Annotated in this window: 28 protein-coding genes and 1 riboswitch; of the genes, 18 read left to right on the top strand and 10 right to left on the bottom strand. The window is 62.5% G+C overall.

Translation table 11 applies throughout. The features are described 5' to 3' along the window. Positions 1-75: 75 nt before the first annotated feature. From gspE to HX805_RS18725, 5 genes are all read left to right on the top strand, one after another. A complete protein-coding gene (gspE, locus tag HX805_RS18745) occupies positions 76-1494 on the top strand; it encodes a type II secretion system ATPase GspE (RefSeq protein WP_003210467.1) in 1419 nt (472 codons plus the stop codon). Then, entirely contained in the window at positions 1494-2705 is a 1212-nt protein-coding gene (gene gspF, locus HX805_RS18740; protein WP_003210470.1) for a type II secretion system inner membrane protein GspF, read from the top strand. The genes gspE and gspF overlap by 1 nt, the downstream gene beginning before the upstream one ends. Before the next feature lie 483 nt (positions 2706-3188). Further along, complete coding sequence (locus HX805_RS18735) at positions 3189-4352, top strand: substrate-binding domain-containing protein (protein ID WP_003210472.1); 1164 nt, start codon at positions 3189-3191, stop codon at positions 4350-4352. 201 nt (positions 4353-4553) lie between these two features. After that, positions 4554-17117, top strand: a complete 12564-nt coding sequence (locus HX805_RS18730; protein ID WP_177117169.1) for a filamentous hemagglutinin family protein — start codon at positions 4554-4556, stop codon at positions 17115-17117. A 124-nt stretch (positions 17118-17241) separates the two neighbouring features. Beyond that, positions 17242-17409 carry a hypothetical protein gene (locus tag HX805_RS18725; protein ID WP_177117162.1) on the top strand — a complete coding sequence of 56 codons (168 nt, stop codon included), beginning with the start codon at positions 17242-17244 and terminating at the stop codon, positions 17407-17409. 1 nt (position 17410) lies between these two features. Here the strand turns inward: HX805_RS18725 and HX805_RS18720 are convergent, their stop codons facing one another. From HX805_RS18720 to HX805_RS18710, 3 genes are read right to left on the bottom strand one after another with little or no spacing between them, the layout of a single operon-like run. Further along, the gene (locus tag HX805_RS18720) at positions 17411-18331 is read right to left on the bottom strand and encodes an ABC transporter substrate-binding protein (RefSeq protein ID WP_177117168.1); all 921 of its coding nucleotides are present in this window, start codon (positions 18329-18331) and stop codon (positions 17411-17413) included. Continuing rightward, positions 18328-18660: a ferredoxin gene (locus HX805_RS18715; protein WP_008432571.1), complete on the bottom strand. Its 333-nt coding sequence runs from the start codon at positions 18658-18660 to the stop codon at positions 18328-18330. Before HX805_RS18715 ends, HX805_RS18720 begins: the two co-directional genes overlap by 4 nt. Before the next feature lie 11 nt (positions 18661-18671). Next, positions 18672-20606 carry a TonB-dependent siderophore receptor gene (locus HX805_RS18710; protein ID WP_177117167.1) on the bottom strand — a complete coding sequence of 645 codons (1935 nt, stop codon included), beginning with the start codon at positions 20604-20606 and terminating at the stop codon, positions 18672-18674. A gap of 93 nt (positions 20607-20699) precedes the next feature. Next, a riboswitch (cobalamin riboswitch) is annotated at positions 20700-20907 on the bottom strand. 101 nt (positions 20908-21008) lie between these two features. Between HX805_RS18710 and lexA the strand changes: the two genes are divergently transcribed. The 6 genes from lexA to uvrA all read left to right on the top strand — a co-directional run bounded on the left by lexA (position 21009) and on the right by uvrA (position 31159). Next, positions 21009-21626, top strand: coding sequence for a transcriptional repressor LexA (lexA, locus tag HX805_RS18705; protein WP_003210482.1), 618 nt, complete (start codon positions 21009-21011; stop codon positions 21624-21626). After that, positions 21626-22237, top strand: a complete 612-nt coding sequence (imuA, locus tag HX805_RS18700; protein ID WP_008432576.1) for a translesion DNA synthesis-associated protein ImuA — start codon at positions 21626-21628, stop codon at positions 22235-22237. The genes lexA and imuA overlap by 1 nt, the downstream gene beginning before the upstream one ends. A 7-nt stretch (positions 22238-22244) precedes the next feature. Beyond that, positions 22245-23660, top strand: a complete 1416-nt coding sequence (locus tag HX805_RS18695) for a DNA polymerase Y family protein (RefSeq protein ID WP_177117166.1) — start codon at positions 22245-22247, stop codon at positions 23658-23660. After that, positions 23636-26725, top strand: coding sequence for an error-prone DNA polymerase (locus HX805_RS18690; protein WP_371317079.1), 3090 nt, complete (start codon positions 23636-23638; stop codon positions 26723-26725). The genes HX805_RS18695 and HX805_RS18690 overlap by 25 nt, the downstream gene beginning before the upstream one ends. A 113-nt stretch (positions 26726-26838) precedes the next feature. After that, entirely contained in the window at positions 26839-28548 is a 1710-nt protein-coding gene (locus HX805_RS18685) for an ATP-binding protein (RefSeq protein ID WP_177019857.1), read from the top strand. A gap of 82 nt (positions 28549-28630) precedes the next feature. Further along, positions 28631-31159: an excinuclease ABC subunit UvrA gene (gene uvrA, locus HX805_RS18680; protein ID WP_177080276.1), complete on the top strand. Its 2529-nt coding sequence runs from the start codon at positions 28631-28633 to the stop codon at positions 31157-31159. Between the two features lie 37 nt (positions 31160-31196). On the opposite strand, the gene HX805_RS18675 is transcribed toward uvrA, so the two are convergent. Continuing rightward, a complete protein-coding gene (locus tag HX805_RS18675; protein ID WP_177080275.1) occupies positions 31197-32144 on the bottom strand; it encodes an AraC family transcriptional regulator in 948 nt (315 codons plus the stop codon). A gap of 161 nt (positions 32145-32305) precedes the next feature. Between HX805_RS18675 and HX805_RS18670 the strand changes: the two genes are divergently transcribed. From HX805_RS18670 to HX805_RS18660, 3 genes are read left to right on the top strand one after another with little or no spacing between them, the layout of a single operon-like run. Then, positions 32306-32734 (top strand): hypothetical protein, encoded by a 429-nt coding sequence (locus HX805_RS18670; protein ID WP_003210496.1) that lies wholly within the window; start codon positions 32306-32308, stop codon positions 32732-32734. A gap of 3 nt (positions 32735-32737) precedes the next feature. Next, on the top strand, positions 32738-34210 hold the full coding sequence (locus HX805_RS18665; RefSeq protein WP_256344532.1) for a M48 family metallopeptidase: 1473 nt from the start codon (positions 32738-32740) through the stop codon (positions 34208-34210). Then, on the top strand, positions 34207-34863 hold the full coding sequence (locus HX805_RS18660) for a hypothetical protein (protein WP_003210505.1): 657 nt from the start codon (positions 34207-34209) through the stop codon (positions 34861-34863). Before HX805_RS18665 ends, HX805_RS18660 begins: the two co-directional genes overlap by 4 nt. 74 nt (positions 34864-34937) lie before the next feature. Here HX805_RS18660 and HX805_RS18655 read toward each other — a convergent pair whose 3' ends face one another. Together HX805_RS18655 and HX805_RS18650 are read right to left on the bottom strand one after the other, a co-directional pair. Continuing rightward, entirely contained in the window at positions 34938-35990 is a 1053-nt protein-coding gene (locus tag HX805_RS18655) for a DUF1176 domain-containing protein (protein ID WP_177117164.1), read from the bottom strand. Positions 35991-36153: 163 nt separating this feature from the next. After that, positions 36154-36915, bottom strand: a complete 762-nt coding sequence (locus HX805_RS18650; RefSeq protein WP_003210508.1) for a BPL-N domain-containing protein — start codon at positions 36913-36915, stop codon at positions 36154-36156. 333 nt (positions 36916-37248) lie between these two features. On the opposite strand from HX805_RS18650, the gene HX805_RS18645 reads away from it, so the two are divergent. After that, positions 37249-37980 carry a hypothetical protein gene (locus HX805_RS18645; RefSeq protein ID WP_177022077.1) on the top strand — a complete coding sequence of 244 codons (732 nt, stop codon included), beginning with the start codon at positions 37249-37251 and terminating at the stop codon, positions 37978-37980. Positions 37981-38230: 250 nt separating this feature from the next. On the opposite strand, the gene HX805_RS18640 is transcribed toward HX805_RS18645, so the two are convergent. Continuing rightward, positions 38231-39832, bottom strand: a complete 1602-nt coding sequence (locus HX805_RS18640) for a PLP-dependent aminotransferase family protein (protein WP_256344531.1) — start codon at positions 39830-39832, stop codon at positions 38231-38233. Here HX805_RS18640 and HX805_RS18635 point away from each other — a divergent pair. Then, on the top strand, positions 39831-40493 hold the full coding sequence (locus HX805_RS18635) for an FMN-binding negative transcriptional regulator (RefSeq protein WP_177080273.1): 663 nt from the start codon (positions 39831-39833) through the stop codon (positions 40491-40493). The genes HX805_RS18640 and HX805_RS18635 overlap by 2 nt on opposite strands. After that, entirely contained in the window at positions 40478-41242 is a 765-nt protein-coding gene (locus tag HX805_RS18630) for a sulfite exporter TauE/SafE family protein (RefSeq protein ID WP_003210527.1), read from the top strand. The genes HX805_RS18635 and HX805_RS18630 overlap by 16 nt, the downstream gene beginning before the upstream one ends. Positions 41243-41677: 435 nt before the next feature. On the opposite strand, the gene HX805_RS18625 is transcribed toward HX805_RS18630, so the two are convergent. Beyond that, a complete protein-coding gene (locus tag HX805_RS18625) occupies positions 41678-42877 on the bottom strand; it encodes an MFS transporter (RefSeq protein ID WP_177080272.1) in 1200 nt (399 codons plus the stop codon). 98 nt (positions 42878-42975) lie between these two features. Here HX805_RS18625 and HX805_RS18620 point away from each other — a divergent pair, with 98 nt between their 5' ends. Then, positions 42976-43917, top strand: coding sequence for a LysR family transcriptional regulator (locus HX805_RS18620; RefSeq protein WP_177036102.1), 942 nt, complete (start codon positions 42976-42978; stop codon positions 43915-43917). A gap of 102 nt (positions 43918-44019) precedes the next feature. Here HX805_RS18620 and HX805_RS18615 read toward each other — a convergent pair whose 3' ends face one another. Continuing rightward, positions 44020-44820 carry a GNAT family N-acetyltransferase gene (locus HX805_RS18615; RefSeq protein ID WP_177036103.1) on the bottom strand — a complete coding sequence of 267 codons (801 nt, stop codon included), beginning with the start codon at positions 44818-44820 and terminating at the stop codon, positions 44020-44022. A gap of 385 nt (positions 44821-45205) precedes the next feature. Then, positions 45206-46023: methyl-accepting chemotaxis protein (locus tag HX805_RS18610; protein ID WP_177117163.1), on the bottom strand; the 818-nt coding region annotated here is incomplete at its 5' end.

Below are 46023 nucleotides of genomic sequence, written 5' to 3'. Positions count from 1 at the left end.
CGCTGTAAGAGCGGAACCAATCGAAGCCGTAACCGAAGGAATGGATATGTACTCAACCAAACGAAGCCCAAAAGCATGAGCCTCCTGCCCTACGCCTGGGCCAAATCCCAACGCATCCTCCTTCACCCGGGAACCCAGGGCCCGACGCTGACCATTTGCCCCTCGACCCCCGGCTGGTCCATCAGCGAAGTCCACCGCCAGTTCGGCCAAACCCACCTGATCCAGGTGCGCGACGACGAACTCGACGGCCTCCTGGCCACTGCCTACGCCGACACCGGCAGCGCCGCCGCCGTCGTGGGCGCCGCCGAAAACGAAGTCGACCTCGACCGCCTCATGCAAGACATCCCCGAAATCACCGACCTGCTCGACACCCAGGACGGCGCCCCGGTGATCCGCATGATCAACGCCTTGCTCACCCAGGCCGCCCGCGACGAAGCCAGCGACATCCACATCGAACCCTACGAAACCCACTCCGTGGTGCGCTACCGCGTCGACGGCACCCTGCGTGACGTGGTGTCCCCGCGCAAGGCCCTGCACGGCGCCCTGGTCTCACGCATCAAGATCATGGCCCAACTCGATATCGCCGAAAAACGCCTGCCCCAGGACGGCCGCATTGCCCTGCGCGTGGCCGGTCGCCCCATTGATATCCGCGTCTCCACCGTGCCCACCGGCCATGGCGAGCGCGTAGTGATGCGCCTGCTGGACAAACAAGCCGGCCGCCTGCAGCTGGAAACCCTCGGCATGGACCCCGCCGTCCTGGCCAAACTCGACACCCTGATCCGCCAACCCCACGGCATCGTGCTGGTCACCGGCCCCACCGGCAGCGGCAAGACCACCAGCCTCTACGCCGCCCTGGCCCGGCTGGATGCGAGCACCAGCAATATCCTGACCGTCGAAGACCCGGTGGAATACGACCTGCCGGGCATCAGCCAGATCCAGGTCAACGCCAAGATCGACATGACCTTCGCCCTGGCCCTGCGGGCAATCCTGCGCCAGGATCCGGACATCATCATGATCGGCGAAATCCGCGACCTGGAGACCGCACAAATTGCCGTCCAGGCCTCGCTCACGGGCCACTTGGTGCTCGCCACCCTGCACACCAACGACGCCGTCTCGGCGGTCAACCGCTTGATCGACATGGGCGTCGAACCGTTCCTGCTGGCCTCGTCACTGCTCGGCGTATTGGCCCAGCGCCTGGTGCGCCGGCTGTGCCCGCACTGCAAGCAGGAAGACCCGGCCGCGCCCGGCACCTGGCGGCCTGTCGGGTGCGCGCAGTGCAACCAGATCGGTTACAGCGGGCGTACCGGTATCCATGAATTGTTCTGCATCGACGACGAGCTGCGCGGGCTGATCCACCAGGGCGCCGGCGAGCAGGCCTTGAAGGCCGCCGCACGCCGCGCCGGCATGTTCAGCATGCGTGAAGATGGCGAACGCTGGGTACGCAGCGGCGCCACCGCCCCCGAAGAAATCCTGCGCGTAACACGGGACGCCTGATGAACCGATACCGCTACGAAGCCGCCGACGCCAGCGGCAAGCTGGAGTCCGGGCACCTTGAGGCAGACAGCCAGAGCGGCGCCTTTGCCCACCTGCGCAGCCGTGGCCTGACGGCCTTGCGGGTGCAGGTCGAGAACAACAGCGAGCGTGCCGGCGGTGGCAGCCGGTTCAGCGCCAAGCTCTCGGACAATGACCTGGCCTGGGCCACGCGCCAGCTGGCGAGCCTGCTCGGTGCGAGCTTGCCACTGGAGGCCGCGTTGAGCGCCACGGTGGAGCAAGCCGAGAAAAAACACATTGCCCAGACCTTGAGCGCGGTGCGCGCCGATGTGCGCAGCGGCATGCGCCTGGCCGATGCGTTGGCCGCCCGGCCCCGGGACTTTCCGTCGATCTATCGGGCGCTGATCGCGGCGGGGGAGGAGTCCGGCGACCTGGCCCAGGTCATGGAGCGCCTCGCCGACTACATCGAGGAGCGCAACAACCTGCGGGGCAAGATCCTCACGGCGTTTATCTACCCGGGCGTGGTGGGGCTGGTGTCCATCGGCATTGTGATTTTCCTGCTCAGCTACGTGGTGCCGCAGGTGGTCAGTGCGTTTTCCCAGGCTCGCCAGGACCTGCCGGGGCTGACGTTGGCGATGCTCAATGCGAGTGACTTTATCCGCGCCTGGGGCTGGCTGTGTTTTGCCGGGATCGTGGGTGGTTTCTGGAGCTGGCGCCTGTACCTGCGCAACCCCGTGGCGCGGTTGAGCTGGCACAGCCGGGTGTTGCGCCTGCCGTTGATCGGGCGTTTTGTACTGGGCCTCAACACCGCGCGGTTTGCCTCGACCCTGGCGATTCTCGGCGGGGCGGGCGTGCCGTTGTTGCGCGCCCTGGAAGCGGCGCGCCAGACCTTGTCCAACGACCGCCTGAGCCAGTGTGTCAGCGACGCGACGGCCAAGGTGCGCGAGGGCGTCAACCTGGCTCCTGCGCTGGCGGTGGAAAAGGTCTTTCCGCCCGTGCTGATCCACCTGATCGCCAGCGGCGAAAAAACCGGCTCGCTGCCGCCAATGCTCGAGCGCGCGGCGCAAACCCTGTCGCGGGATATCGAGCGTCGGGCGATGGGCATGACGGCGTTGCTTGAACCCTTGATGATCGTGGTGATGGGCGCCGTTGTGCTGGTCATCGTCATGGCCGTGCTGCTGCCGATCATCGAAATCAACCAACTGGTGACCTGACTGCTGACGAAACGCGGTCAAAAAGGTGGGAGCGGGCTTGCTCGCGAAAGCGGTGTGTCAGTCAACACATGTCGCGCCTGATCCACCGCTTTCGCGAGCAAGCCCGCTCCCACATTTGAACTGCGTTTCTTCAAGACTATTTTCGCGCGCCCGACACGCGGGTCCCAACCTCGGGTTCCTCATTCTGTCATCTGCCCAACCCCACCACGCGGCCCGTAACGCCTCCAGCCCGGTCCTCGAAATCCGCGCTGAAACCTCGCTGTCACCTCACCCCCAAACCGCTCAAAAGTGTGACCAAAACACCCGAGAATCTTTTTAAAAATCAAGCCGTTCCTCCCGAGGTTTTTTCCTTTAGCTGTCATCGGATGCTGCGAAATTTCATACCCATGGCCTCACCCCTGGGTACCCCCCGGAACACAGCCCGGGACCGAAGCCATAGCGTCATCTACCCCAACGTACAAACACGACGAAAGGAGCTTCTTCATGTTTAAGCGCAACGTTCTCGCGGTATCCATGACCCTCGCTGCACTGTGCTCGGCCCAGGCTGCCATGGCAGACATCAACGGCGGCGGCGCCACCCTGCCACAACCGCTGTACCAGACCTCCGGCGTATTGACCGCCGGTTTCGCCCCGTACATCGGCGTGGGCAGCGGCAAGGGCAAACTGGCGTTCCTGAACAACGACTACAGCCAGTTCGGCACCGGCACCAAGAACGTTCACTGGGCGGGCAGCGACTCGAAGCTGACCTCGACTGAACTGTCCACCTACGCCTCCACCAAACAAGCGACCTGGGGCAAGCTGATTCAAGTGCCTTCGGTCGCCACTTCGGTTGCCATTCCATTCAACAAGGCCGGTACCAACGCAGTTGACCTGAGCGTTGATCAACTGTGCGGCGTGTTCTCGGGCCGCATCACCACCTGGAACCAACTCCCGGCTACCGGTCGCACCGGTAATATCGTGGTGGTTTACCGTAACGAAGCCAGTGGCACCACCGAGCTGTTCACCCGTTTCCTGGCGGCCAAGTGCGTCAATGAGTCCAAGAAATTTGTGGTCACCACCAACTTCGCGGACAGCTTCGGCGTGCCACCAGGCGCCGTGCCTGCCGTCACCAGCCAAGGCGTGATGACCGCGCTGAACGCCGGTGATGGTCGCATCACCTACATGAGCCCGGACTATGCCGCGCCTACCTTGGCTGGCCTGGATGACGCCACCAAAGTGGCCAAGGTCGCCGGTGTTTCTCCAGCCCCTGATAACGTTTCCGCCGCCATCGCTGCTGTGCCCGTACCGGCTGCTGCCAACGTCGCCAACCAGAACGCCTGGGTACCGGTGTTTGCTGCCGCCGCCGATGCCAACGACCCAAGCGTCGTGCCTTACCCAAGCAGCGGTTATCCGATCCTGGGCTTCACCAACCTGATCTTCAGCCAGTGCTACGCCGACGCCACCCAGACCTCGCAAGTGCGTGCATTCTTCACCCGTCACTTCGGTGCCAGCGCCTTGAACAGCAACGACAACGCGATCAAGGCCAACCGCTTCGTGCCACTGCCAGCTGCCTGGAAAGCCGCGATCACCAGCAACTTCGTTACCGCAACCAGCGCGCTGAGCATCGGCAAGTCTGATGTCTGCAACGCCATCGGTCGTCCGCTGTAACCCACGCTTTTACCGACCGGCAACACCCGATCAGCAACGGCCTGTGCCGTTGCTGATTTTTGCGTTTGCGGCTCGGCTATCAGCCTTACATGAACTTTCCATGACAGAAGTTCAGTCCCGCCCCTCGCCAACCGCCTAACTCCCATACGTGACGCACGTCGCCAGTTCCCTATGGGCAAAAACAAAGAAGGAAGCTTCCTGATGGTCCGCTGCAAACCACCGGTCAACCTGAATGCCCAAGGCCCTGGCGGCCAGACGATCCTGCGCCTCAAACCCCTGGCCCAGGCGATTGCCTTGTTCATGGTGGCAGGCAGCGCCCACGCGGCGACAGCGTTCAGCTCCGGCTGGTTTGCCGACAAGGGTGCCTCCCAGGCGGCGACAGCGGCCCGCCTCAACGGGGCGCAGGTGCCGGGGATTCCGTCGTTGAATCAGCAGGCGCGGGCGAACCAGCAGTTGTCACGTTCCATCAGCACGCTCAACAACAGTGTCGCGGCGATTGCGGCCCAGCAGGCCGCCCAGGCCGCTGGCCGGCAAGCGGCGCTCGGCCAGGTCTCGACGATTCCCGACGGCCTCGGCAAGGGCGGCTTGCAGGTGGACAACAGCCTGACCCAGGGCTGGACCAACGCCAAGGGCCCGACCCAGAGCCAGTCCGGTGGCAAGACCACGGTGACCATCGAGCAGACCGCCGACAAGGCGATCCTCAACTGGGAAACCTTCAACGTCGGACGCAACACCACGGTCGATTTCCAGCAGCAATCGAATTGGGCCGTGCTCAACCGTGTCAACGACCCCAACGCGCGCCCCAGCGAAATCCAGGGCCAGATCAACGCCCCTGGCACAGTGATGATCATGAACCGCAACGGGGTGATCTTCAGCGGCAGCAGCCAGGTCAATGTGCGCAACCTGGTGGCGGCCGCCGCCACCATCACCGATGACCAATTCACCCAACGCGGGATCTATGTGGATGCCAACGGCACCCAGCCGACTTTCACCGACGCGGCGGGCAAGGTCGAGGTGCAGCGCGGCGCGTTGATCCAGACTCACAACCCGGCCACCTCTACCGACGCCGGTGGCTACGCCTTGCTGCTCGGCTCGGAGGTCGAGAACGCCGGCAGCATCATCACCGCCAGGGGCCAGGCCACCCTGGCCGCCGGCGACAGTTTTTATATCCGCAAGGGCGTCGGCACCACCGGCAACGACCGCTCCACCACCCGTGGCAATGAAGTGGCCACCAGCCTCAAGGCCGGCAGCACGTCGGGCAAGGTCAGCAACAGCGGCCTGATCATGGCGTCGACCGGCGACATCACCCTCACCGGGCACCAGGTGCAGCAGAACGGCGTGGCCCTGGCCAGCACCTCGGTGGATACCCGCGGCACGATTCACTTGCTCAACGCCGCCAGCGACACCAGCGCCAGCGTGACCCTGGGCGAGGGCAGTACCACGGCGATCCTGCTGGACGCCAGCGGCAGCACCGCCCTCAACAGCCAGAAGGACAACGGCCTGATCAAGCTCGACGGCTTGCCTGCCAACCTGATCACCGGCCAGTTCAACAACCTCAGCGCGGTGGCCGATCGCACCGACCAGTCGCGGATCGAGATCGTCAGCGGCGGCACTGTGGATTTGCGCAAAGGCTCGATCACCCTGGCCACCGGCGGCCAGGTGGCGGTCAGTGCCGGCCAGCGCAGCCTGGTGCGTGACGGCGCGATGATCGACGTGTCCGGCGCGATTGGCGTCAAGGTGGCGATGGAAGCCAACAACATCAAGATCAACGTGCAAGGCAACGAACAGCGCGACGCGCCCGCCAACCGTGACGGCGGGCAATTGATCAACAATGACGTGTGGGTCGACCTGCGGGACCTGGTGTTCGTCCCGGCCGGCACCAACGGCTATGCGACGGACCGCTGGTACACCGCCGGCGGGCTGCTGGAAGTCGGCGGTTACCTGGGCACCCAGGGCCACTCGGTCGGCGAGTGGATGGCCCAGGGCGGCACTGTGACGTTCACCGGCAAGGACGTGGTGACCCAGCAGGGTGCCCAAGTCAATCTGTCGGGCGGCACCGTCGATGTGCAGGCCGGCTACATCCGCCAGACCTGGCTCAAGGGGCCTGACGGCCAGCTCTATGAGCTGTCGAAAGCCCCCGGGGACATTCTCTACGCGGGGATCTACAAGGGCTTTGAAGACACCAGCGTCCGCTGGGGCCGCAGCGATTTCTACTACAACCCGCTGGTGGCCCAGCAAAGCCGCTACGAGGCGGGCTACACCGTGGGCCGCGACGCCGGCAAGCTGGTGGTGGGCACCACCAACGCGGTGCTGGAAGGCCAGTTGATCAGCGATGTATTCCAGGGCGATCGCCAGACCCAGGCACCGAATATCAACCTTGATGGTTATCAGCAGTCACAGCAGGCCATGGCCCAGCGGGCGCAGTTGATCATTGGCCAGTACACGCCGGTGTACAACAAGGCCACCGGCACCTTGCGCTACGCCTTGACCCCGACCATCGACCAGGTGCTGATCGAGGGCAGCACGCAAAAAATCGCCGACGGCCTGGACCTGGCCACTGCGCTGCCGACCGAACGCCAGGGCAAACTGGTGCTCGACAGTGACCAGCTCAATGGCTACCGGTTGGGCGCGATCAAGGTCGGCGCAAAGCAGCAGATTGACATCAATGGCGCACTCAAGGTGGCTGACGGCGGCGACATCACCCTGTTCGGCCCCGTGGTTTCAGTCAATGCCAACCTCACGGCCCACGGCGGCAGCATCAACGCGGGCAACCTGCTGAATCAGGTCGACCTCAATCGCTCCAATGTCGTTGGCGATGTGATTCTGCCGGGTATCGGCCGGCTCGATGTGGCCGCCGGAGTCAAGCTGGACAGTTCCGGGCGCTGGAATAATCTGGCGCTGGACCCTTCGGCCACTGACGGGGTGGCGTATATCAACGGTGGCAAGGTGTCGTTGCGCAGCTCCGGCGACGTGAACCTCGCGGCGGGCAGCCTGGTGGAAACGTCGTCCGGGGCGACCATCGGCCTGGATGGCAAAGTCCGGGGCGGCAAGGGCGGCGACGTGACCGTGGGCGCACTGGGGGCTTTGGACCTGGGCGCCGAGATTCGCGGCTATGGCGTCAGCGCAGGCGGCACCCTGACCTTGCAGGCCAACAAGGTGCAGATCGGCCAGAGCCCGCAGGCGCCGGATGCCAAGACCTTGCAGTTGGCCGGGGATTTTTTCAACAAGGGTTTTTCGGCCTATGACATTACCGGCAACGAAGGATTGCTGGTCGCCGATGGTACTCAGGTGGATGTGAACGTGCCGGCCTACCGGCTCTCGGAGCAGGCCGCCACGACGCCGGGTGGCGGCGATGCGGCCAGCGTGATGGAGCGCTGGACCCCGCCGCTTTACCAGGAAGACGCCAGCAAGGGCGTACTCAGCCAACGCCGTGGCGCCAGCCTGACCCTTTCCGCCGGCCACCTGGAGTCGCCTGCCGAGCAACTGCCGACAACCGCGCTGGTGGTCGGCAAGGGCGCGGTGATCAGCGTCGACCCGGGCCAGTCGATCAACCTGCGCAGCATCGGCCAACTGACGGTCGACGGCACGCTCAATGCCTGGGGTGGCAGCGTCAACCTGAACGGCCTGACCACGCGCGCGTTCGAGCCGGCCAACGCGGTTGGCCACGGCCGCTCCATCTGGCTGGGTGAAAACGCACTGATCGATGTCGCCGCCCGGGCCGCGACCGCCGTGGACAATCGTGGAAGCCAATACGGGTTGGTCCGTGACGGCGGCAAGATCAGCATCGGTGGCGAGATCAACCTGAGCACCGGCACGGTCACTGCCAGCGACCTGTTTGTGGTGGTACGCGAGGGCGCCCGGCTGGACGCGTCGGGCACGCAAGCGGTGTTGGATGTGCCGGGGCAGGGCGCAACCCGGGTGGCCAGCAATGGCGGCAGCATCAGCCTGGCGTCCAACAATGGCTTGTACCTGGACGGCAGTCTGGTGGCCCGGGCCGGCGGTGCCGGCGCAGCGGGCGGCAGCCTGAACGTAGCGCTGGACAGCCCGTATTACACCAAGAGCAGTGTCACGGATCGCGTGCTGAAGGTGCGTGAACTGGTGCTCGGCCAGACCCATCAGGCTCACCCGCTCGTCGGCACCGCCGCCGACGCGGCCGACAGCCTGGAATACGGCCACGCTCGCCTGGGCGTCGACCAGGTCAGTGCGGGCGGCTTCGACAACCTGGCATTGATGAGCAACGGCCTGTTGAGTTTCGACGGCGATGTGTCCTTGAACATGGGCCAGAGCCTGCGCCTGTACAGCGGTGCCTTCAACCTCAGTGAGGGCGCGGCAGCCAATGCCCGGGTGAATCTGTCGGCACCGTCTCTGCTGCTGTCCGGCATGGATTCGCCGGCCCGGGAATTCTACGTGAACCCGGTGTCGGTGTTGCCGTTACCCTCGCTGCGCGCCACCGAGGCGCAGTTCAATGCCAGCGGCAGCTTGATCGATGTGCGCGGCAGCGTGTTGTTTGGCAGCAAGGGCAAACTGCGCCAGGCCGACGACAGCCTGGTCGGCCTTGAGCGTCGCGGCTTTGATCAGGTCAACCTGACCAGCCAGGGCGATCTGCGCTTCCTGGCGGGTGCGAACCCGGACGGCGTGGCCTTGAGGGTCAGCACCCAGTTATTGACCCAGGGCGACATGACCTTGCGGGCGGCGCAGTTGTATCCGGCCACGGAGGTCGGTGCGCGGGTCATTGCCGGCTACCTGAGCGAATTCAACAGCCTCAACATCACGTTCGACCCGCTGCGCACCCTGACCATTGGCCGTACCGGCAACACGGATGCCGCGGTGCCTTACTCGGCATTCGGGCGCCTGCAACTGGGCGCCGCGACGGTGCGGCAGGGCGGTGTGGTGCGGGCGCCCCTGGGGTTGATCGATATCGGCAGCATGGGCAGCAGCCAGGTGCAATTGCTGCCGGGCAGCGTGACGTCGGTGAGCGGCAGGGGCCTGGTGCTGCCGTATGGCGGCACCCTGGACGGGCAGGTCTATAAGTACAACGGCAAGACCGTGACGTTTGTCGGCCAGGGCGGGCTGGTCAACCAGGACGCGGAACTCAGCGTCGGGGTGATTCTCGGCGGCCAGTCGGTGCAGGTGCAGCCTGAGGCTACCCTGGATCTGTCGGGCGGCGGCGAATTGCTGGGGGCCGGTTTCGTTTCCGGGCGCGGAGGCTCTACGGATGCGCGCTACAGCCCACTGGTGCAGTTTGGTGCCAATGGCGGTTTTGTGTTGCCGGGCCTGGGCACCAACCCGATTTACGCCATCGTGCCCGGGGTGCAGCCTGGCGCGGCGCCGGTGGCACCGGAGAAAGGCGCAGTCGATCCGTTGGTGGGCCAGCAGGTCACCATCGGCGCCGGAGTGCCGGGGCTGCCGGCGGGCACTTATACCCTGATGCCGTCCACCTACGCCTTGATGCCCGGCGCTTTCCGCGTCGAGATCAACGGCCTGGCCGGGCTCGGCAGTGATGCCGCCACCCAGCGCATGCGCAATGGCTCCTGGTCCACCGCCGGGCGCTTGTCCATCGCCAACACCGGGATCGGCAACAGCGTTGCCAGCCAGTTGATTCTGACCTCGGCCGATACCTTGCGTCGCTATTCCCAATACAACGAAACCAGCTACGCCCAGTTCGCCATGGCCGACGCTGCGAAACAGGGTGTGCCACGCCCGATGCTCGCCGTCGACGCCAAGACCCTGAAACTGGCCTTGCGGCCAGGGGGCGGCGCTGATGCGTTTTCGTTCCAGGGCATAGGCCGTTTTGAGGCCGCGACGGGTGGCTATGGCGGCGCGGTGGCGGTGATTGATCCAGGCAAACTGGGTATTGAAGTCGTCGCGGCGGGCAGTTCCGCAACCAGCGGTTTTTCCGGCATTACCTTCAACGATGAGAGCCTCAACGCCTTGGGAGCCTCGCGTTTGATGGTGGGGGGGATGACGGCAGTTACGTATGGCCAGTCCGGGAATTACATCGTCCTGGCTGGCGGTACGAGTCGGGCCAACAGCACCGTCACGCTTCGGGAAGGTGTGACGCTCGCAGCGCCGGAAGTCTTTTTGTTGAGTGACACCAACGCGATCGTCCTGGAGCAGGGCGCATCCATCAACACCATCGGCCGTGGCAAAGCCAGCTACGACGCTCGTGACGGTTTTATCTACAAAGTCACCAATATGCTGGCGGCGTCCAACGGCTTGCTCAATGTCATTGCATTCAATACGACGGTGCCCAGCGGCGGGATCAGCATCGGTGTGTGTGACACGGGCCTGTGCAGCGGGCAAACCGGGCTGTACTCCGAAGGCAGCATCGTGGCGTTGACCAACAATACCTTCCAGTTGGGCGACCAGGTGCGCTACGGCACCCGTCACCTCAACCTGGGGGTCAACACCATTAACCTCGGCAGCGCCCAAGCCCTGGCCGCTGCCGCTGTGGCCAATCAGTTGCCGGCCGGCCTGACACTCACCCAGGCGCTTCTTGATCGCCTGCTCAAAGGTGATTCACAGTTCGGTGCACCGGCCCTGGAAACCCTGCAGCTCTCGGCGCGGGACAGTTTCAACTTCTACGGCAGTACCTCCCTGGACACCTATGACCCACTGACGGGTAAGTCGCGGCTGAGCAACCTGATGCTCTCCACTCCGGCGATCTACGGTGCCGGTGCCGCTGGCGACGTGGCCAACATTCATACCGCCAACCTGATCTGGCAGGGCGCGACCACCCCACCGGGCTCGGTGATCGCCGGCGGGGCGGGCACTGGCAGCGGGCGCCTGGATATCAACGCCGAGCGTATTGAGTTCGGCTACGGCGCCTTTGCCCAGACCAACACCGTGAGCAGTTTCGATCGCCTGGCTTTGGGCTTTGCCAGCGTGAACCTCAATGCCAGCGAGCGCATTACCGCCAACCACAAGGGCAGCCTCTCGGTGTATCAGAGCCAGGGCGCCTATGACCCGGTGAAGGGCTTCCAGTACAGCGGCGGCGACCTGAATATCCTCACCCCGCTGATGACCGGCGAAGCCGGTTCGGTGAACCGCATCACCGCAGGTGGGGCGATTGATATTGCAGCGTCCGTGGGGGCGCGTGGCAAGGCCGACGGCCAGGGCGCCGAACTGTCCCTGCAAGGCGATAGCATTCGCCTGGCCACGGCGGTAGTGCTGCCCAGCGGCAAAGTCAGCCTGGGCGCCCGGGGTGATGTGGTGCTGACGGATGCGGCGTTGATCGACGTGGCCGGTGGCGCCACTGTGTTCAACGATGTGACCCAGTACGGCGCGGGCGGCACGGTGCTGCTGGACAGCCGCAGCGGCAACATACTGCAGGCTGCCGGCTCGACCATCGACCTCTCGGCCAAAAACAACCAGGCCGGCAAACTGCGGGCGGTTGCGGTGGACGCGGCGGGCGGTATCGTCGACCTGCAAGGCACGATCCTCGCCGGCAGCAGTGGCTATTACGATGCGGGCGGGACCACGATGCCTTATGAGGCCGGTACCGTGGAAATCCAGGCCCAGCGCCTGGGCAGCAGCGGTTCACTGGACCAGCAGTTCGCCGACCTCAACCAGCGCCTGAATCAAGGCCAGGTGTTCGGCACACGCAGCTTCCAACTCAAGCAGGGCGACTTGACCATCGGCAATGGCCTCAAGGCCGGCACCGTCAACGTCTCCGTGGACAACGGCAGCCTGCGGGTCACCGGCCTGGTGGACGCCAGTGGCGAGCGCGTCGGCAGCATCAACCTGGCCGGCAAGCACGGCCTGACGCTGGACGGCGGCGCGGTACTCGACGCCCATGGCAGCAAGCTGCGGGTGGACAGCTACGGCAAGATCATCGACTCGCCCAACCGGGCCATGGTGGTGCTCGGCTCCGGCACCGGTCAACTGACCCTGGCCGATGGCGCACGCATCGACCTGCGCCACGGCACCGAGGCGGTCCAGGGCAATGACGGGCGCAATCGCGGCACCCTGGAACTGAATGCACCACGGCTGATCAACGTCGATGGCACCAGCAACGACATCAACATCGATGCCCATGGCCGCCTGACGATCCAGGGTGCGCGCTCGATCACCCTCAACGGCATGATCAGTTACGACGATGCGCCACTGGTCACCGATCCGACGGCCAGCGGGCGGCCTTACCAACAGATCGACCAGGCCTACCTGGATGGCAAGCATGTGCTGAGCACGGCCTTTATCAACGGTGCATTGCTCAACCAGAACCTGCTGCAAAACAAACTCGCCGGGCTTAACAATGCAACCTACGCCGATGCCTTCCACCTGCGCCCGGGCGTGGAAATCGTCAGCAAGACCGCGGACGGTGACCTGGTGGTGCAGGGCGATCTGGACCTGTCCGGCTACCGTTACGCCAGCCTCAACCCCAACAGCCAGAAAACCTCGGTGTATGGCTCCGGTGAGTCGGGCAGCCTGACCCTGCGCGCCGGTGGCGACCTGAATATTTACGGCAGCATCAACGACGGTTTTGCACCGCCACCACAGACCGTCGATGACAAGGGCTGGGTGTTGTTGCCGGGTATCGACTTTACCGGGGGCACGATCATCGTGCCGGGTAACGGCATCACCCTGGCGGACGGCACGACCTTCCCGGCGGGCACGGTGCTCAACTACGACCTGCCGATCAAGGCCGTGGGCGTGGCCGCCGGTACGCGCTTGCCGACCCGGGCGACGCTGAACCAGGACCTGACGCTGCCTGCCGGTACGGTACTGGCCGCAGCAGTGTTCGACAGCGCGGGCAATGTGCTGTTTGCCGCAGGCACGTTATTGAGCCAGGCACACACCCTGGCGGCCGGCTCACAGCTGGACGCCGGCAGCCTGCTGACCCAGGACACCCGGCTCGGGGCGCTGACCTGGCCCAAAGGGGTGCCGTTGCCGACGAACTACGAGGCGCTTAACCCGACGCAAAACCACGTGACCCTCAATGGCGACATACCGCTGCCGCGCGGCGCGTTGATTCCTTCCGGCACCAACGTCAAGTTGCCGGGCGGGGCTGAGTCGGTGGCGTTGCGCCCGGAAGTGGCGGGGCGCCAGGGCAAGCTGTGGGCCCTCTCGCCGATGCTGGCCGAAGGTTCGCAATCCTGGACGCTGCGGTTGGTTGCAGGTGCTGACACCGAGGCGGCCGACAGCCGCATCCTGCAAGCCCATCCGCGCAGCGGCGACCTGCGTTTGGCTGACAGCCACTACGGCATGTTTGCCAAGGAGATGCCCGCCAAGGGCAAGTTGACCTGGACCGCCTTCGCGGTGGAGGACTTTGCGGCCAATGGGGTGGTGGTCAAGGAAGGCGACCCGATCGACCAAAAGATCCTCGATGATTTCGGGCTGGGTTCGATTGATGATTTCTGTGGGGGCAATCCGGCGTACTGCGCCGTGAAAGTTGGCTATGTCTGGACCGAATTCGGCGCCAAGGACCTGGCGGACAACGGGATTATCGTCACCGTCGGAACGCCGATCGAGCAAAGCATCCTGGACCAGTTCGGTATCCCGTCCATCGATGAGTTCTGTGCAAGCTCGCCCGCCTACTGCCAGGCCCAAAGCGGCAAAGAGTATGCGGCGACCCCCTCCAGCAGCCGTTTCAGTGTGATTCGCACCGGTACGGGCGACCTCGAACTGCTCAGCGCCGGCAACTTGAGCATGGACTCCCTGTACGGGGTCTACACCGCCGGTACATCGTCCACTGCAACCGGTGCCAGTGACCCCTACAACCAGCCCAAGGCGCTGAACAGCGCGAAGACGGTGCTGAACGATACCAACAGTTATTTTGAACAGTTCGTCAACGGCTCATCTGACAGCCTGTACCGTGCCTGGTACCCGGAGGCAGGGGGGAATTTGAGCGTGAACGTGGGGGGCAACCTGACGGGGAATATCCTGGGAGGCGTCTTCAACCCAAGTCGGCCCAACCCCCTGGATAACGGCATCGACTCCGCCGATGTGGCCAACTGGCTGTGGCGCCAGGGCAGCGGCACGGTGAACACCGGCGGGCAGGCGCAGCCGACGGCCTGGTGGATCAATTTCGGTAGCTATACCGCCAACGCCTCCAAGGCTGATGCGTTCGTCGGGTTTACCGGTTTCGGCACCCTCGGCGGCGGTGACGTGGATGTACAGGTAGGCGGGGATGCCGGTGTGCTTCGGCGCATGGACGGCAACCCAATGTCGGCCTCTGCCAACCCGCGCAGCCAGGGGCTGGTGCTGGCGGTCGGCAGTACCGGGCGGGTTGCCGGTGATGGCAGCCTGCAGTTGACGGGCGGTGGTGATCTGCGGGTGCGTATCGGTGGCGCCCTGAACCCTGGCAGCGTGGTTGATGTAAACGATCAGAACGGCCAGTTGGTGAATATCCGGGGCAATGTCCAACTGCAAAGTGCGACCACGGGCCGGATCGACCTGACCTACGGCAGCAACAGCTCTGAGCAGAGCCCGGGCGAAACCCGCGCATTCGATCCGTTCCAGGCGACCCGTGGCCGGGCAGTGGGGGGCATCACCCTGGTGCCGGGGGATGCCACATTCAACTTGACCACATTGGGTGACCTGGTGCTGCAGCAAGTGATTGACCCGGGCCGTGTCGTCCTGCTGAACAACTCATCGTTTACCCGTGGCGGGACGAGTGGGACCGGCGAAAGTTGGTTCTCGTTATGGACCGGGCACACGGCAATCGACCTGTTTTCAGCGGGGGGCAACGTGACGCCATCTGTCTCCGCCGCAGCGTCCGACCTGGCAACTGTCTACCCATCGATCGTTCGAGCGACGGCGGCTGGCGGCAGTATTTATTACGGAAGCGCCGTCCTGGGGTACCAAGCCGATACGAGTCCGATAAATGCCTTGGTGCTCGCCCCCGGTGCCAGCAGCCAGTTGCAATTCCTGGCCCATGACTCGATTTATGCGGGCGGTATGTTTGTCACGCCTTCCGGGGCCGACCCCAGCATCATGGCCACACCTTGGCGGCCGGCGTTCGTCGGGACCATTGATGGTCAGGTGGTTGCCGATGGCAACAATCTGTCGGAGAACGGTAGCTCGTCGGGTTCCATTCCGCGTCCTTTGTTTGCCTTTGGCTCCGCCACGGCGTCGGCAGCCGCTTACGCGCCAACGGAACCGGCGCGGTTCTATGCCTTGACCGGCGATCTGGTGGGGGTCAGCAGCGGCCGGACCCTGACGTTCAATTCTTCCCCCACGTTTTTGCATTCAGGGCAGACCTGGTATGAGGGTAACGGGCCAGTTTGGATGATGGCGGGGCGAGACATTGTCAGCAGTGGCAGCCGTTTTAATACGGCCCCTGGTGCGGTCAGCGAGCAGTCGACCGGCAACCTGTTCATCCACAACAACCCCACTGACATCTCCATCGTCTCCGCCGGGCGCGACATTCTGTACAGCAACTTCCAGGTTGCCGGTCCTGGCCTGCTGGAAGTGACGGCGGGCGGCAATATCCTGATGTCCGGGCGTGACCCGGCGAAGGGCGGCGAAGTCAGCATCACCAGCCTGGGCCCGGTGGTCGCGGGCGACAACCGCCCTGGCGCAGGCATCGTCATGCAAGCTGGCGTCGGCCCCAACGGCCCGGATTACCGGCGCTTTGTCGAGGCCTACCTGGACCCGGCCAACCTCGTCCAGCCAGGCGAAGCCCTGTCGATCCAGGGCGGCAAGGTCGCCAAGACCTATGAGAACGAACTGGTCACCTGGCTCGCCGAGCGCTTCGGTTTCGTCGGCACCCGCGAGCAGGCCCGCGCGGTTTACGCCGCACTGCCCGCTGAACAGCAACGGGTGTTCGCCCGTGATGTGTACTTCGCCGAACTCAAGGCCGCCGGCCGTGAGTACAACGCGGTGGGCGGTGTGCGCCAGGGCAGCTATGTACGGGGGCGTGCAGCGATTGCCGCGCTGTTCCCGGACAAGGACGTGGCCGGCAACCCGATCACCTACAAGGGCGATATCACGTTGTTCGGCGGCTCGGGTGTACACACCAATTTCGGTGGCTCGATCCAGATGCTCACCCCGGGCGGTGGGCAGACCTTCGGCATCGAAGGCGCGGCACCGCCGTCCACCGCCGGTGTGATCACCCAGGGCGCCGGCGATATCCAGCTGTATTCCATGGGCAGCATCCTGCTGGGCCAGAGCCGCATCATGACCACCTTCGGCGGCTCGATCATGGGCTGGTCCGGCGAGGGCGACATCAACGCCGGTCGCGGATCCAAGACCACCGTGGTGTACACGCCGCCCAAGCGTGTCTACGACAACTGGGGCAACGTGACCCTGTCGCCGGCGGTGCCGAGCACCGGGGCGGGGATTGCCACCTTGAACCCGATTCCGGAAGTGCCGGCCGGAGACATCGACCTGATCGCCCCGCTGGGCACCATCGATGCGGGTGAGGCGGGGATTCGGGTCTCGGGCAACATCAACATTGCCGCGTTGCGCGTCGTAAACGCCGCCAACATCCAGACCCAGGGCAAGTCGTCCGGGGTGCCGGTGTCGGCGGCGGTAAACACCGGGGCCATGACCTCGGCGAGCGCAGCCGGTGCGGCGGCGTCCCAGGCGGCGGAAGATGCCGCGCGCAGCCAGCAGGCGGCGGCCAAACAGGGCCGGGCGTCGATTGTCACGGTGGAAGTGTTGAGCTTTGGCAGCGAGCCAGTGGAGCGCAAGCCGGAGGACGGGCAGAAGACCTCGGGCTACAACCCCAACAGCCCGGTGCAGGTACTCGGCGCCGGACCGTTGAGTGACCAGGCGCGGGCGCGGTTGACGGATGAGGAGCGCCAGCAGATCAGCTTGTAGTTTTAGAAAAGGACCTCTCGTTGTATTTGGGGCGATCATTGATCGCCCCTTTTTTTCGTCTTGGGGGCCCGGCTTTCCCAGGTGGGATGGTGGTGCGGTCGAGCCGGTAGTCACTGAGGCCGGGATGAGTGATATCTCGGTCACCAAGTGCGAGCTCTATCACCCTGATCTGTCAGGCCAGGAGCTGGAGGCGATTAAAAGTACGAAGCGCTCAGCATTGGAAACCTACAGCGTTTCACAACTTTGGTCGGTGGCATGGACTGAGGAAATTGGTCAGACGCTTCGCTCGTGAATTATTCAGCCAGTTGTTTGAATTGCCTCGCCAACTCCAACACGACTCGGCCGCTATTCGCGGTGGGCACCAAATGGGTAAACGGAATATCGATCATCCGATTCTCCCGCACCGCCCGCAAACGCGACAGCACCGGGTCGGTGGTCAGCAACTGACGTTTGCGGCTGGCCGGTGACCACAGCGCATCCGCCAGCAAGATCACATCCGGGTCACTCATCAGCAGGGTTTCGCTGCTCACGGTGACGCGGTATTGGTTGATCCCGGCGAATAAATTGCGCGCACCAGCGGCCGCCACCAACGTGGTGACGAACCCACGCCGGCCTTCGCTGTCCAGCCCGTTGACCTCACTGTCCAGGTAGAACACCGACATCGGTTTACCTTCGCCCACCAGGGCCTGGGCACTGGCCAGGTCGGCGTCCATGGCATCGCTCAACGCCCGCGCCCGTTGCTGTTTGTGCACCAGGGCGCCGAGGGTAAACAGGTCGTTGCGAATATGCCCGAAGTAATCCAGCGAGTGCCCGTCGCACGCCGACTCCAGCAAGTACGACCCAACCCCGTTGCCTGCCAACCCTGTGCGGGAGGTGACACCAGTGCCAAAGGCAGTGGCGAATCCACCGACCACCAGATCCGGTTTCTGCGCATAGAGCACTTCGCTGGACGGGTACTTGGGCGCAATCACCGGCACGCCGAAATACTCGCCGTGTCGGTGGGCCACACCGTTGTCATCCAGATACGCCACGCCCACCAAGGCCGGGCCGACATCCAGCGCCAACAGCAGGTCTGCGGCATGCTGGTTGAGGGCCACGATGCGCGAAGGCGGTGAGTGGGCGGCGGTCCAATCCTGGTTGCAGTTGCGAAAGCTGTCGGCCAATACCGATGGCGCGCAGAGCAGGGCGCCCAGCAGCAGCCACGAGGCCTTCATGGGCGCTCCTTGATCAGCAGATCCTCGACGACTTCGCCGCCCACCAGATGCACTTCCACCAGCCGTTGCACATCGTCTTTGTTGTGCACGCCGTACCAGCAAGTGTCCGGGTACACCGTCACGATTGGCCCCAGGTTGCACGGGAACTGGCAGTGGGTGCGTGTCAGCAGCACGCCGCCAGGCTTTTCGATGCAGTCGTGTTGCAGCAGGTGGCGGCGCAGGGTTTTCCACAGTTGCAGCGCGCCACGCTGCGTACAGCGTGGGCCAGTGCACAGGAACACGTGACGGGCGTGGTCAGGCACGTGGGACCAGTCCGGATGAGTTTCCACGGGCGTACTCATCAGAAGCGATACGTGTAGCGTACTTCGGAGGTGAACGGCCGCCCGAGGTTGTCGACGTTGCTGGCGCGGCTGGTGACGTAGTCGCGGTCGAACAGGTTCTCTACCAGCAGGCTCACGCGGTGTTGGTGGGCGTTGTCGAGGTAGCGATAGGCGTCGGCATCCACCACGGTGTAGTTGCCGTATTCGACCTTTTTCGAGCTGACGATATCGCCGATGTAACGCACGGCGGTGCCGGCGCCCCACAGGCGGTCCGCCGATTCATAGCCGACCCGCGAGCGGGCGAAGAAGCCCGGGATATCGTTGATGGTGACACCCGCACGGGACTCGGTGAGGTTGCGGGTCATGTCGGCCTGCACGCTCCATTGTTCATTGAGCTGCAGCTTGGCGTCGGCCTCGAAACCACGCATCTGGATCTGCCCCTGGCCGTTGACCCACTGGATATCGTCCAGGGTGATCAGGTCGGTGATCTTGCGTTTGAACAGCGTGACGCTGGCGCTGAAGTCCCGGGCCAGCAGGCTGCCCTTGTAGTCGATGCCCAGTTCGGCGTTGCGGCTCTTCTCCGGCTTGAGGTTGCGGTTGCCTTTCTCATCGTCTTCGTTGACGAACAGTTGCTCGGCGTTTGGCAGTTTGTAGGCAGTGCCGTATTGGCCGCGCAGGGCCCAGTTGTCGTTGAGGTCGTAGAGCGAAGTGAGCATGCCGACAGTGGCGCTGTCGCCGCCGCTCATGGCTTCGTGGCGTACGCCGATGCTCGGGTGCCAGTTCGGCAGGGCTTCAATATTCGGGCGCAGTTGGGTGTACAGCGCGTGGGCCTGGGCCTTGTTGTCGTCGATGATCAATACATCGTCCTGGCCCTTGAACCACTGGTTGTCGGAACCGAATACCAGCACATGCTCACCGGGCAACACGGCCTTGCCTTCGGCCTGCACGCCCCAGTCGGTGAAGCCCCAGTAGTCGTTGTGGTTGATGGCCCGGGTGCCGCCGCCTTCGATATTGTTGATGCGGGTATAGCGCGTGTCCCAATCGTTGATATGGCCTTTGACGAAGTAGCTCAGGCGCTCGTTGAGGGTTTGCTCGAAGGTGGCCGTGGCGATCTGTTGCACGCGGTCGTTGGTGGTCTTGTGGTTGTCCACCGGGCGGGCGAAATCGAGGTTGGCGTCGGCGTACTGGTAAAACAGCTCAAGGCGCGTGTCATCGCCAAACGACTGGATCGCCTTGGTGCCGAAGGTGGTGACTTCGTAGGAGCGCTTCTTGTCGCTGACGTTTTTCATGTCGCGGTTGCGAAACGGCTGGTAGCCCTCGGAGACGTTGCGGCTGACGTAGGCCAGCAAGCCAAGATCGCCAAAACCGTTGTTGAAGATCTTCTCGATCCGGGCGTCGCCGGTGGTGCCGCCGAAGGTGTCTGCACCCAGGTTCACCTCGCCGGACGCCTCGCGGGTTTGCGGGCTGCGGGTAACGATGTTGATCACCCCCGACACCGCCTGGGTGCCGAACAGCAGGCTCTGGCCACCCTTGAGCACTTCGATGCGCTCGATGGCGTTGGCGGGCAGGGTGTCCAGGTACAGGCCGCCGTACAGGCGGTTGTTCAGGCGCACGCCGTCCAGCAGGATCAACGTGTCGTCGTTGCGCCCACCCAGCAGGGAATAAGTGCCGTAGTCGAACGGGCCATTCTTGGGTGCCACGTACAGGCCGGGGATGAACATCTGCATCACGCGCGACACATCGGCGGCGGGGCCGGCGCGTTCGATCTGTTCGCGGGTGACGATCTCGACCTTGCTGCCGTACTGGGCCATGTCGGCCACGGTAGTGGATTCCACCGAAGGTGCGGAAATGATCTGCTGCTTGAGCTCAAGGGGAGGGTCGTCGGCCAGCAGCAGGGGGCTGAACAGGCAGCCGAGCAACAGGCTGGGCACGGAAGTAGTGTAAGGTCGAATCATAGTCTTCTCGGAAAAGTATCTTTCGCGAAAAGCACGCACGAGTAGGCACCGAGCACACGCCAATACCGGCCCATGCCCGCCCACCGCAGGATTTTGCCAAACAGAATTCCAGGCCGGTCTCCGGGCTCACGCGTATGGACACCTTCACCTTCCCATGGCGCGCAGGCCACAGTGGTGTGTCGAAGGGGTCACGCGTCTACCGTTGCGGGGGCAGCACCGGACTGGCTCGAAAAGAGCGGCACCGGTTTCCCGTTTCACCCCATGCACGGCGGCATGAGGCACCTGAAACAGGCCGGCATCTGAACATTCGAAAGACCGTTCGTCAACTTGGCGGGTACTTTTCCGGTGGCTGCATGGGAAGCGACTGACGGATATTGCCAGAAAATTCCCACAGGAGTACAAATGTACTCCATGAAGAATCTAACGCCCCGCCGTACCGCCATCCTGACCTTTATCCGCGACCGTATCGCGCAGCAAGGCCAGTCTCCCAGCCTCGCCGAGATCGCCGAGGCGTTCGGCTTTGCCTCCCGCAGCGTGGCGCGCAAGCATGTGCTGGCGCTGACCGAGGGCGGCTTTATCGAGGTCAATCCCAACCAGGCGCGCGGCATCCGCCTGCTCAATCAACCGGCGCGGCCGGAGCTGTTGGATATTCCGGTGCTCGGCCGGGTGGCCGCCGGTTTGCCTATTGGCGCCGATGCCGAAGTGCACAACCGTCTATTGCTCGACCCGGGCATGTTCGCGAAAACCCCGGATTACCTGCTGCGGGTGCAGGGCGATTCGATGATCGAAGACGGCATCCTCGATGGCGACCTGGTAGGCGTACGCCGCAGTGCCGAGGCCTTGAACGGGCAGATCGTGGTGGCACGCCTGGACGGTGAAGTCACCATCAAACGTTTCGAACACGTGGGCGAGCGCGTGCGCCTGCTGCCGCGCAACCCCGCCTATCAACCCATCGTGGTGCGGCCCGATCAGGACCTGGCCATCGAAGGGGTGTTCTGCGGCCTGGTGAGGCAAGGCTGATGGGCGCCGTCGTTGCACTGGACTCGCTGTTCAATGGCGGCCGGGTCTGGAAAGGCCGGCCCGCCGCGCCGCCGGCCAGCGTCCATCCCACCGGGCTTGCGGCCCTGGATGCGGTGCTGCCCAGCGGTGGCTGGCCGGAAGCGGCGTTGAGCGAAATCCTGATGGCGAAGGAGGGCGTGGGCGAGTTGCAGCTGGTGTGGCCGACCCTGGCACGGTTGGCGGCGGCCGGTGAGCGCATCGTGCTGGTGGCGCCGCCCTACACGCCGTACCCCCACGCCTGGCAAAACGCCGGGGTGGATGTGCGCCAGCTGTCAGTGATCCAGGCCGATGAACGCGATGCCTTGTGGGCAGTGGAGCAATGCCTGCGTTCCGGCAGCTGTGGCGCGGTGCTGTGCTGGCCGCGCAAGGCCGATGACCGCGCCTTGCGCCGCTTGCAGGTGGCGGCGGAAACCGGCCAGACCCTGGCCTTTGCCTGGCGCTCCTTGAACGAGGCCATCAACCCGTCACCGGCCGCGTTGCGCCTGGCGGTTGAGGCGAGCCCTGCGCAAGTGCGGGTGCTCAAGTGCCGGGGTGGCCTGGCCCATCCCGCGCCCATTGCGCTTGGGCACTGAGGTTGGCATGCGCTGGGTGTGTATTGTGTTCCCGCAATTGGCGCTGGACGGGGTGCTGCGTCTGCGCCCCGAACCGGATCAGCCATTGGCCCTGTTGGCCGGCACGCCGCAGCGGCGGGTGCTGCAAACCGTCAATGACGCCGCGCGCAAACTCGGCCTGCGCCCCGGCCAATCCCTGACGGCGGCCCATGCCTTGACCAAGGCGTTCGCCTGCGCCGAATACGACCCGGCGCAGATCGAATACTGGCAGCAGTTTCTCGCCGCCTGGGCCTACCGTTTCAGCTCCCAGGTCAGCGTGTTCTACCCACGGGCGTTGCTGTTCGAGATCGAGTCGAGCCTGGGCCTGTTCGGGCCGTGGCCGTTGCTCGAAGCACGCTTGCGCAAGGAGCTGACCGAACTGGGGTTTCGTCACCGCATCGTCGCCGCGCCGAACCCGGCGGCGGCGCGGATATTGGCGAATGTCTACGACGGCCTGGCCGTGGCCGATGAGCAATACCTGCAACACGCCCTGGCACCGATCCCCATCGACCGCGCCGGCCTCGACCCGCAAGCCGCCAGCGCATTGTCGCGCATGGGCTTGCGCACCCTGGCCCAGGTGCAGGCGTTGCCTCGGCATACCCTGGCCCGGCGCTTCGATGCTGCGCTGCTCAAGCACCTCGATGCACTGTGCGGCCAACGGCCCCTGGCGCTGGCGTTCTACCAGCCGCCGGACCGGTTTGATGTGCGCATCGAGCTGAATTTTGATGTGTTGTCCCACCAGGCCTTGCTGTTTCCCTTGCGCCGTTTGACTGGCGACCTGTCGGCGTTCCTGTGTGGCCGCGACAGTGGCGTGCAGCGTTTTGACCTGCACCTGGAGCACGCGGCCGAGCCCGACAGCGTGATCAAGGTCGGCCTGCTCAGCGCCGAGCGTGACGCGGCGATGCTGTTCGAACTGGCCCGTGGGCGCCTGGAGCAAGTGCAAGTCACCTCGCCGGTGCGCGGCTTTCGCCTGGTGGCCGAGGACCTGCCGGTGTTTGTGCCCCAGCGCCAGGACCTGTTCGACGAGCGCCCGCAACAAACCCTGCCGTGGGAACAACTGCGCGAACGCCTGCGGGCGCGGCTGGGGGATGAAGCGGTGCAAGGCCTGCGGTTTCACGCCGACCACCGCCCCGAATGCGCCTGGCAAGCCGGTGCCGACACTCGCCCGTGTACCCCCTCAAATAACGTGCAGCGCCCGGGCTGGTTGCTGCATGAACCGACGCCTCTGGCCGAGCAAGGTCTACACATCCTGATGGGCCCGGAACGCATCGAGTCCGGCTGGTGGGATGGCGCCGATGTGCGCCGCGATTACTACCTGGTGCGCACCCGCGCCGGCCAGCAGGGCTGGGCTTACCGCACCGTGGGCGAAAGCGGCACGCTGTGGCTGCAAGGCTGGTTCGCATGAAGTACGCGGAGCTGCATTGTCTGTCCAACTTCAGTTTCCAGCGGGGCGCCTCCAGTGCCCGCGAGCTGTTTGAACGGGCCAGGCAGCAGGGTTACGAGGCGCTGGCCATCACCGATGAATGCACCTTGTCGGGCATCGTCCGTGCCTGGCAAGCGGCCAAGGAAGTCGGGTTGCCGCTGATTATCGGCAGCGAGATGCGCCTGGAAAACGGCCCCAAGCTAGTGCTGCTGGTGGAGAACCTGGAAGGCTATCAACACCTGTGCCGGCTGATCACCATCGCCCGTCGCCGTGCGGAAAAAGGTCACTACCGGTTGCTGCAGGAAGACTTCACCGCGGTACACGGCTTGCTCGCGTTATGGATGGTCGAAGACACCGACACCCAGGCCCATATCCAATGGCTGTGCAGCACCTTCACCGATCGCCTGTGGCTGGCGGTGGAACTGCATTGCGGCCAGAACGATGCCCGTCACCTTGAGCAACGCCTGAACCTGGCCGCCAGCCTGCACCTGCCGGCGGTGGCCTGCGGCGATGTGCATATGCATGTGCGCGGTCGCCGTGCGTTGCAAGACACCATGACCGCAATCCGTCACCACGTCCCGGTGGCCGAAGCCGGCGCGCGCCTGCATCCCAATGGTGAACGGCACTTGCGCAGCCTCGATGCATTGGCCGCGCTGTACCCGGCGCACTTGCTGGAAGAGTCCCTGAACATTGCCCGGCGTTGCACCTTTGACCTCGGCCAATTGCGCTATCAATACCCCAGGGAGTTGGTACCTGAAGGCCAGGATGCAAAATCCTGGTTACGCAGCTTGACCGAGCAAGGCATCGCCCAGCGTTGGCCGAAAGGGGTCGACGCCAAGACCCTCCAGCAGATCAATAACGAACTGGAACTGATCAGCGACCTCGGCTACGAAAGCTATTTCCTCACCGTACACGACATTGTGCGCTTCGCCCGCAGCCGTTCGATCCTGTGCCAGGGCCGTGGCTCGGCGGCCAACTCGGCGGTGTGTTTTGCCCTGGGCATCACCGAGATCAACCCGAGCCTGATGAACATGTTGTTCGAGCGCTTCCTGTCTCGCGAACGCAACGAGCCGCCGGACATCGACGTGGACTTCGAGCACGAACGCCGTGAGGAAGTGCTGCAATACGTCTTCCAGCGCTACGGGCGCACCCGCGCCGCGTTGACGGCGGTGGTCAGCAGCTACCACGGCGCCGGCGCGGTGCGCGACGTGGCCAAGGCCCTCGGGTTGCCGCCGGATCAGGTCAACGCCCTGGCCGACTGTTGTGGGCGCTGGAGCGACGAAGCACCGCCCCTGGAACGCCTGCGCGAAGGTGGTTTCGACCCCGACAGCCCGGTGCTGCGCCGGGTGCTCACACTCACTCAGCAACTGATCGGCTTCCCCCGGCACCTGTCCCAGCACCCCGGCGGCTTCGTGATTTCCGAACACCCGCTGGACACCCTGGTGCCGGTGGAAAATGCCGCCATGGCCGAGCGCACCATCATCCAGTGGGACAAGGACGACCTCGACGCCGTGGGCCTGCTCAAGGTGGACATCCTCGCGCTGGGCATGCTCAGTGCGATTCGCCGCTGCTTCGACCTGCTGCGCCGCCATCGCAACCGGGACCTGAGCCTGGCTTCGGTGCCCAAGGAAGACGCGGCAACCTACGCGATGATCAGCAAGGCCGACACTATCGGCGTGTTCCAGATTGAGTCGCGGGCGCAGATGTCGATGTTGCCCCGCCTGCGACCGGAAAAATTCTACGACCTGGTCATTGAGGTCGCCATCGTGCGGCCGGGGCCCATCCAGGGTGGCATGGTGCATCCGTACCTGCGGCGGCGGAACAAGGAGGAAGAAACCACCTACCCGTCGCCGGAACTCAAGTCCGTACTGGAACGCACCCTGGGCATCCCGCTGTTCCAGGAACAGGTCATGCAGATCGCCATGGTCGCCGCCGATTACACACCCGGCGAAGCCGACCAACTGCGCCGTTCCATGGCCGCCTGGAAACGCCACGGCGGCCTCGAACCCCATCAGCAACGCCTGCGCACCGGCATGCTGAAAAACGGCTACAGCGAAGCCTTCGCCGCGCAGATCTTCGAGCAGATCAAGGGCTTTGGCAGCTACGGTTTTCCCGAGTCCCACGCCGCCAGTTTCGCCTTGCTGACCTATGCCAGTTGCTGGCTCAAATGCCATGAACCGGCAGCGTTCGCCTGCGCCCTGATCAACAGCTGGCCCATGGGTTTCTACAGCCCCGACCAGATCCTGCAGGACGCCCGTCGCCATCATTTGCAGATCCGCTCGGTGGATGTGCAGGCCAGTGACTGGGATTGCAGCCTTGAGCCGATCGAAGGCCAGCAACCGGCGATTCGCATGGGCTTGCGCATGATCTCCGGGTTTCGCGAAGAGGATGGCCGGCGTATCGAAATGGCGCGCCAGGCCCGGGCGTTTTTTGATATTGCCGACTTGGGCGAGCGTGCCCAATTGGACACTCGCGCCCAGGAACTGCTGGCGGATGCCGGTGCCTTGCGCGGCCTGGCCGGGCATCGGCACCGGGCGCGTTGGGAGGTGGCCGGGGTGCAGAAACAACTGGGCCTGTTTGCCGGTATCGCCAGCCCGGAAGAGGCGGTGGTGGAGCTGCCGCAACCGACAGTCGGCGAAGATTTGTATGCCGACTACGCCAGCGTCGGCACCACCCTGGGCCCACACCCGTTGGCGCTGTTGCGCGATGAACTGCGCGCGCGGCGTTGCCGCAGTTCCAGGGAATTGCTGCAGGTTGAGCATGGCCGCAACGTCAGCGTCGCCGGCCTGGTCACCGGTCGACAACGCCCGGGCACGGCCAGCGGCGTTACCTTCGTCACCCTGGAAGATGAGTTCGGCAATATCAATGTGGTGGTCTGGCGCGATTTGGCCGAGCGCCAACGCCAGGCGCTGGTGGGCTCGCGGTTGCTCAAGGTGGATGGCCGCTGGGAGGCGGTGGGCGAGGTTCGGCACCTGATCGCCGGGCGCTTGACCGACCTGACCCCGTTGCTGTCGGGCATCAGTGTGCGCAGCCGGGACTTTCGCTGAGCCGGCCCTTGCTCCTTCCTGCCGGCATAAGCAATATGCGATGAAACCAACCGCCACTGCCGGGCTCAAAGTTTTCATCGCCGCCCACCTTTTATCTTTTGCAGAGCCGACCGATGCAGTTTTTATCCAATACCCACGGCTGTGAGGGTTGGGCTGGGGAAATGGCCCAGAGGATTCGTGCTTTCGATTGGTCCACCACCGACCTCGGCCCGATGAGTGCCTGGCCCTCCAGCCTGACCAGCGCCGTGCAGATGATGCTGGCATCGCCCATGCCCATGGTGATGCTGTGGGGGCACGCCGGTTACATGATCTACAACGACAGCTATTCGGTGTTTGCCGGCGGTCGCCACCCTTATCTGCTGGGTGCGCCGGTGGAACTGGGCTGGCCGGAAGTCGCCGACTTCAACCGCAATGTGGTCGACACCTGCCTGGCCGGCGGCACCTTGTCCTACCGCAACCTGCCCCTGGAACTGTTGCGCGACGGCCGCCCGGAAGAAGTCTGGATGGACCTGTATTACAGCCCCGTGGCCGGTGACGACCAACAACCGGCCGGGGTCCTGGCGATTGTGGTGGAGACCACCGAACATATGATCTCCGAGCGCCTGCGCCAGGAACTCACTCACAACCTGGAGCAGCGCGTGGCCGCGGAGGTGCAAGCCCGATCCGCCGCCGAAGAACAGTTGCGCCAATCACAGAAGCTGGAAGCCATCGGCGGCCTGACCGGCGGCGTGGCCCACGACTTCAACAACCTGCTGCAAGTGGTCGCCGGCAACCTGCACCTGCTGGCACGGCATGAGCCGGACAACCCCCAGGTGCAGCGCCGGGTCAGCGCCGCCATCGCGGCAGTGGAACGTGGGGCCAAACTGACCTCGCAACTGCTGGCCTTCGCCCGTCGCCAGCCATTGTCACCGGCGGTGTACAACCCGCTGCGCATCTATGAAGGCCTGGGCGAGTTGCTGCAGCGGGCGCTGGGAGAAACCATCCACATTGATGTGCAGCTGCCCCAGGATCCGTGGTGCATTAACGTCGACCGCAACCAACTGGAAAACGCGCTGCTCAACCTGGCGATCAATGCCCGGGATGCCATGAAAGGCGAGGGGGTGATTCGGATCACCGGCGAAAACATCATCCTCAACCCTCCGGATTGCGCCGGTAAAAGCATCAACCCCGGTGAATACGTGCGCCTGGCCGTCGCCGACAGCGGCGCCGGCATGTCACCAACGATCCTGGCACGGGCCTTCGAACCGTTTTTCACCACCAAGCCGAATGGCCACGGTACCGGCCTGGGCCTGAGCATGGTGTTTGGGTTCGTGCGCCAAAGTGGCGGGCATGTTGAGGTCGAGAGCGTGGAGGGCAGCGGTACCGTGGTGCAGATGTATTTCCCGCGCAACCTGGGAGAGCCGGAAAACCACGATGCGCCCGTCGAGCTCACACAACCCACCGGCGGCCATGAGACGATCCTGGTGGTTGAGGACAACGAAGGCGTACGCGCGGCCGCGGTGGAATTGCTTGAACAATCCGGCTACACCGTGCTCACCGCCGAAGACGGCGACCGGGCCATGCTGATGCTCCAGGCCGGCCTGCAACCGGACCTGATCTTCACCGACGTGGTGATGCCGGGCCGGGTCAAAAGCACCGACCTGGCCGAGTGGGCGCGCAGGCAAGTGCCGGCGATAGCGGTGCTGTTTACCTCCGGGCATACCCGCGACATTCTTTCCAGCAACCACCTGCTGGGCAACGACATTCACCTGCTGAGCAAACCCTATGGCCCGGATGACTTGGCGCAACGGGTGCGCTCGGTACTGACCTCCCGAATGATGTGACGGATGGAGATCCAGCCAGCAACACCAAGCCCGGCTCCCACAGTTGATCTTCACTGCCTTGAACACACCGATAAGGTTACCCATGACTTCCCAGCGCAATCTTCCCCCAGACACCTCACTCACCACCCAACGCCCAGGCTTCGTGCGGGTGCGGGGTGCCCGGGAGCACAACCTGCGCGACGTCGACGTGGACATCCCCCGCGACGCCCTGGTGGTGTTCACCGGCGTGTCAGGCTCCGGCAAGTCCTCGCTGGCATTCTCCACCGTCTACGCCGAAGCCCAGCGCCGCTACTTCGAATCCGTGGCGCCCTACGCCCGCCGCCTGATCGACCAGGTCGGCGTACCGGACGTCGACTCCATCGAAGGCCTGCCGCCCGCCGTGGCACTGCAACAACAGCGCGGTACACCCAGCACACGTTCCTCGGTGGGCAGCGTCACCACGTTGTCCAGCCTGATCCGCATGCTCTACTCCCGCGCCGGCAGTTACCCGGCGGGGCAACCGATGCTGTACGCCGAAGACTTTTCCCCCAACCTGCCCCAGGGCGCCTGCCCGCAATGCCACGGCCTGGGCCGCGTGTACGAAGTGACCGAAGCCCTGATGGTGCCCGATCCTTCCCTCACCATCCGCCAGCGCGCCGTGGCGTCCTGGCCGTTGGCGTGGCAAGGCCAGAACCAGCGCGACATCCTCGTCACCCTGGGCTACGACGTCGACATCCCGTGGCGCGACCTGCCGAAAAAGCAGCGCGACTGGATCCTCTTCACCGAAGAAACCCCCACCGTACCGGTGTACGCCGGCTTCACACCTGCCCAAACCCGCGACGCCCTCAAACGCAAACTCGAACCCAGCTACCAGGGCACCTTCACCGGCGCCCGCCGCTACATCCTGCACACCTTCACCCACTCCCAAAGCGCCCTGATGAAAAAGCGCGTGTCGCAGTTCATGCAAGGCAGCCCATGCCCGCTGTGCGAAGGCAAACGCCTGAACAAGGCCGCGCTGTCGGTGAAATTTGCCGGCGTGGACATTGGCGAACTGTCGCAAATGTCTCTGCTGCAACTCGCCGAACTGCTGCGACCGGTGGCCGAAGGGCAGGGCGATAAAAAGCTCTCCGTGGAAAAACGCCTGGCCGCCCAACGCATCGCCCAGGACCTGCTCGAACGCGTCAGCACCCTGACCGACCTCGGCCTGGGCTACCTGGCCCTGGAACGCAGCACACCGACCCTGTCCTCCGGCGAACTGCAACGCCTGCGCCTGGCCACCCAACTGGGCTCGCAACTGTTCGGCGTGATCTACGTGCTCGACGAACCTTCCGCCGGCCTGCACCCCGCTGACGGCGAAGCCCTGTTCGCCGCCCTCGACCGCCTGAAGGCCGCCGGCAACTCACTGTTCGTGGTGGAACACGACCTGGAAACCATGCGCCGGGCCGACTGGCTTATCGACGTCGGCCCGGCTGCCGGCGAGCACGGCGGCCAGGTCCTGTACAGCGGCCCACCCGCCGGCCTGGCGCAGGTCGAAGCCTCGCAAACCCGCGAATACCTGTTCGCCGAAAAACGCCCGGTCAGCCAACCACCGCGCCAACCCACCGGCTGGCTGAGCCTGGAAGGCGTCACGCGCAACAACCTCAAGGACCTCAGCGTGGACTTTCCCCTGGGCTGCTTCACCGCCGTCACCGGCATTTCCGGCTCGGGCAAATCCAGCCTCGTCAGCCAGGCGCTGTTGGAACTGGTAGGCGCAGGCCTGGGCCGCGTGGTGGAAACCGAAGACGAACCCAGCCTCGAAGACGACGCCCCGCAAACCAGCGGCGGCCGTATCAGCGGCGGGCTGGAACACATTCGCCGCCTGGTGCAGGTGGACCAGAAACCCATTGGCCGCACACCGCGCTCCAACCTCGCGACCTACACCGGCCTGTTCGACAACGTACGCAAACTGTTCGCCGCCACACCCGCGGCGAAAAAGCGCCATTTCGACGCTGGGCAATTTTCTTTCAACGTCGCCAAAGGCCGCTGCCCGAACTGCGAAGGCGAGGGGTTTGTCAGCGTTGAATTGCTGTTCATGCCCAGCGTGTACGCGCCATGCCCGACGTGCCACGGGGCGCGGTACAACCCGGAAACGTTAGCAATCAAGTGGGAAGGGCTGACCATCGCCCAGGTGCTGGGGCTGACGGTTGAACAGGCGGTAGAGGTATTTGCTGAAGAGCCGGGTGTGCTGCGCTCGCTGCAAGTGCTGCGGGATATTGGCTTGGGTTATTTGCGCCTTGGCCAGCCGGCGACCGAGTTGTCAGGCGGGGAAGCGCAGCGGATCAAGCTGGCGACCGAGCTGCAACGCAATGCCCGGGGCGCGACGTTGTATGTGCTGGATGAACCGACGACCGGGCTGCATCCGCGGGATGTGGACCGGTTGTTGAGCCAGTTGAATCATCTGGTGGAGGCGGGGCACACGGTGATTGTGGTGGAGCATGAAATGCGTGTGGTGGCCCAGAGTGATTGGGTGATTGATATTGGGCCGGGGGCTGGGGACAGAGGCGGGAAGGTGGTGGTGAGCGGGACGCCGCAGAAGGTGGCGAAGAGTAAGGGGAGCCGGACTGCGCCGTTTTTGGGGCGGGAATTGGGATAGCTAATGGCCGGAAGGGGTCTATTCATGGCTTTGCTCTCTAGCGTTCGGCACCTGGCGGGTGACCAAAGTAGGCCTTGTAGGCATGGTTGAAGTTAGCGGGATTGGCATAGCCCAGGCGGTAGGCGATCTGCGCCACCTGCCACTTGCGCTGACGAAGCAGATTGCGCGCAAGCTCCATGCGTTGCTGGCGCACATAATCCAGCATCGACTGGCCGTAGATTTGACTGAACGCCCGGCGCAGCGTGGTTTCCCCCACACCCAGGCTACGGGCCAGCGCTTGAGTGCCGGGAGGGTCGATCAGGTTGGCATCCAGTTGAAACCGCGCTTCATGGGCCAGGTCTGAATGACCGCGTACCGCAGGTATTGGCCTGGTAGGTTGAGGGGCAAGATGGGCTGCCAGCTCCACCAGCGCTGCCAGGCTCAGGCTTTCCTGATTAAGGCGCTCCAAGGCGCCTTGGTAGGGAGAGTGATATATCCGCTCCAGCAAACGCCCCAGTGCCGGGCACCCGTGCAGTCCCGAAAATTGAACGCCGTCATTGAGCAGGCTGAGTAACGGCTGGAGCGCCGAGTCTTCTTCGGCCAGCTCGCGCAAATAATCGCCTGCGATGCGTAGCCCGGCCATGCGCGCATGACTGCCGGCGGGCAGTTGATCGACGGTTTCCATGCTCTCACTCAGGCCCAGCACATGGACTGCGCCCGTGGTGTATTCATTGAGCACACCGTCGACCCGATGCTGCCACTGGCCGCCGAGCACCTGCACGATGCACACACTGTCGGGCAATACCTTGTGGATCTTCAGCGGCTCGGGGAACTGCAAGTCACAGTCGAAATACTGCAGGTCTGGCCGAACGGTCCGTGCGCGGTAGTGGCCGATGGCAGAACCAATAACCTGACGAGCGCTGTCGTCGAATACGCCGGCCTGGTCCAGGGGACCCGGGTGATCGAAGCAGAAGTGTGTGTCGAGATAAGGATTCTGGCGTTTCATCGAGAAGGGTTTGAGTCATGTCCTTATGTGTTCGCGCCATTGTACCCCGTCACTCGTCGTTGTGAACCGCAGTCTCATTGTTGTGCGCAACGGCCTGCACGGTTGGCAGATCGCCGAGGGTGACTTTCAATGGTCGGCCGTGAAATTCAAGGAACCTGAGTATGCTGATTTATCGCAAATGGGCTGCCGTGCTAAGCATGGTACTGGCCGTCATGACGGGCAATACCTTCGCTCAAGATCGCCCGGAAGTCGCAGATAAGGTCGCTGCGTATTCGGGTGAGGCCGGGGTGAAAGTCTGGACACTGCGTATCGGGGCCCGTGACGAAAATCAGGCACTGGTGCAAGTGGAAGGGGCTGACCACGACTGGAACCTGAAAATCCAAAAGATGTCCGTCGAGAAGACCAGCAAGGACACGCGCTATTACACCACGGTAGACGGTCAGAAGTTCGTCGTGTTGATTCTGCAAAACGGCTGGGGAGAGCTGTACTTGCCAGGCGAAGCAAAAGCGCTGGCCGTCGCCTATAACGAGGCGTTGGCGAGTCAGGGCAATGCGCAAGCATTTCTCACTGACTATCTCCAGGCGAACTGAGCCATGAGCCTGTTGAGACGATGGTCGTGGGGCCTGGCGATGTTGCTGCTGCCGCTGGTACTGATGGGCTGGAGCAGCCTTCAGAGCTGGCGTGCCGACAGTACCCTGGAAGAAGCGCAGGTGATGCGCCAATGGCTCGCCAGCCCGAGCGATGAATTGAGGCAGCAACTGCCGCAACAATGGCGCAAAACGCCGGTACTCCCGGACGACAGCCTGCGCGGCTACCTGCAGCGTGAGGTCGCTCGGGCCGATGCCGACCAGGGCTCGGTGCACATGCGCCAGGTCTTGGCGTTTCTCGGTTACTGGCTGGCGGTCGCGGCCGTGCTGGCGGGCTGCGCGACCTGGGTAAAACTGCGCCTGGATGCCTGGCGCGCGTTGCGTTCGCGGGACTTTCTTTATGACCGACTGGTCCTGAGCTGGCGTGCGCTGGGGCAGTGGCTGGTGGTCTACACCGGGTTGATAGTGGGGGCGCTGGCGATGGCCCTGCTGTATGAAGTCAGCTGGGGCTGGAGCAACCGCCAGAACAGCGGCATGGTGATACTGCTGGTGGTGGTGCCCTTGCTGGTGATGCTGTACCTAGGCGTGCTGTTGATTGGGCGCCTGCGTCGGCAATGGCAGGATATGGAAACGCCGCAATCCGGGTTTCTGGGGCGTTCAATCAGCCGGGCCAGCGCCCCGGCCTTATGGGAGTGGATAGGAAAACTGGCAGCCGTCACCCGCGCGCCCGTGCCAGACCACATCGTGATTGGGGTCGACCAATCGTTTTTCGTCACCAGTGTCCAGGTGGCCCTGCAACCCTCGGGGCAACTGTTGACGGGCCGTACGATGTACCTGCCGCTGACTTTCCTGTCGACCTTGAGCCAGGAAGAAGCCGCCTCGATTATCGGCCATGAGCTTGGCCACTTCAGCAGCCGCGACACCGAGCGCGGGAGTGAAGCCGGGGCACGGTTCAGCCTGATGTACATGCATTTCCTGAACATCAGCGCGGTGGATGACATGCCGTCCTGGATCGAACGCCCGGCGATCTGGATGACGTGGCGCTTTCTGCATCACTTCCAGATTGCCGTGCACCACTGGAGCCGTGCGCAGGAACTGGTGGCGGATAAGGTCGGGGCGCAAATTGCCGGCGAGCGGCTGTTTTGCCAGGCGCTGCTGCGCGTCATCGCCCTTGATGCCGAAGTCAACAAACTGCTTGGGCAGCGTACCCACAGCAACTTGATCCAGGCGTTAGCGGACCACCTTCGCCAGGCTCCGGTGATCTTGAACGAGGCGGTGATGGATCACGCGATCGCTCATCCGTTCGATACCCATCCCCCCACTGCCGTGCGCCTGCAGCAACTGGGTGTGGTTCTCGACGACCAGTTGCTGGCCCAGGCAACACGGACGCCCACCGCGCACGACCGGCAGTGGTTCAGTCAACTCACTCATGATCCGCAGTCGGCTGAAGATGCCAACAAGAATGGAGTACCGGTATGAACCACCCTGATGATCCACTGGCCAGCCTGGCCCAATCCCTCACTGAGGATTTTAATCAGCACACTGGCGATCAGTTGCAGGCGGCCATCCAGGAACGCGAGGAGTGGTTGGCCGAGGTTCCCGCAGTCACCGAACTGGCCTACCCACGCAAGGTGCGCCGCACCCTGTTGCTCTTTTCAGTGTTCGCTTTCGTGATGGCTGGCGGGAGTGCATGGGATGGCAAAAACGCGTTCATGGGAGGCATTTTTGCAATCGTGGCGCTGGTTTTGCTCAGCGGGGTGTGGCTGCACCGTCGGGCCGGCGAGGAGATCCTGATGCGCCTGACCCATAGCCACTTGTGGTTTCGCAACCTTGATGCAGAAATCGATCTGCTGGATATCGGTGATATCCACATCAAAGAGGGCCGCATCAAGCTATGGATCACGCTGACATTGCGCGAGGGTGCGCCATTGCCCGCCTGCAAAAACGCTGCGGGCCCCCTGATGCCCCACGTCAAGATCAAGCGCTCCCGGGAGCCTCAGATATGCTTGACGCTGTTCGGCCTGCAACTGAACGGTAAAGTCCTCACCGGCGAACAAGTGCTGGAAATGCTGGACACCTACTGCAACGCGGCGCGTGTAGAGGGTGAGTTGCGGGCGTTGAAGGCTTCCTGAAGGGGTAGGGGGCTACACCCGTTTGTGGCGAGGGCGCTCGCTCCTCGCCACACACATTGATGTATTCGACAGTTTCAGCGACTTGCCTCGGTACGCCACAGCACAGGCCAATGAACCTGCTCCAGCCCCATGCAGGTGTTCATTTCAGCCGCATGGGTCAGCGTGAAACCGTTACCGTCGTAGCGCCAGCGCAGCGCAGTGCCACAACCGCCCATGCCCATCGCCATTGCCTGGCTGCTCAGTTCACCCGTGGCCGGATCAAAATCGACCAGGCCGTTGGGCTCTCTTTCCGGCAGATTTGGCACTTCGGCGACCCGCGCTGGGCGCGCCTGCTCAGGGTGGTCCAGGGGCGCCTGGTAGATATTGTAGAAACAGTTGTATGCCCCACAGCCGGTTTCGATGATCACCAGCGCTTGATCTGCACTCAAGGCATAGGCGTTAGCCTTTGGCGCAACGCCTTCATTCAGATCCGCTTGCCACTCCTTGCGCGTGGCCGCCACCACAGCATCCGCGACTTCTTTTGCCCTGTCCGGGGTTAGCGCAACGGGTGCCTGCCAACTCGGTACCGGCGGTGCGGCCGGTGCTTGCGGCACGCTGCTGGCGGGCGCCTGCCCCTTGGAAATCAGTGCGTCCTGTGTGCCAACCCGCCCCTGAACCGAGTCGATCAGCAAAAGCGCCGCGCTCATCCCGTTTAGCGAGGCGACGGAGGTACCGCCCTCAATGGGTAAAATCAACTCCCGCCCGTTGCGCAACTCTGCAATCAAGGCGTCGGCATTCGTTCCGGTCAGAGCAAACACCTCAGATACCTCACCTTTTTTGAGGTCGCCAGGCTCGAATCGATTTTTCAGCGGCTTGCCATCGAGTGTTGGCTGACCCTGGGGGGCGGTGTAGCTGAACACGCCTACCCGCAAGTCTCCATGTGGTCCGGCTTCACGGGTTACCCGCAGGCTGAACGTCGAGATACCGATATCGTCACGCTCCGGGACGGCACCGATAGCCGTGCAGGCACGCGTGTTATCACAGCCGACAATCCAGTCCTTGATCGAACGCTCCAAAGGGACATTGTCGGCGGCGTTCGCACTGGTAACTGCAGCAGCCATCAGGAATATGAGGGGGAGTCGGGTCATCAAACAGGTGCCTGTAGACTGGAAAAACGCTATTAGGGCAGGGTTCTTTGCCAATACCTATTGCGTGGCCGTCAGGCACAACAGAAACCCCGGCTGGAACAATCGGTACGGTGTTCCAGCCAGCGCCTGAACGTGGGATGTCGCCAGTCCAGCGCGCTGCAAGTCAGGGTGACTTTGCGCCGTTGCGCCCCTCAATGCTGCGCACCAACGCCCCAAAAAGCTCACCCCGCGGCATCTTGCTCAAGGGAATATTCGCCTTCTCGAACCACTCCCGATCCGCCTCTGGGTGCGGGCCGCTCAGCACCACTACCCCGTTTTCATAGGTGTAACGCGCTGCCGCCACATCACCATTCCGGTAGGTCGCAATGGTTGAAGAAGGCGAGGTCGCGTCAGGCTTTGGGAAGTAAGGCCCATCCTGATAAAAGACGCTATCGGCTTTCCCATCCCACACAACCTGCACTGCCGCGTCTGCAATGCCCGCGACCTCAAACCCAGGCCTGCCCGCCTCTGAATCAAGGTCGTAGGGTATCAGGCCAAAGTTGCTGTCGTCGGCCAGATAAGCACCCATACAAAGCCCCAGGTAGCGCCCACCCTGGGCGACAAAGTCACGAATGGCCTGCACCCGCGCATCCCCCAAACTATCAAGCGCCGCAGGGATGTCCTGACCGCCACCCGGTTGAACGTAGAGGTCATAACGAGCGAGGTTTTGCGGCGTGATGTCGATCGATTCATCGGCACCTACAAAGTCAATCTGCGCAGTCGGGCGGACGCGCAGCAGGGCTGTTTTGACATTCTCTGAACATCCCTCGCAGCCCGCCGGGCCTCGGTAGATAGCGACATGGGCGATGGGGGTTGCGGCGTGTACCGAGTAAGGAAGCAGCGTGAAAAACGCAAAAAGCGTCGCGGCGATGGCGTGCAGATTCATGGTTGTAGAGTCGTCTTAAAGCTGATTGGGTCCGATCGGACTTTGTGATTCGAAGCCTAAAGCCAATAGCCACTTGAAGGAGTTAACATTTGTAAAACGGCTAGGAAAAATCGGGATTGATGATCGCAACGACGGTTTTCCCATTGAAATTTATGGGTTTTCCTTTAGTGCATAAATATCGAAGAGAGCGTTTCTTCCATTTTCAGTCCCCGGAATTTTTCAGGCCGTTTGAGTCAGCTCTCGGCCATGCGCGAATGCTATCGGCCAATAGCACACACTCAAGTATCGACTATGCTTGGAGCGATTCAGCCCTGTACCTGAAGGATCTAAACAATGGGGTACCTTGTCGTTGCTCACGCGATGAATGTGAAGCCGGAGTTAGAACCACTTTCTACGTTGCCGGTGAGCATTGGTTGGTCATTGCACCAGGATGAAAACGCCACGTCGTTCTACTTAGACACGTTCAAGGCTGGCGAAGAACGGAAATGGCCCTTTACGTCTATGCCACCCATCAAGGATGTACCGCTTGAGCTCCCTCAAGAATTGGCAGCGCTATCGCGGATATACAAAGTGCTTAAGGATGCTCAGCTAGCCGACTACTTCAAGAGAGCTTTCCTGAATGTGAATTTAGCGCTGAGTAAAAGCCTTCAATTACACGTTTGCAGCTTTTGCACGGATGACGACGGGCTGGATTTTGTGTGTGTATCGTCGAATGGTGAACTGCAAAGGCTGCGTTGCGTTTGCGGTGATCTGGATATCACCTACGAGCTTGGCACGGTCATGATCCAGCCGCTTCTGATAGATGGAGTTGAAGGCACCGACGCAAGTGGTCTGCATGACCCAGAGAACGGCATTCACGTCTTGAGTCGGAATATAACGCCCTCATCGTTACTGCATGCGGTGGCTTCAGCAGAAACCACTCGCTTTCTACAAGCAGAAAGCCCCCCTCTGGGTCTAGGTAGCTTCGATGGTCTGGACGTCGCACCGGTAAAGATTGCAGGCTCTAAGATCGCCTCGCTGAAGCCTGAGGTGGTTGCTCAGAAAACGTGGTGGAGGCGGTGGTAGTTGTATCGACGACTTCGACCCAAGCCAGGAGGTTTTCCGGGGAAAAGTAGCCAATTATCAGCATCGAAAAATTGGGGCCGATAATGGGGGCCAGTTTTCAAGAAGCTACCCGTCATGATGGGCTGCAATCGGCCAATAGCGGTCCCTCCGTCCAGAACCATTTTCCACCCCTAGCAGTCACTCAAGCCGACCACTTTTTCTTATTCGCCTTATCTCTACCTTGTAAATTTGCTCGTGTTCGAGCCGCATATTAGATGACATAGTCATCCACTGATCCGGACCGAGCCCCAAGCTCTTCAACCTCCCGAACCACCGTGCCAAGAATGCCGATCCCTTCATGAATCTGCTGCGTTGTCAGGCCGGCATAGCCCAAAATGAGCCCTGCCGGTCGCTCGTATTCTACCGACGTGGGTTCGGCAAACAGCGGCGAAAGCGGATATACGCCAACCCCGCGTTCGAGCGCTATCGCCTGCAACGTCGGCTCATCCTGAGCGCGAAGCGCGGGTAGCGTTAATACGCCGTGTAAGCCCGCCGCCATGCCGGCCAGTTGCCCATATTCCGCCAGATGCTGTTCAAAAGCCTCCAGTAATGCCCTTCGCCGCAGTTCATTTTCCCGCCGCAGGCGGCGAACGTGACGCTCATAGGTTCCACTTTCGATCAATGAGGCGAGCACGTTTTGCTCCCAGCGCGGTGAGTGTCGATCGGTCAGCCGTTTGGCTTCACGGAAAACGTGAACCAACTCGCGTGGAAGAACCAGATAACCCAACCTGAGTTGCGGTGAGAGTGCCTTGGAGAACGTTCCGACATAAATGACGCGAGCATCTGCGTCCATGGATTGCAGTGCGTCGATGGGACGCTGGCCATAGCGAAACTCGCCGCCGTAATCGTCCTCAATGATCCACGCGCGATGTCGCCTCGCCCAACTCAGCAGTTCGAGGCGACGTGCGACAGGAAGCACCGCCCCCATGGGAAACTGGTGCGACGGAGTGACAAAGGCCAGGCGCACGCGATCACCTTCCGGCAGAGCACTGGTATCCAGTCCAGAGGCATCGACGGGTATGGGCAACGCCGTCGCGCCCGTGGCCTCAAAGCAATATCTGGCCATGCGGTAGCCAGGCTCTTCGAAGACGAATGCATCTTGCGGGTTCAGCAAAAGCCGGGCGCACAGGTCAAGTCCTTGCTGCGAGCCATGCACGACGAGTATTTGATCCGCATCGCACGCCAGACCGCGTGCGCGTCGCAGATAACCTTGCAGCGCATTGCGCAAGCGCTCTTCCCCTTCGGGGTGGCCGTAAGCGAGGCTCGGTTGACGCTTGACTAGTTCGGAACGGTAGGCGCGCTGCCAACCCAGCGCCGGAAAATCCCTGGTAGCGACCGAGCCGTACCTGAAATCGATGCGGGCTTGGGGTGACGCCATGTTGTACGGCTTCATGATGGCCACTCGTTGCCCGTAAAGGGAAAGCACTGGCGGCAGTTCCTTTTGCTGCGCCGAGTCCCCTTGGGCATGCCCGGATTGAGTGCTGATTATGCTCGCTACCGTGGCGGCCTTGCCCACTGATGTCAGGACAAAGCCTTCGGCCGCCAGTTGCTCGTAAGCCGCCGTTACCGTGGTTCGCGACACGCCGAGTTCGGCCGCGATTGCCCGCGTCGACATGAGCCTCGTGCCGGCGGCAAGCGTGCCGTCTTCTATCTGCGCGCGCAGCCTGGCATAGATCCGACGTTGCGCGCCGCGGGAAAATGCATCCGGATTGGCTGAAAACTGGCCCATGGAAAAACCTCGAAACTGGCACTTTCGATGATGCAGGTCGTGTTCGACATTATGGACTCCCAACAATCCGTAGTGAAATCCCATGTACATTCCCGAACACTTCGCAGAGCACCGCCCGGAACAGTTGCACCGAATTATCCGCGACAATCCGCTGGGCATCCTCGTGACTGAGGGTGAATCCGGCATGGATGCGGACCACATTCCCTTTGAACTCGATACCGGCCACGGAACATACGGGTTGCTGACCGCTCATGTGGCCCGCGCCAATCCTGTATGGCAACGTTGCACCGGCGGCACGCCTGTCATGGTGATCTTCAGGGGGGCAGAAGGCTACATTTCGCCCAACTGGTATGCGTCCAAGCACGAAACGCATCGCCAGGTTCCCACATGGAACTACGAGGTGGTGCATGTGCATGGCGTCATGCGCGTGATGTCGGAAGAAAAGCTCCTGCGCCGCACCCTGGCCCAGCTGACTCGCCACCAGGAGTCCAAGGAGATCAAGCCCTGGAAGATGGGCGATGCGCCGCGTGAATATCTGGACGAGATGGTGTCGAGAGTTGTCGGTATCGAGATCGAAATGCAGTGCGTTGAATGCAAGCGCAAGCTCAATCAAAACAAGTCGCACGCTGATCGCTTGTCTGCGATCGCGCACTTGCGCGAGCGCGGGCACGTTGAGCTTTCTTCGATAATGCTGGCCAACCTTGAGCAGCCGGATCAGGGGGCAGCACCGTGGACCTTGAGTTGACCACCACCACGATTCTGGTGACCTTCGCCGGAGTTTTTTTGATCTGCTTTATGAAAGGTGCCTTCGGTGGAGGCTTCTCCATTGTCGGCATTCCGCTGCTGTCGCTGGTGATGGATCCGCTCACAGCCGGCGGACTGCTAGCGCCGTTGTTTATCGCGATGGACCTGTTCGGCCTGCGTTACTGGAAGCCATCCACTTGGTCTAAACCCGACTTGGTGCTGTTGTTACCAGGTCTGATTGTCGGCATCGGTGTCGGCTATCTACTCTTTCGCGTCATGGATCACCGCGCAGTCGCGTTAGTGATGGCGGCGGTTACCCTGATTTTTGTCGGCCTCTGGTTCAAAACCGGTGGGGAAATCAGGGTCAGCCAGCGCTCATCGCTCAAGGCGGTGTCCGCAGGCGTCACCTCTGGGATCACGACTATGGTCGCGCATTCTGGTGGGCCACCATTAGCGATGTACCTGTTGCCGCTCGGTCTAAGCAAGAAAACCTATGCCGGCACCACCAGCATGTTCTTTACCGTAGGCAATCTGCTCAAGGCAGTGCCTTGGCTGCTGTTAGCCAGGCCCACCGGTAACGTGCTAAGCCTGATGGTCATCTGCCTGTTAGCAGTTCCAAGTGGTGTCTGGCTGGGCTGGCGACTGCACACCAAGCTGGATCAACGCCAGATGTACCTTGCCTGCTACTGCCTGCTCGTAGTCACGGCGGTAAAACTTCTGTGGGACGGCATAAGTGGCTATATCGTCTGAAAATGCCTCACCACTATGAGGCCCAACGTTACGGCTATTATCCGATTGGCTGCCAACGGAATGTTAGCAGTCAGAGGCCGTTCAAATGGCCTGTGACCCCACGATGCTCTGCTCGGCTAGGCGTGCTTCATCGAGCTAAAATTAGCGCTTGAGGACTTCGTCAGGGTAGTAACCGAGCATCTGAACTGGACGCAGATACTCAGACGGCGCTCCGAACAATTTAATCGAGCTGCTTAGAGTGACGAAGTTGAGATTGAGCGGCGGCGTAATATCACCGGCATTGCGTGCCGTCGCTTGAGCCTCATCGAGTGCCTCGGAGATGCTGTTGATTGCAGCTCCGGAACACTCCGAGGAAGGCATCACACAGCATTTGTGTGAACTGGCTTGCCTGCATTTTGGCTGAGCCGAATTCGGACTAAGCGGCAGTAAAACCGGTCAGGGCTTGGACAAGCTCCTGAACCCAGCTTGGCCACCCACCTTAACAACCAACCAGGCCAGCAGCACCAATCCCAAGGTTGCCCAGGGGATCGATCCCACGCCTGTCGTCTCAAGCAGTACACCGCCCACTACGGCACTGCCCGCAAACGCGAGGTTCAGTACGGTCACCAGCATCGACTGAGCCACATCGGCACCGTCGGCAGCAGCATTCGCCAAAGCTGTCTGCAGCAGGGTCGGTGCACCGCTGTAACTCAGCCCCCAGGCAGCCATCGCCACATAAACCGCTATGGCAGGCAGGCCACCCAACGCCAATGTCAGAGATACCAGCGCAAACCCGGCCAGGCTCAACAGCACCAACCGCCGCAGCCAGCGGTCAATCAATAGCCCAGTGAGCCAGATACCCACGAGAGCCGCAATGCCGAACGCAAGCAATGCCTGCTCGACCTGTCCATCCAACCCGACCGATGCCAGGAATGCCGCAATATAGGTGTAGAGCATGTAATGAGCCATGATCCACAGCATAACTACCGTCAGCACCGGTCGCACGCCTGGCCTGCAAAAAACGTGACCTAGGGACAAGCGCTGGCCAGCCCGTTGCCCGGCAAAGTCAGGGACATTCAGCCGAATCCAAACCATCAGCGCCAGGCTCAACGCCGCTAGCAGCCCGAACACATTGCGCCAACCGATCTGTTCACCCATCCAGGCACTCAGTGGTACGCCCAGCGCCAAGGCGACGGGGATACCCAGCATAGCCACTGCCATCGCGCGGCCTTGCAAGGGCGCGGCGACCATGCGTCGCGCATAACCGGCCAACAGGCTCCACGCCACACCAGTGGCGACCCCGACGATCAGGCGCGCGACCAGGGTGAGGGCAAAATACGGCGACAAGGCAGTTACCGCGTTGCACAAACAGAACACCCCCACTGTCAGTAATAGCACAAGGCGCCGTGGCCAACCTTGCAAGGCCAAGGTCAAGGGAACGGCCGCCAGCCCGGAACCGAGGGCACACGCGGTGACCCATTGCCCTGCCCATGCCTGGGAAACCTCAAACGTGTCGGAGATGTATGGCAACAGGCCGGCGGGTACGCTCTCGTTGGCAGTGGCGATAAAGCTCGCGGTGGTCAGGGCCAGTAAGCCAGTGATAGGTAGTTCTGAGGACGGTAGGGTGTTGGGTTGAATCGATTCTTCGCGGTTCATGAGCTTGCTCGAAAAACAGGTGAGGCCTGATTGTGATGAAGTGTCTGTGATTTGATAATTGGTCTAGAATTTGATGCTTAATCAAATCTGGATTGAAGATGGCCACTGATCGATTGGGGGACATGCGCTTGTTCGTTGAGGCTGCCGACCTCGGCAGTCTTTCAGCCGCTGGACGCAAGTTGGGGTTGTCGCCGGCGGCGGCCAGCGCACGGTTGCTCAAGTTGGAGGCGGCGCTGCATACCCGCTTGTTTGATCGCACAACCCGTCAACTGCGCCTGACTGATGAAGGCCGGTTCTATCTGCAGCAATGCTGGGTCGCCTTGCGCGCCATTGATGAGGCGGAGGCGGGGTTGCAGGCGAGTCAGCAGGAAGTACGCGGTAAAGTCCGTCTGTCTGCCTCTACTGACTTTGGCCGTCACCTGCTTAATGACTGGCTCGAGACCTTTTGCGCGCAGCATCCGCAGTTGAAGGTGGCGCTGACCTTGTCGGACGCTATGTCTAACCTGGTACAGGACGATGTCGACCTGGCCATTCGTTTCGGCCCACTGCGTGATAGCTCGTTGATCGCCCGGCAACTGGCACCCAACTGGCGGGTGCTTTGTGCCTCGCCGGACTACCTGGCGAGCCACGGCGAGCCGCAGACGCCGGCCGAGCTCACCGGGCATAAATTTATTCTGCTGGTGACTCCGGCGGGTCCTTTAAACACCTTTCATTTCAGGGTGGACGGCCAGACATGGAACCACAGTGTGCCATTGGAAAGCGCCTGGGAAACCAACGATGGCGCCGTGGCACGTGCTTGGGCATTGGCCGGTCATGGCATTGCACGCAAGACCATTTGGGACGCAGCAGCGGATATCCGTGCCGGGCGGTTGAAGGTGCTGCTGCCTGACTATTGCGTAGCAGAAGCTGGGGTGTTTGCGGTGCTGCATGGCAATCGGTACCGAATTGCCAGAGTGCGGGTCCTGTTGGACTTTCTGGTGGAGCGTTTCAAATGTGCCACCGAGGAACTTCTGCGCGACGTCGATGTGCCGAGGTTTTAAATGAATATGAACAGCTCTGGCTGACTTACCATTTTCGCCATAGGCGCAGCAGCTTTTTACATCTACCGTTCGCACAAGCGGAAGGTAGATTACGAATCTGTTTCAACCATCTGCCAAGCGGTACAGCGCCTGAGCATGAGACGCCGCCAGCCCAATGCGCTGCAAATTACGGCGACTCTGTGAACTTGGAAGCGCAGTTGCAGCAATCACCAGGCTGCCGTGCTTCTTTGCTTGCTCTATCCGGTGAGATATCAGCGCCCCATGATAGCCCAAGCCTCGTGCATTTTTTCGAGTGGCAGCCGTGCCCAGGTAGGCAACGCCATTGCTGGCCAGGTACATCAACGCGCCTGCAACGACTTGCCCATCAGCTTTAAGGACGTAGATTTTCAGGCGTTCATTCGACATCAGTCCTGCAAAACAAGCCTGGCTCAACTGACGATGCTCTGGCTTGGTATGAAAGCCACTCGCATGAACTGCCGCGAACTCCGGGAGAGAGTCTGAAGTGGCCTCTTCGATGTTGAATAATTGGGGGGTCAACACCGCATCCTCGATGGGGCACGCAAGCTGCAGATGCGTCCACCCCCTCAAACGCTCGAATCGCTCCTCACCCACAAAAGCGAATTGCTCCAACGTCGAGGCTTTCCCGATAAGGGGCGTTACTGTTGAATACTCCGCTGACTCCTTGAGCAAGCTCAGCAGTGAAAGGGGGTTGCCGGTGCTGTCACCGTAGATACGATTGAACATCGGGCTAGGTGTTGCCTTCACCTGAAAGCACGGAAAGGCCCCATTGAAAAACACACGAGCACCAAAAGGATTTCCACTAACCCGCGACAAGCTCTCAACGCGGGAACACAAGTACTCGCTTTCTGCGGCTTCGATGGCATGCGCCCATTCAACATCCATGTGCATCGTCTCTTTGCAAGATTTCCAGGGAAGGTAGCGGTAAATCAACCACTACGCACCTGGGAGGGCAGTGAAATAGATTGTCGGGCCAATGGGAGAAGTTTGGGCATCTGCCACAGAAGAGACATCGCTTGGCTTGTCGATAATCGACCCGGCTGCGTACATGCTCAAAGCCAATCCGATGTGCGATGACTTGATGGAAGAGGCAAGCCGCTATGCGTTATCCGGCCCACGCTCAAAATGAACACGCCACGTCCAAATAAAGGAGCAGAAAGGGCCCGATTCATTTGATTGAAACCCGATCTGCCCGTAGCGACGCTCACGCCTGGACTATCCATCCGCGTCAGAAGCAGCGCTTGAATCGAGCACCGGCCAATGCTCCCACTCACTGATGAAACCGGCGCCCCAACGCATCCAACCGCACCGCAATCGGCGGTAACCGCTCACTGCTCCTGGCCAGCGTCTCCACATCCTGCGCCGTATTCTGCGCGATGCTCTGCACCGACTGCAGCCGCCCGACAATCTCCACATTCGCCGTGGATTGCTCACGGGTGGTCGACACAATCCGCCCATTCAACTGATCGATCTGCGAAATATCATTGCCCACCGCCTGCAGCATCTCCACCGCCAACTGACTGTCCTCCACGCAGCGCTCCACGCCCTGGCGACTGTCGTGCATGGCCTCAACCGCTTGCCGGCTGCCGTGTTGCAACCCTTCAATAATCGTCTTGATCTCCTGCGTCGACACTGCCGTGCGTTGCGCCAGGCTGCGTACCTCATCGGCGACCACGGCAAACCCGCGCCCTTGCTCACCCGCGCGGGCGGCTTCGATGGCGGCGTTGAGGGCCAGCAGGTTGGTCTGGTTGGCGATGCTGTTGATCACCTCCAGCACCGAGCCGATCTGTTCGGCTTGCACGGCCAGCCCTTCGACCGTCTCGTTAGTGTCGTGGAGGCGGGTGGCGAGTTGAGTGATTTCCAGCTGGGCGCGGCCGACGCTTTCCTGGCCACGGATGATCTGCTGGCTGGCTTGCCCCGCGTGCTCGACGGCATGCTCCACGTGCACGGCGATATGGCCCATTGCATCTTCCATGCGCTGCATGGAACCGGTCATCTGGGCGATTTCCGCCAGTTGGTGGCGCGCGCCTTTTTCCAGGGTGCCGCTGGCGTGAGCCAGCTCCTGACCGAGTTGGCCGAGGCCGTGGG

The organism is Pseudomonas sp. G5001 (assembly GCF_013385475.1).
Lineage (GTDB): Bacteria > Pseudomonadota > Gammaproteobacteria > Pseudomonadales > Pseudomonadaceae > Aquipseudomonas.
This window is presented reverse-complemented; position numbering and strand designations above follow the sequence as displayed.

What these genes read in the sequence shown, in the direction of transcription:
- HX805_RS18735 (WP_003210472.1), top strand. Translation starts at nt 3,189, where the DNA reads ATGTTTAAGCGCAACGTTCTCGCGGTATCCATGACCCTCGCTGCACTG.
- gspE (WP_003210467.1), top strand. Translation starts at nt 76, where the DNA reads ATGAGCCTCCTGCCCTACGCCTGGGCCAAATCCCAACGCATCCTCCTT.
- lexA (WP_003210482.1), top strand. Translation starts at nt 21,009, where the DNA reads ATGTACTCCATGAAGAATCTAACGCCCCGCCGTACCGCCATCCTGACC.
- HX805_RS18660 (WP_003210505.1), top strand. Translation starts at nt 34,207, where the DNA reads ATGAACCACCCTGATGATCCACTGGCCAGCCTGGCCCAATCCCTCACT.
- gspF (WP_003210470.1), top strand. Translation starts at nt 1,494, where the DNA reads ATGAACCGATACCGCTACGAAGCCGCCGACGCCAGCGGCAAGCTGGAG.
- uvrA (WP_177080276.1), top strand. Translation starts at nt 28,631, where the DNA reads ATGACTTCCCAGCGCAATCTTCCCCCAGACACCTCACTCACCACCCAA.
- HX805_RS18665 (WP_256344532.1), top strand. Translation starts at nt 32,738, where the DNA reads ATGAGCCTGTTGAGACGATGGTCGTGGGGCCTGGCGATGTTGCTGCTG.
- HX805_RS18710 (WP_177117167.1), bottom strand. Translation starts at nt 20,606, where the DNA reads ATGATTCGACCTTACACTACTTCCGTGCCCAGCCTGTTGCTCGGCTGC.
- HX805_RS18675 (WP_177080275.1), bottom strand. Translation starts at nt 32,144, where the DNA reads ATGAAACGCCAGAATCCTTATCTCGACACACACTTCTGCTTCGATCAC.
- HX805_RS18615 (WP_177036103.1), bottom strand. Translation starts at nt 44,820, where the DNA reads ATGGATGTTGAATGGGCGCATGCCATCGAAGCCGCAGAAAGCGAGTAC.
- HX805_RS18655 (WP_177117164.1), bottom strand. Translation starts at nt 35,990, where the DNA reads ATGACCCGACTCCCCCTCATATTCCTGATGGCTGCTGCAGTTACCAGT.
- HX805_RS18730 (WP_177117169.1), top strand. Translation starts at nt 4,554, where the DNA reads ATGGTCCGCTGCAAACCACCGGTCAACCTGAATGCCCAAGGCCCTGGC.
- HX805_RS18620 (WP_177036102.1), top strand. Translation starts at nt 42,976, where the DNA reads ATGGCCACTGATCGATTGGGGGACATGCGCTTGTTCGTTGAGGCTGCC.
- HX805_RS18685 (WP_177019857.1), top strand. Translation starts at nt 26,839, where the DNA reads ATGCAGTTTTTATCCAATACCCACGGCTGTGAGGGTTGGGCTGGGGAA.
- HX805_RS18720 (WP_177117168.1), bottom strand. Translation starts at nt 18,331, where the DNA reads ATGAAGGCCTCGTGGCTGCTGCTGGGCGCCCTGCTCTGCGCGCCATCG.
- imuA (WP_008432576.1), top strand. Translation starts at nt 21,626, where the DNA reads ATGGGCGCCGTCGTTGCACTGGACTCGCTGTTCAATGGCGGCCGGGTC.
- HX805_RS18635 (WP_177080273.1), top strand. Translation starts at nt 39,831, where the DNA reads ATGTACATTCCCGAACACTTCGCAGAGCACCGCCCGGAACAGTTGCAC.
- HX805_RS18645 (WP_177022077.1), top strand. Translation starts at nt 37,249, where the DNA reads ATGGGGTACCTTGTCGTTGCTCACGCGATGAATGTGAAGCCGGAGTTA.
- HX805_RS18650 (WP_003210508.1), bottom strand. Translation starts at nt 36,915, where the DNA reads ATGAATCTGCACGCCATCGCCGCGACGCTTTTTGCGTTTTTCACGCTG.
- HX805_RS18670 (WP_003210496.1), top strand. Translation starts at nt 32,306, where the DNA reads ATGCTGATTTATCGCAAATGGGCTGCCGTGCTAAGCATGGTACTGGCC.
- HX805_RS18695 (WP_177117166.1), top strand. Translation starts at nt 22,245, where the DNA reads ATGCGCTGGGTGTGTATTGTGTTCCCGCAATTGGCGCTGGACGGGGTG.
- HX805_RS18640 (WP_256344531.1), bottom strand. Translation starts at nt 39,832, where the DNA reads ATGGGATTTCACTACGGATTGTTGGGAGTCCATAATGTCGAACACGAC.
- HX805_RS18625 (WP_177080272.1), bottom strand. Translation starts at nt 42,877, where the DNA reads ATGAACCGCGAAGAATCGATTCAACCCAACACCCTACCGTCCTCAGAA.
- HX805_RS18725 (WP_177117162.1), top strand. Translation starts at nt 17,242, where the DNA reads ATGAGTGATATCTCGGTCACCAAGTGCGAGCTCTATCACCCTGATCTG.